This window comes from Lactiplantibacillus dongliensis (genome assembly GCF_005405105.1).
GTDB classification, from domain to species: Bacteria; Bacillota; Bacilli; order Lactobacillales; family Lactobacillaceae; genus Lactiplantibacillus; species Lactiplantibacillus dongliensis.
Map to the genome: position 1 here is coordinate 1 of NZ_BJDK01000017.1, position 57671 is coordinate 57671.

Here is a 57671-nt window from a genome sequence, read left to right on the forward strand (position 1 = left end):
ATTAATTTAGCATAGATTACAAGAATCTGGCTGGATTAATATGACTTTGGAGTGCCGAAATAATTCGCCGTTCGACACGATACCCACGAAGACGATTAATTTAACTGAAAGTAGGAATGAGAATGTTAACGCAACGTTATCGGGTCTACCCGAACTGTCAACATGAAAATTTTACTGACGCTAACTTTTGTCTCAGTTGTGGGACCAAGTTGGACGTCAGCACGGAAATCGTGAAGTTACCACATGCAGGGGATCAAAAATTTGTTCCCACAGTTGACTTGACGCCGGATGAACAGGCGGTCATTGATCAACTCGTCATCACTAGTGGCACGATTCCCAATGGGTTCACCCGGGGCGGCGCCATCTTTGCGGATGGTGACAACCATGGTGAGAACGGCTATAAGGGTGCCTGGGAAGACCTGACACTGAATCTTTGGCGGCTATGTATTGGCCAGAATTATGCCGGGATTGCAAACCTGAAGATTGAACCCACTGTGCGTGGCCAATTTATTTCGTTGTTAGCGTATGGTGACGCATTATTAAAAGCCTAAACAGATTTTAAATCGAGTTGCGTAGTTGTATCTTGAAAGAGATGCGCTACGCTTTTTTGATAAATAGATTAGAACGTGTGTTCATTTTTGCTGAATAATGCTAGACTAAAATTAACTGATTTAAATTGGAGGGATAGACCGATGCAAGCAGCACAACTGCGCCAATTTATTTATGCCGGCATTGTCGGTGATGCGTTTGGGGTACCGGTGGAATTTAAAGCGCGGGGAACTTATCAGGTGACTCAGATGACGGGGAATGGCACTTGGGACCAACCGCGGGGCAGCTGGTCAGATGACAGTGCGATGACGTTAGCGTTGATCGATAATTTAACAACGGACGGCAACTATGCGGATTTATTTGAAAAGTTCCAAGCTTATATGATGTGGGGTGCCTACACGCCGCGCGACGTGATGTTTGATATTGGTAAGACTTGTGCGCATGCGATTCGCAATCGATTCATTAATCAGTTGCCGCCAACCGCCTGTGGAGACGCGTCTGAGTTCGCCAATGGCAACGGGGCACTCATGCGATTAGCGCCGTTAGCGGTCGTCTTACAGGCTGAACCGGATTTGACGACGCGCTTGCAAGTTACGGCTGATTATACCAAGTTGACACACCGACATCCACGTGCAATTTTAGGCAGTTATTTGTATTTGGAATGTTTGCATGCCATGTTAAATGGGGCCAGTTTGGCTGAGGCGTTGGTACAGGTATCGGCGTCATTATCGCTAACGCTCCGTCATGCGCCGGATGTATTAGCTGAATGGTCATACTACGCGCCGTATCTAACGCCGACAATTGGTACGTGGTCCGTCGATCAAATTAAGTCAACGGCGTATGTCGTGGATACCTTTGGTGCGGCTTTGTGGTGTACGGCTAAAGCCCAGTCGATTCGCGAGGCAATTGTTTTAGCAGCTAATTTAGGTGGTGATACGGACACCATTGCCACGATTGCGGCGAGTTGGACGGCTATCCGCTATCCGCTGCAAGCTGTTCCGGCCGAGTGGCAAGCTGAGTTGTTGAATCATGAGTTATTAAACAAACTCATTGAGCCATTTGTCACGAAGTATGCTGATAAATGACTGCAAAAAAGCCCCGCTAGAATCAGAATCGATTCTAACGGGACAGGGTTAGTGAATACTAATCTGCTTTAGGTGCGTCAATAATTGGTGTCTCAACCGTTTCAACATACTTGGCAGCCACGGGTTCTGCTAGTAAATTGACACCATCTTTGTCGAACAGTTTGGTGGCAGCTAAGTCAGCCATCGCTTTGGCAACGACTTCTTTAGTGAGACCATCACTGGCGTAGCGCAACTTCAAGTGGTGGATTTTGTGGGTACTGGTCTTAAAACTCATATCTAAAGTTTTCATCGATTAACTCCTCCGGTTTAGACCGCGGGTGCGGCGTGATATTGGTAGTAACTGACAACGTTAGCAATAGTTAATTGATCACCGGTTAAGGTTTCCAATGCCGTACTAAAAGCAGTCAATTGGGTGTCGGTAAGGTCTTGAGTGATGGCATTAAAAGCTTGTTTATGCTTTTGACCGTCCTCAGTTTGCATTTCGACGACGAGTGTTGACTTCATCCAAGTTTTATTCATTGGTCGTTCCTCCTAAGTTTTTTGGTAGGCTGGCCAGCTTACATAGATAACAACGGTTAGGGTGGGGGAAAAGTGCACCTAAGGTTGAAATAAAAAACGCCACCCAGTTAGGATGGCGTTACGAATAGTATGGGATGGATTAAGGCTTAACGTTGAAACTGATAAGTGGTACGTAAAATCGCCATTTCAAACGGTGCTCCGGCTAATTGCGTAATCGCGTGGCTAAAGTCGCTAATTTGAGCCGGAGCAGGGTCATGACCGAGATGACTGAACGTCTGCTGAGTGGCTTCAGGATCATCAGTTAAGATCACGATGGTTAAGCGTCCCGTTTTCCAAGTTTGCATAACTTACCTCCATAACAAGAATTTTGTCAGGCTCCTGACAAGTTAACAACGCTTCAAGTGATGGCAAAGTGCAAGTTTAATATGTGAAGCGGACGTTAAAGTTTGGTACATTAGGTAATGAATGACTAGTAACAGTAAGGGTGGAGGCCAAAATGACAGCGAAAGTAACGATGATTCAGGCTCAAAAACGGAAGGGCCGCTATAATTTATATTTAGATGAAAAGTACGCATTTCCGATTAGTGAAGCCGTCATGATTAAGTATCGAGTCGCCAAGGGCATGGAGATTACCCCAGCACTTCAATTAGAGATGATGGCCGCCGATGATGTCTCCCGGGCTTATTCACGGGCCTTGGATTATTTGTCACACAGTTTGCGGACCGAAAAAGAAGTGCATGACAAGCTGGTTCAAGAAGAAATTGAGGAAGACGTCATCACGCAAACGATGAAAAAGTTACGTGAGCTGCACTTGTTAGATGATAGTCAATATGCCGATGCGTATGTGCGGACCGCCAAGAATACCTCGGATAAGGGTCCTCGTGTGATTCGGCAAAATCTCCGTTTAAAAGGTGTCGGTGAGCAATTGATCGATGATGCCCTGGCTGGTCAATTCTCAAGTGATGATCGGTTAGACAATGCCACGGCGATGGCACAAAAGCTTGTGAAACGCTATCATCGCCAAGCGTTCAAGACGATGCAACAAAAAGTCCGGCAGGGTCTAATGACCAAGGGCTTCGATAATGAAACGATTACTGCGGCGATCGATGCCTTGGATTTGGAACCAGATGTCGATGAACAGTGGGAAGCCTTGGTTGCACAAGGGGAAAAGCTGTGGCGGCGTAACCGGAAATATAAGCCGTCGGAGCGCCGAATGCGGACGAAACGGAACTTATATCAAAAGGGTTTTTTAATCGATGATATTAATAAATTTATTGAGGAACAGGACGCTGAGGAGTGAAACCGGGTAAATAGGTACGCGCGCGCCATTAAAATCTGTTATAATATTTAATGAAATTCGATGAAATTTTTACCCTGATGTTTTGGAAAGTTGGGCGATACATGACGCGCGAAGCTAAAGGACCTAAGGAAGGCGACTTCATTACGATCAAAAGCTATAAGCACGACGGGAGTTTACATCGAACTTGGCGCGATACAATGGTACTCAAAACAAGCGAAAATGTCTTAATTGGTTGCAACGATCATACCCTGGTCACCGAAGATGATGGTCGGCGGTGGGTGACTCGTGAACCGGCAATCGTTTATTTTCATAAGCATTATTGGTTTAATATCGTGGCGATGATTCGCGACAACGGTGTTTCATATTATTGTAATTTAGCTTCACCATACGTTTTAGATAAAGAGGCTTTGAAGTACATCGACTATGACTTGGACGTCAAAGTTTTCCCCGATGGTGAGCGCCGTTTATTGGATGTTGATGAGTACGAGGAGCATGGGGCCAAATGGCAATATCCGCCTGAGACCGACCGCATCTTAAAAGCTAACGTGAAAGTGTTAGTGGATTGGATCAAGCATAAAAAGGGCCCATTCTCGCAAGAATACATTGATATCTGGTATAGCCGTTATCAAGAATTATCACGTCGGCAATAGCTCTGCTGGCGGCGAGCCAGTAGCGTAATTTAGTTTAGTTAAGAAAAGAGGACATCCAGTTGGGTGTTCTTTTTTGTTGGGTTGAAAGAGTGCGTCAGCCCAATATTTGCCCCAATTACCGTGATATGATACAGTTAACACCAGCAAAAACAAGGAGTGACGTTAATGAGTGTGCTAAATTGTCGCGCGATGTCCGGCACAAATCAGTGCAAGTTTTAGCAACAGCAGGACCGACAATTCAAAATAATGAGTTTCTCCATGCTGTTCGCTGCAAGGAGAAGAAATGAATTTAAAACAAATTACCCAGTTAGACCAAATTCTAACCACGGTTGCAACCTATACGCATAGTAAACGGGCGGCAGCGGATTTACAAGCGGCGCCTAATCTGACCGATTTAGCGGCGGTGCAAGCTCAATTGACCTTAACTACGGAAGCACATCGGTTATTAGCTAACGATGTCACACTAACGTTCTTTGATCTGGACCAACTAGCGGCGTTACAAACGAAGCTGGCACAAGGTTTACTCTTAAATGCCCAGCAGTTAGGATTAATCAGTGACTTTTTGACTAGTTTGCAACGGTTAAAATTGACGTTACAGACGCATCAAGCGCTGGCGCCGCATCTAGTGGCGATGATGGCGCCGGCAACTCGGCTCAGTGGCCTACAAGGTCGACTGGCACAAGTGATTGTGCATGGACAGGTGGCCGATCACGCCACCCCAGAACTGGCCGACTTACGGCAACAAATCAGTAAGCAGCGGCAACAAGTGCAAACGGCCTTAACGCAGTTTGTACAAAAGCACCCGCAAGCGGTCCAGAGTCGGCGGTTGATTACCCGTAATGACCGTGTTTGTATCCAGCTAAAAGCCAGTTATAAGAACCGGTTTAGTGGTCAAGCGGTTGATCAATCCGATACGGGTTCGACGATTTTCTTTGAGCCCGCCACGGCGGCAAAAAAAGGCGCGGTGTTAAGCAACTTAATTACCGCGGAGAGTGCCGAAGTTTACCAGCTATTGGCGACCTTAACCGGTGACGTTCAGGAACAGTGGGACGCACTGACGAAAAATCAAGTGCTGCTTAGTCAGCTTGATCAAATCTTGGCGCGCGGGCATTACGGCCTCGACACGAATAGTCAGGCTCCTGCGCTAAATACGAACCAGCACATTAAAATTGTTGCGGGACGGCATCCCTTACTTGGTGAGCACGTAATCCCGTTAGATATTGAACTTGCCCCACATCAAGGTTTAATGATTACGGGGGCTAACTCTGGTGGGAAGACAGTGGTTCTAAAAACCATTGCGTTGTTTGCCTTGATGGTCCAAGTGGGTTTGGAACTACCAGCTGCGACCGGTACAGAAATGGCGGTCTTTAGCCAATTCTGGATCGATATTGGGGATAATCAAAGTATCACGGCCCAATTGAGTACGTTTGCGGCAGAAATGACCACGTTGGTTGAAATGACGGCTGGTATTCAGCCAAATGCGTTGGTTTTACTAGATGAAATTGGTAGTGGGACTGATCCAGAAGAGGGTTCGGCCTTGAGTATTGCGATTATCGAGTATTTACGGCAACAACAGGCGACGATTATTGCCACGACACATTTCAGTGCGATTAAGAGTTATGCGGTTGACTGCCCAACGTTTATGACGGCCACGATGGCTTTTGACCAAAAGACATTACGGCCGACTTACCGGCTGCTATTGCATCAAGTCGGGGCCAGTGAAGCTATCTGGTTAGCGGAACGGTTAGGATTAGCCCAACCGATTATTACCGCGGCCCGTGAACGACTCGCCACTAAAACCGACTAATCTTATCGGCCTTCAGCACGCAATCAGCGGCGTGCTGAAGGCCGTTTTTTGGCGTTGACCTGGTTTTAACCTGATAAAAGCAGTCGTAAGTTGGAAAAGTTTGCTATAATTAAAGTAATCGTTTTCTAAACTCGGGGAGGTGGCCGCGAATGGCGGTAGCTTGGGGAATCTTAATTTTTAATACCAGCTTATTAGTGTTACTAGGAATTGTATTGATCGTGACCAAAGTATCCGTGCGGTATTCAGGCGTGGCTAATCATCCAGAAATCTTGGATCGTTTAAGTTCATTCATGGGTTACTATCGGTTCGATGATAAAAAAATGCGTATTAAGCTCATGCGCCATTTGGATGAGGCGTGGTTTGCGGCCATGGTGGCAGAAAAAGGGCGGCGTTATTTACATATTCCGAGTCCTTTGCAAAATGTGTTGATTGGCTTAGTGATTATGACGGAGTGGCTACAGTTTATTGGTACTTTGACGCCAACGGTTGGGCTACAGTTAGCATTAGGGCTGGCAATTGTGATTTCGTTGTTAGCCGTGATTGAGCAAGGGCTACATTGGTTTGCGTTACATCACTTTGCAGCAGCGCAACATTTGCAAGCGCAGTTAGTTCGGCAATGTGTGGAACTGCTACTGGTAGAACAAGGTGCGGATCAAGTTGAGGCACGAGCCTGATTGATGAGAGTTGAGTCGTTAAGACTTGGCTCTTTTTCTACGTCTTGTCAATAAGAATGTTGTTAAATAAACGATTCATGATAAAAGTACAGGGCATTGGTTCGGTGACGAGAGCTTTCATCACCGAACCAATGCCCTGTATCCGTTTATTTTATTATTTTAGTGCCACTTAAATAAGCCTTAGAGGTATTAACTTTTTTTCAAGGCTGGTATTATAGATGATAACGAATGTTACTTCGATTGAGGGGCTAGCTCATAGGAGTAAGGTTGATTCGTTTTTATAAGGTATAGGATTGTTTTGATGAGACGATCCATTTGACGGACGATGAGTTTCTTCTTCGAGGAAGTGGCTTCTCGTCTTTTTTGATACGCATCACGAATATGATTGTCGTTCATCTTTGGATTGACCATAAGGATCACTGTCCAATATAGAATCCTACGTGCATGCGGGTTGCCGTGCTTCGTGATGTGTCGGGCTGAATGATGATCGCCAGAATCTACTTCCGTCGTGTCGATACCCACGTAGCTGTTCAGCTGTTGTCGAGTATGGAATCGACGCATGTCGCCCAACTCACTGATTAGTCGAATAGCCGTACTACCACCAATCCCAGGAATCGTTTGAAGTAATTCATATTCGGGTAAGCTTTTCCCTAAGTCCGTCATGCGCAAAACCTGCCGGTTCTGCGCAGCTTCCAGTGCTAGGACATGTTCTGCTAGCTCCTTCATTTGCCGCGTGTTGTCTGAGGTAACAGGAACTGCGTCACCATTCTGTGCTGCTAACTTCCACAGCTTTCGTGCAGAATCATGAGCTCGTTTTGGCCCAACACCCTTGAAGTTAGCGTCTAATATCTGTTCCTCTAACTCATTAAGATCACCGATTTCACGAACGATTTGAGCGTGAGGGAAGAGTGTTAATATTTCCCAAGCTAACTTAGTGTCAAAGTCAAACCCTCCCTTAGGTGCTACAAATGATGCAAAAACAAGCTGTAAGACACGATGAGCTCGATTACGAGCACGTTTCTTATCTTCATTGAGCTGGTCGTAATAACGGTTCATATCCGTTAGTTCACGATAGATGGGATCTTGTTTGTAAGCTAAAAGATACGGATTCAGGTGTTCTGTAAACTCGGTGATTGCTAACCGACGTGCATCACGTTTGTCATTCTTTCTCAGCCGTGAACCAGTGGCGATACGATTCTTTGCTACTAATGGATTTAAAATATGGTAACCCAAATGTTCTTGTTGAAGAAAGTATTCAAGACGGCGCGAATAAACACCAGTCGCTTCGAAAACAATCTCTGGATTACTACCGAACTGAAGCACGACGTGTTTCAGCTCATTAAACCCCAACACATCTAAAGAAATAACCAATTCCTGTATTACTACCAGATCTTTCACAACCGCAATATTGGCTTTGTTTTTACTTACATCGATCCCAATAACTGTTCGCATGATCATATACCTGTCTTTCTGAAGTCTTCACGTATGCTTTAATAATCTCGTTTTCAAAACACGGTTTCTAGAACCTAAATACTTTGATCAAATTGACTAAAGCCAGTGAAGCGGCCATTTTTTATTACGGTCTCAAGGACCTAAAGAGCCCACGGCCTGTCTTCACTACCACTATAAAGTAATAGAGGCATAGGAGCACCCCGTCGGGTAACTTCTATGCCTCTAAGCTTAGTATTTTTGTATACGGGCAAAAAAAGCTCGTCCAGACAACATTGTCTGAACGAGCTTGCTTAACACTAATCGCAACCATGATTCAAATCCGTTGAGGTTGAGATAATTTAAATCATGACGTGGACTAGCTAAATATTAAGCACCAAAGTTAACTGGTCGTGAATAACCGACCGCGTTCCACCAAGAAACGTAGATCTTTTCTTGGGTGACGCCATTATTCTGGGCGTCAATCATCTTACCATGGCCAACGTAAATCCCAACGTGGCTAATTGAACCAGTGCTGGAACCGAAGAAGACGAGGTCGCCTTTCTTGGCATTGCCCCGGGAAACTTTTTTAGTTGAGTAATATTGGCTTTGAGCGGTCCGCGCTAAGGTTTTCTTAGCCGCTTGCTTGAAAACGTATTTGGTATAACCAGAACAATCAAAGCTGTAAGGCCCATTGGCACCGTATGAGTAGCGTGTGCCTAATTTGGACTTAGCGACTTTATACATGTTAGTAAACGAATTAGTTTTCTTCTTTAAATAACCATGCCAGACCCAACCAGCAGCCGTCTTATTAGCGTTAGTGACGTAGTAGTATAAATATTTTTTACCGTTCGTCTTGTAGACGTAACGTTTTTGAGTTGCCATCCAAGTTGTGGAAGGGTAACTTTTTAATGAATGCGTCTTTACAAAAGTGAAATTTTGTGTTGAGCCGGTTATATTGTAGGTCGCCCCCGCGGTGCTTTTACGCGTGTAGGCGGTTTTGGTGATGTTAGTGGTGCTGATGATGCGGTTCGTGCCACTAGCGTCCGCCTTTTGAGCGGCGACTAAGCCAAAGGTGAGTCCGGCAATCAACATCGCCATCGTTGCAAACAATCGTTTCATAATATGTAAGTACCCTTTCTAATATAAGTATCGTTTTTTCTTAATCGATGTAACTTATTGTAAAGGAGTAATATTACAAGACGATTGCAAGCATTTTGCTGTTGTATTAAGCATTGAGGGCGAATATGTCACCTGCAATCCATTTGGACTTGTATTTTGGCGGGATTATTTGTATATTTTTTTAAAAGACATCAGTGAAACGGAGGGGTCCATATGGCCTTTATGAAGCTTGATAACGGGGAGTTACTGAAGAATATTCGCGCGTTTGCAAAGAAGAATGGCTTAACACTGGCTGAAGTGGCGACTTTAGCTGGTTTGAGTGCGAGTGCCATCTATAGTTGGAAGAAACACACGCCATCGAAAGGCACACTCAAAGAAGTGGCCCAAGTGTTAGGTACAAATTATAATAAGCTAGTTGGCAAAGCCAGTCACGCTGACCGTGCCACGGCGGTTGATTTAAAAAAAGTCGTTGAAAATAAGAAAAATCAATTTGAATACAATGGTCAGCCAGTCTCACCAGAACAACTTAAAATCATTCGTAATGTAATGAAGACGATGTTCGAACGACCACGGCATTAATTTTTGGTTGTGTTTGGGACTGATTGAGTGCAGGAGTCGATTGATTAGTGTAAAATTATCTTCTGTATTCAAGTTATTTTCTGGAGTCGGTAAAAGCTTGCGAAAATGCTTGACGTGCCCCGGTTTATGGCGCACAATATTTGCAATCATTCAACAAGTTGGGAGATGGCGAGAATGAAAAAAGTCACCAGTGCATTAGCCAAGAAAAATATTAATCAGCTATTAACAATTGTTAATCAGGGCCACGATACCATTGAGGTGGAGAATCCCAATACCCAAGATTCAGCCGTCATGGTCAGCATGAAGGACTGGCTCCAAATCGTCGCAACCTTAGGCAAACAAAATCAACATGATCTAGAATTTAGTTAATTAATTGGCAGTCAGCGTTCCTACTTTGAGTTGGAATGGTGGCTGCTTTTTAAATGAGAAAAGCTGCTTGTGTTCCTCCAAAGTATTAAATAAAAATTGGGATAATGATTATTTATTTGAAGTGTGTGAAGCTGGTTTGCGTAGTTTTTGAGGTAACGACAATAGATGAAAGTTGGTCATTAAGATGCAAAATAAAATTAGCTTATATACCGTGACCGAAATTGCTGATTGGTATTTGACGCAAGCAGCGATGTCACCCCGTAAATTACAACAATTAATGTATTATACCCAAGCCTGGTCGAATGCGTTACGACAACGTCCCCTGATTGATACGGAATTTGAAGCTTGGGCTTCAGGACCAGTATCACTGGTATTTTTTGATCAGTTTGGCAATGATGATCGTCCATTGACACAGTTAGTTACCCTGAATCCAGTCATTGAAGATCTGCAGATTCAACATTTGCTTAATGCGGTTTGGCGGGAATATCGAGGAGAAACCGGTAATAGTTTAGAAATTATGGCTCGTCAAGAATTACCATGGCGAATAGCACGAGTAGGGGTGACTGCGGAATCAGACGGTGGTCAGGTGATAATGAATGCTGCCATGACAGACTATTATCGTCGGATTTACAGTGGTGAAGCGTGGGATTAGTTGCGGATAAGCGTCAGGTACAGAAATTTAGACTTTCAATTGAGGTCATGTTAGATAGCCAGTATGATTTAAAAAAATTAAAGCCGACTGATTTGCGGCAGTTACAACTATTTATGGCTAAAACGATTGGTCGTCAGCTAACTATCGCACAGGTCGAGCAGTTGTATTTGCGCACGAATGGTGGTGCTAAGCATCGCGAGCAATTTGATCAAGGTTGGTATGAGATGCTGCATTTTAGTAATGGTTCGCGTGATTTTAGAATACATGGTTTTTACAACACTGACGGTTATTTAGTTTTAACTCGAGTTGATCCGCATCATCAATATAAATTTTAACCAGTAGCGATCATCTGAAAAAAGATGGTCGTTTTTTTATAAACATAAACGGAATTGACTCAAATTTTGCGTAACTACTTGTGAAAGCCAGATGAGCAGCCGTCACGCAATGGAAAACGAGGAACCCACATGCAAGTGGAACAACAGATTTTAGCGAATGTCGAGCGTTGGCTATCGCAGCACGGACAGACTCAATCATGGTTGGCGCAACAATTAGATTTAACCCCACGGCGCTTACAACAGTATATTACTGGCCAGTTTAAGTTAACCGTCGATCAAATTGCCAGTTTGGCGAAGATTACCGATCAGTCGGTGAGTCAATTGGTGCTACCAGTCGACAATAGCAGTACTAGTTGGCAAGTTCGTGGAACCGCCAAGACTTATACGAGTCAGGCGGCGTTAACGACGCTGGCCCTAGCAACTCAACAGTTACATAGTCTGCAGTTGGTGGAAAGGTTACGGCATGCCCAATAAACCACTCGCGCATCGGATGGTGACCTCGATTGCGGCTGAATACTTAGCTGAATTGATGCCTATTGAGTATTTCTTAGGCAGTACGATTGAACAGGTGATTGCCACCCAAGCAACTTTAATTTATCAAGATGTGAATGACCGGGACTACTATGGCGCTGCGTTAACGACCGCCACGGAGACCTTAATTGCCATTAATACGCACCAGCCGTTACGACAGCGTTATCAAAGTGCCGCCCATGAATTATGGTCGCTCTGGTATGGGCAGACGGATGCGCGTTTATTAACGACGAATTTTGATCATGCTAAAGCTGCCTGTCAAGTGGCTGCGATGGCGATGATGCCCGCCGAGTTAATGATCAGTACTTGGTTGAGCTTTACTGCTGAAACGACGGTACTCGCTCGGGTTATGCAATTAGCCGATTTGGCGATGGTGCCGTATGCGACAGTCGTGACAAGACTATTCAGTTTGGAAATTCAAGTGCCTCAGGCTTTAAGTGCGTTGACCCATGATGATTGGTTAGTCTTGCGGCAAGAGTTAGGGGTAGCGCCCAGTCCCTTAGATCAAATTCGATTGTTAAGTCGGTTTGAAGCACTTAAGACGGTCGTGACTAGGCAGGTTAAACATCAGCAATTAACGATTGCCCGTGGCGCAACGGTCTTAATGCCAGTTGAACCGTTAGCAGCAGCTGAGTTGTGGTCGAGTCAGCGACAACTAATTGAAATGGAGATGGCTAATGACGGCTTTGATTGAAACGCAACTCTTAATTCAAATGGCGCAGTTTCAGGCTAGTCACGTGATTGGCTGGTTACAAAATCTTTATAAAGTGGTCTATATTCATATCGATGTTTATCAGGAATTAACAGATGGCCAACTAAAACGCCAAGTAACGCGATTGATTATGCGTGGAGACTGGGTTATCTTTAGTCCCGCTCGGTTATCAGCAACTGAGCATGCGCTGTATCAGGCTCATTTGGTCATGTTAACTTCAGCTTGGTTGACAACGAATCAGCAGGCTTTACAGCGGCAACAACCAATCAGCTCGCTAACGCAGCCCAGTACTTTGGCAACACTAGCGGCTAGTTTGACTTGGGATATTCCAATCATTTGTAGTGACAATCCCGAATTAACAGATTTTATCAATCATCAGGATCTAAAAGTGAATGATCACTCGAAGCGTCCCAGTCGACGATTACAGCAAGTGACGGCGTTACAACTCAGTCAGCAGTTAGCCCAACGACACTTAATTACGCCCGCTGTCGCCCGATTGTTTTATGAACAGACCCGGTTATTTCAGCCGGTGAGAAAATCCAATAGTGATTAAAAAAATGATTAGGTTAATCTGTAGATCATGAGTAAAAATAGTTGCAACCGTTGTTAATCCAAGTTATGGTTAACACAGTCAATGACACCATATGTGGTGCACAGGTGCTAATTATGACTTCCATAGAAAAGTTGGAACGTAGATTTGGCGCTAAGATTGCGCCGAAAAGTTTAAAATTCAGTGATGCAAAACGACTGTTAGAATATTATGGGTGCCAATTTCAAAATCATAACGGTGGGTCACATTATATTGTGACCCATCCTAATGTTAGACAAACGATTGTGATTCCGAAACATCATACTGCGCTGAAGCAATACAATGTGATTGATGTTGTTCGAATGTTTGAAGCAATTAAGCATACTAATGGAGGCTTAAAATGAAAGATGTTACGTATTATATGGACTTAAATTACACTATTGTGATTAATCCAATTGATGAAACCGATGGTGGTCGGTATTATCAATTGACTATTCCTGATTTACCAGGATTTAAAATTTATGAAGATACGGTGGCTGATTTAATGGCTAATTTAGAGGCAGCTAAGTCTGCTTGGTTTGCAGTTAACTTAGCAGAGCATCGACCAATTTCAGAGCCAACCCCGGCAAATGCTTATTCTGGTCGTGTGACGTTGCGATTGCCAAAATCGTTACACGAACAGCTGAGTTTAATGGCAGATCGTGAAGGAATTAGTTTGAATTCGCAGATTAATCATTTATTGACGATGAATGCAATGCAAGTGCTAATGACGCAAGTGAGAACGTTGAGTACTAGTCAGCAGCAGAAAAAGATCAGTTAAATGAAAATAGCGTTGTCCGGACAACTTTTAAATTGTCCGGGCAACGCTATTTTAGTAATCAATTAAGCTTCTTGACTTTCAGCAAACTTTGTCTTGATATAATCAGCAGAGATTTGTAGTTTCTTTAATTCGTCTTCAGTTAAATCTAATTGGCATTGTTCAATAATCCCATCGCGACCGACGATGGCTGGGTAGGAGAGGTAGACGCCATATTCGGCACGGTAGTTAGAAACGGGTAATTCAGTTAACGCATCGTTTAAAACGGTGTTGGCTAGCCGAACCGCCGCTGTAGCAACGCCGTAGCTGGTATATTTTTTGCCATGGAAAACGGTAAAGCCGCCACGCTTAGCGGTCTTATCTAATTGATCCAAGTCGAGGCCACGTTCAGCAGCAATTTTACTAATCGGTTGACCCAAGACACGGACAGTTGACCAAGCAGTGAATTGGGAGTTTCCATGTTCACCTAAGTTGTAACCGTCGACGGAACGAGAGTCGATATGCAGTTCGTCAGCAACCGCGCGCTTCATCCGGGCTGAATCTAACAGTGTCCCAGTCCCAATGACGTGTTTCTTTGGTAACCCAGTCACTTCTTGGTAGATTGATGTAATCACGTCCACTGGATTGGTGATAGCAACGATAATCCCGTTGAACCCGCTGGCTTTGATCTTAGCAGCAACGTCTTTGACATTTTTGCTAGTGAATGGCAATTCGGCAAAGCGGTCATCATTCGGGTTGTCTTGTAACTTGATATTCCCTAAAGCGGAGATGATGACATCGGCATCTTTTAACGCACGGTAGTCGTTAACGGTGATATTGGTGTGGAACGGTAAGTTAGGCATGGCGTCTTTAAAGTCTAAGGCGTCAGCGTTAACTTTGCCTTCATTTGGGTCGATTAAGACCAAGTCATCAGCGAAACCGTTGGCAACGATATAATGAGCGGCTGTTGAACCGACGTGGCCCATCCCAATAACTGCAATTTTTCGTGACATAGCTTAAACACTCCTTCAAAATTTGTCTTCCTAACTAAATTACCATTTTTCTCATCGTTTTTAAATAGTTAATTCATTTATTCTAGGAAAACGGCATGTGGCAACAGTTTCCGTGGACCATCAAATAGGTTATAATTAAAATATCATTATGACAGACGAGGGGGCACCGCGGTGCTAAAACGCTTAAAAGAGTCATCGTTATTATTCTGGTCGCTTGAAATTCTGATTGTTGCGACCTTGATCTGGGTATGCACTAAACTTGGCTTCTTATTTCAACCGATTGGAACCTTCTTAAACGTAGTCTTTATGCCAATCGTGATTTCCGGCTTCTTATTTTATATGTTGAATCCGTTAGTCAAAGTCTTAACCAAAGTGCATTATAAAAAATTTCGAATTTCACGGACGGGTGCTGTCAGTATCGTCTTTCTACTCTTAGCCGGAATTATTGCTTGGGGCCTTGTATCGTTGATTCCGCGCTTAGTGACCCAGGTGACCCAATTGATTTATAACTTGCCAGACCTGGCTACTCAGTTGCAAAAAGCGGCAACGAAGACGATTAATAATAGTAGTGTCTTAAAAAAAGTTGATATCAATTCTTATGTCAATCAGTTCAATGGTGAGATTAGTAAGTATGCGCAAGACTTTCTCTCATCGCTGTCGACCAGTATCGTTTCAGTGATTTCGACGATTACTAGTGTGACGATTATGGCGATTACGATTCCAGTTATCTTGTTTTACATGTTAAAAGATGGTGGCAAGTTTGTACCGGCTATCAGTCGCTTTTTGCCACGTAAGCAGCGGCCAGAAATCATCCAGTTATTGCAAAAAATGGGTGACACGATTTCAAGTTACATTAGTGGGCAAGTGATTGAATGTTTGTTTGTCGGGACCTTTACCGTGATTGGTTACATGTTGATCTCGCAACCTTATGGACTTCTGCTTGGGGTGATTGCTGGTTTTACGAACATTATCCCGTACGTCGGTCCCTATATTGGGATTGCGCCGTCGTTAATCGTGGCGTTTACCCGGTCACCTGCACAAGTGATTTATGTCATCATCGTCGTGATTATTGTGCAACAAGTTGATGGCAACTTGATCTATCCAAACATTATTGGGCGAACGTTGAAGATTCATCCGTTGACCATCATCATCTTGTTACTGGCGGCAGGGAACATTGCTGGAATTCTGGGTATGATCTTGGCCATTCCGTTTTACGCGGTGGTGCGGACAGTGGTCGTTTACTTGTATAATATTGCGACCTTACACAATGAAGCGGATTTGCGATCACAGACGACAGTCTATCAACCGCAACCGGCAAAACCGACTAAGCCTAGCGAGACAATGACTAAGAAAAAATAAATTTTATGTTTTTCTAACATTGACGCGCTTGCATTATATGGTAAGATTGACGGTATTGAGTTATGAACTACTTGAATAGGAGACTAGTATCTTGAGAAAAGTAATTACGTACGGAACGTTTGATTTACTACACAAAGGCCACATTCGGTTATTGAAACGGGCCAAGGCCTTGGGTGATCATTTAACAGTGTGCGTTTCCTCAGACGAATTCAATGCTGAAAAAGGCAAAAAAGCTTACACGTCCTTTGAAGACCGTAAGTATATTCTTGAAGCGATTAAATATGTGGATGAAGTGATTCCTGAACGTAATTGGGATCAAAAAATTAGTGATGTCGTTGATAATGACATTGACGTCTTTGTGATGGGTGATGACTGGAAGGGTAAGTTCGATTTCTTGAAGGACTACTGTGAAGTTGTCTACTTGCCACGGACGGAAGGTATCTCAACAACTAAGATTAAAAAAGATTTAGGGATGCAAACAAAAGCAGACTAATGAATGACAAGGCCACCAAGTCGCTGGCCGGTAGCAAGTTACTTGGTGGGCCAGGATGTAAGCCGGATTCAAAGCGCAGGTTTTGAACCGGCTTTTTGTGTGACGTAGTTTTACAACAACATGATGGAGGCAGCAAAATGAAAAATGCCGTTTTTTTGGTTACGGCCTTATCAGATATTAAAAAGGAAAGTTTTGGGGCGCAACTGACCCAATTAATGGCGAATAACACCCAGGTTGGGGTGATCTTAGGCAATTTAGATTACGCTGAAGTGGCCACGGCTAAATGGATGATCACTAAGTTAGTGAGCCAAAATGAGCACGTCTCAATCACGACCTTGGCGGAAATCTTCGCGGATGATCATGGTATTGATTTGGCCCCAACGGCGATCAAGACCGTTGATGAAGCTAGCTTGACGAAACGGGAATTTGACGAGCCAAGCGGTCAACATTTAACCCGTTATTTAGCTGGCGATGCGCTCTTAAAAGAAGTGCGGACGACCCCGACTGGCACGTTAACTGACGTGACTTTCTATCAAGACGATCAGGTTGACCAAGTGGTTTATTATGAAAATGCGAAGCCCGTGGTAATTGCCAATTATCGCGACAACACGGTACAATCATCGGCGTTACTCAATCAGAACGGCCAATTGGTCTACCGCTTTATTCGCCATACGAAACCAGTGCGGCGGTTGTATAACTTAAATAGTGCCTCTAGCTTACAATTGACGGATATTCGTGAAGCCCAACCGCAAGCGCCAACCACGGAACGCCAACACGCGGCTGCTAAAAATGAAATGAGTGTCGTTACGGAACAAGAAGACTACTATCAAGTGATGAACTATGTGGATTTTCATAAGTATCAAGATATTTATGCTTTCTATCATCATATCTTGCAGAAGCTGGCCTTAGATACCGTGAACTTGTTTATTAATATTGACCATAATGTCGAGATGACGGCCACCATGCCGCATCAATTGATTTTTAACTACTAATCAAAGGAGCCGAGAGCATGCGAGCCATTTTATCCGGGATTCATCAGAAAAAGTCCCATCAAATCTTAGAGCTAGAATTAATCGACGTTCCTTTTGCCGTTGAAAATCTAGCACTGATCTTTTTAGAACAAAATTCATTGGCTTCGATGAATGTGCCAATTCACCGCAATATTCATAATAATATTATTAAGGTCGATATCGATCCGAATGATTTTATTTTTGACCAATTTGACTTAACTGAGTTTGCTTGGCAGATGTATTTTTCATTCAATGTCGAAAACGACCGGTACTTATTACAGGTTGAAAGCGAATATGTTTCTGACCGCCACCAACTTAGCTTAAGCAGTTACTTTGTCTTTAATTCCGATGACCAGCAGCGGGCAGTGTTTGATATTCATGCCCAAGCGGGGGCCGATGAATTTGCCATTAATAGTATTAACTTGACGGAAACCGGTATTGAACTGACTGGTTATTCCACGATCAACGGGAAGCAGTTGACAGCTCAAACCATCTATTTGGAAGACCGTGATACCGGCGATACGTTAAGTTATACGGCAACACCAACCACGTTACGGGGGTTGTTTGAAGTGCAAGTGCCCCTGGATGAGATTCGCCAGGACGGGCATTATGAATTATTTATCCAATATCAATATGCGGATAAAACGGTCCGCCAGCGTGTCATTTTAGCCCGCTCACTGGAAGGGCAGAGTGTCTTGCAACCGAATGCTGCCGGGCGCTTGGTGCAGATCAATAAAACGTATAATAATGGGATTGTGATTACGGAAATTCCAAGTTTAACGTTTACGCAAAAGTTAGGGTTAGTCGGTTCCAAGGCGGCCAGTGCGCGGGATTTGTTGCATCAATTGAATTTGAAGTTGAATTTGCAATACATGCGCCGGCTGTTTAAGGCGGGCCATCGTCCTTACGAACAGACCACGATTGTCTTTGAAAGCTTCGGTGGTCGTCAAGTCAGTGATAGTCCACTGGCCATCTACCAACTCTTTAGTAAATTATATCCGGGTTTCAATTATGTCTGGTCCGTCGATAAAGAAGCGATTCCTTATTGTAAGGAACATGGGATTCCGTATGTTAAGCGCCGGACAGCTAAATGGGTGCGCGTCTTAGAAAAATCTCAATATTGGATTAGTAACGCTCGTTTCCCAGCGTGGGTCAAGAAACCGAAGTATGTCACGTATATTCAGACGTGGCATGGGACGCCGTTGAAGAAGCTGGGCTTGGATATTCAAAATGTCACGATGCCCGGGACCAATACGCAAGCCTATCACCGGAACTTCGTTAAAGAAGCCAATCGCTGGGACGCACTGGTGTCACCAAACGATTATTCAACGCAAATTTTCCGGTCAGCCTTTGGGTTTAATAACCAAATCTTGAAAGTGGGTTATCCGCGGAATGACGAATTAATTAATTCGAACGCTGATGATGTGACCCGTTTGAAGCAAGCGATGGGGATTCCATTGGATAAAAAAGTGGTCATGTATGCGCCAACTTATCGGGATAACCAATTCGCTGAAAAAGGGAAGTATACCTTTGAATTACCATTCAGCTTGGCGGACTTCCGCGATAAGTATGGTAAGGATACCGTGTTGATTTTGCGGATGCATTACTTGATCTCGAATGCTTTGGATATTTCCAACTATACCGATTTCGTCTATGACTTTTCGAGTTACCCGAATATTTCGGACTTGTATTTAGTTTCGGACATGTTGATTACTGATTACTCAAGTGTGTTCTTTGACTATGCCTACTTGCAACGGCCAATCTTATTCTACCCATACGATTATCATCTGTATAAAGATGAACTTCGGGGGTTCTATCTCGATTATGAACAGGACCTGCCAGGCAAGATTGCACAAAACGAGGATGATTTATTGCAGTATATTGGCGAGTACTTACAAACGCCCGATATGCGCAATGATCCGAAGTTTACGAAATTCTATGAACGCTTCTGTGCGATTAACGATGGCCTGTCTTCATTGAAGGTTGTTAATTATGTGGTTCACCAGATTGAGAATCAGGGTTAGGTTGTAGTAGTGAATTCAGGTATTGCTTAAAAAATAAAGGCTAGTTTTCGCATAAATGTGTGGAAACTAGCCTTTTTGTACGTAATATCTAATCGCAATTGTTATTGAGAAAATGCCTGTCGAATGGGTTTGAGGCTGAGCGAAATCAGGCTACTTAAGATAAATTACTCAGTGCATCTTTGTATTTTTAGAGATACAAGCATGATATAATGGTTAAATAAAAGACAATCTAGTCAGGATGTGTGTCTGGTGACCAGCGCTGACGATATAAAGGCAGTAATCGCAAGTATTCGTATGCGACGAAACAAATGGATTTTGAGCAGAAGACCCAAGAACATTAAAACGTTACAGGATTTAGCCATTACTGATTCGATAGCGTTTGATTTTATTTATCAAAAGCTAGTCTGGCAAGACTACATTTCAGGTCCTGAGCCAGACAATCATGCCAAACGTATCCCTGGAGAGGTTTGGGTGTTTGGCTTAGCGCTTGAAAACCGTAACTGTTACTTGAAGTTTCAAGATCGACCAAACGGTGTTGTCATCTGGATTTCTTTGCATATCGCTACTTTTCCGTTAGTTTTTCCTTTTAAATAATGATGGAGGGCCATACCCATGACGAAAAAAGAATTTTATAATCCGGAAACAGATACTACTGAAACTTATACTGAAGTTTGGCAAGTTGAACAGGTTAAAGTGCGTGATGAAACACATTTATTGGTTAAAAATCATTACTGGCAGGCTGCCGATGGTGAATTGTGGGTAGACTTCGACCACCCGATGGAAAATGTGCAGGCAGCATTTAACGCATTTCGTGAAAGCAAAGGGTACCTGAAGCCTGATGAGATTCGAGCCTTGCGCCATAAATTGAACATGACCGTGAGGAGATTTGCGGAGGTGCTTGGAATTGCACCATCTTCATTGACCCAAATTGAAAATAATTTGCGTGTGCAGGCTAAGTATCAAGAGAACCTATTTGAAGCGGTGGCGTATTTTCTTAAGATACAAGGTCGGTTACCGGAAAAATGGTTAGTTAAATCAGATCGGGCTACTGTTGCATCAGATGATCAGGTTGATAATGACTATATTCGGTATCATAATGAGAAAATGGCCCATGATCGGGTGAAAAATTTTGATAAGCAAGATGATTTTGGAGATGCGTCATGATGCCAGTCTTGACATGTGATAGCTACATTGCGGGTGAAGTGTTTTCACAGTGCTAGTTGACACCGGCTAATTGGATGGATAACTGAAGTTAGCAATCTAATATGTAGAGACAAAAGTCGCCTAATGAAAGTTGGCGACTTTTTGAGTTCAATAACGGCCAGCACTAGCTTTTTTCATCGAAAATCAGTAGAATATGTAAGGCTACGTTTTTTTAGAAACCGGGCACGTTGTCCGGCAGCGAACGATGACGTTCGTGTTAATCAAGAGACACTGAAAGGAATTTTAAATGAATACAACAGAACTTAAAGCGGCGGTCGACAAACGCCGAACCTTCGCGATTATTTCTCACCCGGATGCCGGGAAAACGACGATTACGGAACAAATGTTGTTATTTGGTGGCGTTGTGCGCCAAGCTGGGACCGTTAAAGCCCGTAAGAGCGGCAACTTCGCCAAGTCTGACTGGATGGAAATTGAAAAGAAGCGGGGAATTTCAGTTACCAGTTCCGTCATGCAATTTGACTATGATGGCAAACGGATTAACATTTTGGATACTCCGGGGCATGAGGATTTCTCTGAAGATACTTACCGGACGCTGATGGCAGTCGATTCAGCCATCATGGTGATTGATTCTGCCAAAGGGATCGAACCTCAGACTAAAAAGCTCTTCCAAATTTGTAAAATGCGCGGTATTCCGATCTTTACCTTTATGAACAAGTTGGATCGTGATGGTCGCGAACCATTAGACTTATTGAATGAAGTCGAAGAAGTCTTGGGTATCGAAACTTATCCAATGAACTGGCCGATTGGGATGGGTAAAGGCTTAAAGGGCCTATATGACCGTTATAATCACCGCGTTGAACTGTATCACAATGAAGCACATGGTGAAACGTTCTTACCATTAGATGATGAAGGTAAGTTAGATCCTAGCAACGACTTAACTAAAGACAGTATTTATCGAGACGTTTTGGATGAAATGGAATTGATCGAAGAAGCTGGGAATGATTTTGACGAAGCCAAGATTACATCTGGCGATTTAACACCAGTCTTCTTTGGGTCAGCCTTAACCAACTTTGGGGTTGAAACGTTCTTAAAGACTTATTTGAACTATGCCCCCAAGCCCAACGTGCATAAAACGCGGGACGATGAGCTAATCAAGCCAACTGATGAAGAATTTACAGGATTTGTCTTCAAGATTCAAGCGAACATGAACCCGAACCATCGTGACCGGATTGCGTTTGTCCGGATCTGTTCTGGTGAATTTGACCGTGGCATGGATGTTTACTTGCAACGGACTGGCAAGAAGATGCGCTTGAATAATTCAACCCAATTCATGGCCGATACCCGGGAAACGGTTGAAACGGCGGTGGCTGGTGATATTGTTGGGTTATATGATACTGGGAACTTCCAAATTGGCGATACGATCTATGCTGGTAAACATGCCGTTCAATTTGAAAAGCTACCGCAATTTACACCCGAACTATTCATGCGGGTTAATGCGAAGAATGTCATGAAGCAAAAGTCCTTCCACAAAGGGATCGAACAATTGGTCCAAGAAGGGGCCGTTCAATTATATACGTCATATTCAACCGGCGATTATATTCTCGGTGCTGTTGGACAATTGCAATTCGAAGTCTTCAAATTCCGGATGCAGAATGAATATAATTCTGAAGTCGTGATGGAACCAATGGGCAATAAGACGGCTCGTTGGATTGATCCTGAACAATTGGATGAAAAAATGTCCAGCTCACGGAACTTGCTGGTCAAGGACCGCAATGGCGAACCGTTATTCTTATTTGAAAACGCGTTTGCGGAACGGTGGTTCCAGGAGAAGTATCCTGACGTTAAGTTAACTGCGAAATTATAAGAGTGTGAGGGCCGACGGGTTGCGCCTGAGCATTGCCTAGCTAGGCAATTATGCCGGTGATTTTCCGGCATGGTTGACTGGCGTAGCAAGCGCAGGGCGCAGTCGGGCCGAACACGTTTCAGCAATAAAACTAAACACGCTCCACCAAAAAAAGCTTACCCAAATGAACCCGGGTAAGCTTTTTTAATCGAAAATATTAAAAAATTATTAGCGCATAAGTGAAAAATGTCATCAACTGTTAATCGCTTCCATTACCTAAACATCAGCAAAATGATCGTTTTCACCGCCTGAGCTGGCCTTAACCGTTAGTCAAAAAGTGTTATCCTTTTCGCGTCAGCGTGGTAAAATACTACTATTGCTTTTGAAACCGGTGACAGTGGTGGCGAGTGATAACCATTTTTAGGAGGACGATAACTGTTAACTAAAACATAGTAAAATATAGGGTTTCATAGAAAATACTCATATTGTCTAAAGAAAGCAAACATGGAGTTGGATAGTATGGATATGATCACCACAATGGTCAGCTACCTTTGTATTAATCTTGTAAAGTAAATATTGATTGTGTAAATTGGGGATTTGACTGGAATTATTATGTTATATTGATTAAGTAACGTAATGAATGATTGTTTACGCTAACTTTTGTCGATGTTGAGGTGCTTATTAGCATGATCAGAACCCAGAAAGTCAGATTATCTCCTAACAGTCATATGCGGATGGTGCTCAATAATCTATGTGATTATCGACGGTATTGTTGGAATAAAGCACTGGCAACCTGGAATGAACTGTACGGAGCCCATTGCTTAAATGCTGACGATAATTCGAAACCTAATCAACGATTGGTGCGCAATGAATTAGTAGCGAACAAAGCCGATTGGCAATATGGCTTATCAGCTCGGACCTTGCAATTAGCGGTTACTGATTTAGGAATTGCTTGGCAGAATTTTTTTGACCAAGCACAGCCTGATTGGGGACGACCAAAGTTCAAGTCCAAGCGAGCACCGCGCCAGGGTTTTAAAACTGACCGTGCTAAATTAGTCGCAGGTAAGTTGCGGTTAGATAAGCCACGTGGTGTCAAAAATTGGTACGACATTCGCTTCAATAAGCAGGTCGATTTAAGTGGAATTTTAAAGTCCGTTAGTATTTATTGTGAAAATGGTATTTATTGGGCTTGCTTAAATCTTGACGTAACTATTGAACCGAAGATCAAAACTAGTCAAGTGACAGCTGTAGATGTGAATGTCGGCCACTTGAACTATACGTTAGGTGTTTTAAAAACGCTGCCTCTCAAGTTGATGCGCTTGTACAGTCGGATTAAATTCTATCAACGTCAGTTAGCACGTAAACGTCAGGTTAACGGGAAACAAGCAACTAAAACGAAAGCCTATCTTGCAATGAAAAACAAGTTGCAACGAGACTATCGTAAGGTTGTTGATTGTCAATATGACCTGATGCATAAGTTTACGACCATGCTAGTTACTCAGTTTGATACGATTGTGATTGAAGATCTAGCCGTGAAGAAGATGCAGATGACTCACGTTGCGTCTAAGGGTTTGCATCGATCGATGTTCGGTTATTTCCGGCAACTACTAACTTATAAATGCCAATGGTATGGAAAAAAGTTGGTCCTAGCAAGTCGACTTTATCCATCCACACAACGCTGTTCTGTTTGTGGATATATCAAACAAGGTGAAGACAAAGTTGGCCTACGAGGTAATCACCGGCACGGTACTCGACATAATGAATATGACTGTTACCATTGTGGGGCTAGACTTGAGCGCGACGAAAACGCCGTGGCTAATTTATTAGCTTTAATCTAAAAGAATAAAAATAGTGGGGCTGGCTTAGTCCTTAAACTATCATAGCTGGTCAATGTGGTATTTCTAACTAGGAATACTGGAATACCAACGTTATAACGGTAGTAAGCAAAATAAAAGAAAGGAAATATGCAACCTTTCTAAATGTGGAAATCAGTAATGCTTTTCTACATTTCTCCATGTTTTGCATATCAGGAACCATGTTGTGAACATTTTAATTGCATTGATCCCCGCTTTAGGTTGGGGCTTGAATCCGTTGTTATTATCAAAAATTGGTGGGAAGCCAGTTAATCAGACGCTCGGAACCGGGATGGGCGCGTTAGTTGTTGGTTTGATTGTTCAGTTAATGTTTCAACCAAGTGTCACGACTAATGTCTTTTTGTTGAGTGCCGTTTCTGGTGCTTGTTGGGTTATGGGCCAAATTGGGCAGTATACGGCTTATGCCAAGATGGGGGTCAGCACGACAATGCCGATTTCGACCGGTCTCCAATTGATTGGGACTTCCGTAATTGGGGTCTTGATGTTTGGTGAATGGGGTGGCATGCTTGCCAAGTTTGTGGGGTTTGCGGCGATTATTTTAATGATTATCGGGGTTGCGATGACGGCGGTCACTGATAGTTCTGAGAGTCGCGCTGGTTTGATGAGCGGGTTAACGGTCTTGGTACCGACAACAATTGGTTACTGGGCCTACAGCGCGTTGCCGAAAGCTGTTTCAGCATCTAGCTTATCAATTTTCTTTCCGCAAATGGTAGGAATATTTATTGGCGCGATATTATATGTTTTATTAAGCGGCCATGCGCGTGCGTTTAAAGAGTCCACCAGTTGGCTAAATATTTCGGCCGGCGCCGTTTTCGGTGTCTCGGCGTTAGCCTACATCTTCTCAGCGAAAGCTAATGGCGTCGCGACGGCCTACGTTATCACGCAATTGAGCGTGGTGATCTCGACTTTAGGCGGGATGCTTGTCTTGGGTGAAGTCAAATCACATCGCGAATTCCGGTTAACGTTAATTGGTTTGGGATTGATTGTAGTCGGTAGTATTATGACCGCATTTTTATAAAAATGACTTTAAAATTTAGATAAGGGCGTTAACTACCAATAGTTAACGCCCTTTTATTGTAACAATTCTGTAACTTAGCCGTGATATTTCGTTCAATTTACATGAACGAAGCCTTATTTTGACTAATATTGACAAAAAAATAATTGTTTTATTAATTATTAAAAACCTTAAGAAAGCCTTAATAACACCGTTTTCACAATTAGTAAATTTATGTTGTCACCGGATTACGTTGGTTTAACAGCCTTGATATGTTTTCGTAAGCGGTTTGTAACATAGAATTGCTAAGATAGTCACTGTTGAATACATAAAACAAACGACTAAAAAAAGGGAGCGTCAATTGATGTCAAAAAAGGTCAGTCAATTATTTCTTGGGGTACTTACATTTGCTTTAATGTTAGCTGCTGGGGTTACCGTTGAAAACAATACGGCTTTTGCCGATGATAGTGCTGAAGTCACTACTACCACGACAACGACGGATACGAACACCGATAACGACACACCAGTTAAGAAAACGACTAAATATGATAAGTTATATAAAGTAGCTAAGAAGCAACTTGGCAAACGTTACAGCTATGGTTCAGTTGGTCCTAACAGTTTCGACTGCTCAGGCTTAACGAAATACGTTTACAAAAAGTCGATCAAAAAGACTTTGCCACGGACAGCTTCCGCACAATATGCGAAGTACAAGCATGTTTCTGGGTCACATTTAAAGAAGGGTGATTTAATCTTCTTTAACTACGGTTCTGGGATTGCGCACGTTGGGATTTACGTTGGCCATGGTCAAATGATCAACGCGCAAAACAACGGTGTTAAGAAGGAATCATTCCAAGTTTCATGGTGGCACCCATATGTTGCTGGTTATGCCCGCGTTACGAACATGCAAAAATAAGGTTTAACACATATAAAGATAATTGACGGTCGACGCGGTGATTTTGCTGCGTGGGCCTTTTTTGTTAGAGTGAGAGGTTCGACGGGTTGCGCCTGAGCATTGCCTAGCTAGGCAATTATGCCGGTGGTTTTCCGGCATGGTTGACTGGCGTAGCAAGCGCAGGGCGCAGTCGGGCCGAACACGTTTCAGCTATAAAAATAGCCCCCAAAAAATACCATCAACCAAAGCAAACGCCGCCATCAACAGGACGATTCAAGTCCTCCGATGACGGCGTTTACCATTGTTATTCAGTCTCATCACACAGCACCGTCACCAACGCACTACGGTCGACATGTGCCAGTCCCCAATCACAGATCGTATCCAGCACTGGAATCATGGACTGTCCGTTTGCCGTCAATTCATATTCTACATGCAATGGTTGCTCATGGAAGTCGTGACGTAAGACTAAGCCATCGCCCATCAATTGCTGAATTTGTTCCGCTAAAATCTTATGCGAAACGTGCAGCGTGCGTTGTAGGCGATTAAACCGTCCGTTGTGATCAGCCAGTTCATATAAAATCAAGATTTTCCACTTACCACGAATCATTTGCATCGTGGCATCAAATTCATTTGCGTACATTTAGCCCTCCATTTGCCCAGTTACCAAAAAGTGCGTACTAGGCAAGCTTTATTTTCCGTCTATAATAATAACTCGTAGGCTTCAATTGACCAAATCTAAATGAAACTAAGGAGTTATGTGTGAAATGAAAGCTTTAATTGTGATTACGGGTGCTAGTTCTGGCTTTGGCGCAGCGATGGCTAAACTGTTCAATGCTAGTGGTTATCCGCTACTGTTGTTAGGACGCCATATCGAAAAAATTAATACCTTGAACTTGACGGGTGACGTGATGATCAAAAAAGCCGATGTCACCAAGCAAGCTGAATTAGCCAGTGCGATTCAAGCGGCCGAAGCAGTTTATGGGCCGACTGATTTGTTAATCAACAATGCTGGTTTAATGTTGCTTGGTAATGTCTGGCAACAATCACCGGCTGAATGGCAAACGATGCTTGATACGAATGTGATGGGGGTCTTAAACGGCATGCAGCTGGTTTTACCTCAAATGACAGCACGTGAACATGGTACCATCATTAACGTCTCTTCGATTGCCGGGTTTAAGGCATTCCAGAACCATGCTGCCTATGTTGCCAGCAAGTTCGGGGTGCATGGGTTAACTGAAACGGTTCGCCAAGAAGTTGCGGCTAAGCAAGTCCGAATCATGCTCGTGGCACCGGGGGCGGCCGAAACGGAATTGTTGACCCACGTGACTGACCAGCATGCCTTGACGGAATATGAAGCGTGGAAGCAAACGATGGGTGGGATTACCCTTGATCCGCAGCACGTTGCCGAAACCGTCAAATTCATGTACGAAATGCCTCAAGACGTTAATATTCGTGAAGTCGATATCGCGGCAACGAAACAAGATAGTTAATCAAAAATGTCCTCAAGCCAGTTAGTTGGTTTGAGGACATTTTTGGTTAGTAAACATAGTCTGGTGGATCTAATTGTGTCAAATAGCGTCCGGGCAAGTAGCCGCGATCTTGAATTCGATACCAGACGACCCGGTTGTCATCAACTAAGCGTTCGGTTAAGACGACTTTTTCACCGTGGGTAACCGTCGTTAAATAACGACCATAGGGTTCCAAGTACGTATGCACCTGTTTGCCAGGCACAAAGCTGACGACGCCGGTTTGTCGAACTTGCTTCTTGTGGCGGGTTCGATAGGCGGCGGGGGTGGCTGGTAAGAGTTGGTTGCTGTTAGTCAACTGGACGTTGGTCTCGGCAATCCATTGATCTTCGCCGAGCGTATACCAAGTGGTGCCGTCAGTGAGCTGGACACGCATGTAAGTCTTATAAATCGCACCCACAGGTAAGTGTAACCAGTAATTTGTGGTCGTTGCCCCGGGGTACGGGTACACGGGGGTTGCCGTCTTGATTTGCACGAAGCCGGTACTGAGATCGGTCTGACGCCAGTTAGCATTACGGTAGAAAAAGAGCACCGTTTTGGAGGTCGTTGTATATTCGCCGGTTAAGTCGCCGACAGACCGCAAGAGCTTGAAACCAGTGACGGTTGGGGCCGTGACTTGATACGGATCACCTAGCCGACCACGCTGCATCGTTGGCAGGCCGATGAGTTGCCGCTGGTCGATATCATAGGCGTAGACCCAAATTGGCTGACCATATTCGCGTTCGTAAGTTAAGACGATCCGAGCACGTTCGCTTGTAAACCAGCGTGTTAGACCGTTGATGTCGACCAGATGATAGCCTGGTAAGTTAACGTTCGGTAAATGAATCTCATCACCGACTGTTCCGGCAATCATTTCCGGCGCTTGAAGTTCCTGGCCATCGGTGGTGACGTGATGGACGAGAATTAAAGCGGGTGTTTGGTTGACTGCTGGGGCAGTGGCTGACGGGACCGTCAACTGATCAGCACTGAGGGGGTCGACGGGCGTCACCGTTTGTGCGGGGCGCTGAGACGATTCAGTACTATCGAGGGCGTGTAACATTGTTTTGAGCCGGTCGAAGAACTGCATCCAGACCACTCCTTCCATTAAAATCTTCAATATCTCTAGTATAACGCATTGTTAACGATTCCGGCACGTTTAGTTAATTGCTAAAATCTTAAGTTTAGGGTCGAAGTGAGTCGTGTATACTGGAAAGGAATGGAGTGGGAAGATGAATTTAAAACAATTACGTTATTTCTTAGCGGTCGCTGAGGAAGGTCAAATGACAGCTGCCGCGAAACGCTTGCATGTGGCGCAGCCGCCGTTGAGTTATCAGATTAAACAATTGGAAACGGAGTTAGGGGTTAGCTTGTTCAAACGGCTGCCACAAGGCGTGACGGTCACGCCAGCGGGTGAATTGCTAGTCAGCTATGCCCAACAGTTGACCCAGCTGTCAGCGACGGCGGAAAATAAAGTCCGCGCGTTGGCTCACGGGATTACTGGGACGTTGAATCTAGGGTTGATCTCCTCATCAGCGGGGGTGATGCCGAATCACGCATTGATGAGCTGGTTAAAGCAGCATCATGATGTGCAATTAGCCGTGACGGAAGGCAATACGTATGAATTGTTAGATGATTTGCATAAACGGTTACTCGATGTGGCGATTCTGCGGACCCCGTTTAATCAGCAGCATTTGGTCTGCCGTTACTTTCCAACTGAACGGATGGTGGCTGTCTTACCACGGCGCTATGGTCAGTTTACGCAGCGGCGTCAATTACGTTTAGCGGACTTGGCTGAATTGCCGTTGATTAAATATCGGCGGTTTAATGAGCTATTTCATGTGGCTTTTTTAGAGCAGGCATTTGAGCCGAACTACGTGATGACTTGTGATGATGCGCGCACGGCGATGCATTGGGCCAACCATCAGCTCGGGGTGGCGTTAGTGCCGCGGTCGTTGGCTGAGACTTATGCCACGGATCAAGTCTTGATTCGCTCACTGGCTGACCGCCGCTTTGAAACGCAACTGGTCTTAACGACGACGACCGAATCGATGGCGACACCATTGGTAGCAGGGTTTATGCAACAATTTAGCCAAGCTCAGGCGTTAGACTAATTTGAGTAACTTGCTATCTAATTTTTTAATGGTATAAAATTGAAGAAGCTTGATTTAATCACGTTGATTACGGTTACACTTAAATTGGCAATTAATAATTAATTTTATATAAAAGTGACTTAATCCTATATGGCCGTAGTTTAGAGGCACCAGATGGGTATCTATTAGGTAACTAGGTAATTAAATGATACACTAACAAGTGAATTTTAAAAGGGTGAAGGTGACTAACGTGATTTATTCGTTACTGTTAATGCTAGGTGTTGGCCTGCTGGCGGGTGTTTTCGGCGCAATCCTCGGTATCGGCGGCGGCATGATTATTACGCCAGTCTTAACATTAGGGTTAGGGTTGGATATCAAATATGCGATTGGGGCCAGTATTATTGCGGTCATTGCGACCAGCTCAGGGTCGACGATTGCCTATCTAAAAGATGAGATGTTAAATTTACGGGTGGCAATGTTTTTAGAAATCGCCACCACAGTTGGTGCGGTCATTGGGGCCATTTTGACTGGCTTAGTCCATCCGACCTTTCTCTACTTCTTATTCGGTGCCTTACTAGTTTTTACAACTTACAATATGATTCGCAAGTTAATGATGAAAAATGAAGATGCGCAAAATGTTGAAGCGGATCGGTTAGCGACTAAGTTGAACTTAAATGGGACCTATTATGATAAAGCGTTAAAAAAACAAGTCGACTATCAAGTGCAAAACGTTCCAGGCGGTTTTACGATGATGTTTGGTGCCGGACTAGCTAGTGGCTTGTTAGGTATCGGGAGTGGGGCCTTTAAAGTATTAGCCATGGATACGATTATGCATATGCCCCTCAAACCATCCTCAGCGACGTCAAATTTGATGATGGGGGTCACTGCGGCGGCCAGTGCGATGGTCTACTTCTTTAATGGCTCGATCAAAGCTGGAATTGCAGCACCGTTAGCAATCGGCATCTTAATGGGTGCCTTAATTGGAACACGGATTATGCAGCACTTGAAGCCCCGGTTGATTCGGATGATCTTTGTGCCCGTCATGCTATATCTCGGGATTCAAATGATTATGAAAGGATTCGGGGTGACCATCTAATGATTCAAAAGAATAGTAAAGCCAAAGAAATGCATCAAGTTGAATTGATGATTGGCCAAATCTTGCGGATTGGGGTCATCGTTTCCGCTGTTGTGATTGTGCTAGGCATCCTATTAATGGTTATCCAAGGCAATGGTGGGTATCCGAATGGCGTCCAACCGGAAGGCTTCGTGGCGATTGCAAAAGGTGTCGTAGCATTAAAGCCCTATGCCGTGATTATGTTAGGTTTATTTCTCTTAATTCTAACCCCGACATTGCGGGTCGTAGTCTCCATCTATGCGTTTGCAGTTGAGAAGGACCGACTCTATGTCTGGATTACGACGGTGGTGTTGATTATTCTAGTAATTGCCTCGATTATCGGTTATTTTGAACATTAAATCTAAGCGACAATCCAGCTAATGATGATTGTCTGGTCTGGATATAAGTTACCACTCTAGTTGGCCCAAAAACGGCTGGAATGTGGTGGCCACGTTTGGAAGCCGAAGCTTTGGCTCCAAAATAGCCCGTGGCGTGCCAACATTTTAGGAGCCAACCGGCAGGCGGCAATTTTCAACTAGCACCAAGTGTATCTAACTATAAACTGTTTACTTGATTAATAAGAAGTCACTGATAAAAAGTCAGTGACTTCTTTTATTTTGACGTTTTTAGCTGTTTTAACCAATCGAATTTAGGGCAATTTAAGTCAAAATGGTGGCAAAATGAATTATTTATTAAGAAAAATAACGATTTAAGATTAGTATGGGCAACATCATGAAAAGATAACTAAGAATACTGATGTATCAACGATTAATTGATGACTAAATAAACGATAATCTAATAAAAAACTGAATTAATAAGCATAATTATGGCTAATTCATGAAAATAATTAGAATTTAGGATTGATTTTAATTTATTTATAATATACAATTACTTTAACTTTTCGAGGGAAAAGCACACACACATTAAAAAAGTAAGAGGGGTTGGGTTTTTTATGAATTTAAAAACAGCTGCAAAAGTTACCGTCGTTGCCGGCGCATCCTTATTGTTCTTAGCTGCTTGTGGTTCTAACAACAGTTCATCATCAAAGAACGTTAAGCAAGTTGCGACAATTGCCGAAAAATCAGAATTACCATCAATGGACTTATCTAAGTCAACCGATGTCACGAGTTCGAACATGTTAAATAACACGAACGAAGGGTTATATCGCTTAGGTAAAGACAGTAAGATTACACCCGGAATGGCAACCGCTACGAAGATTACCAATGATGGGAAGACATATACGTTCACTTTACGCAAGAACGCAAAATGGAGTAACGGGGATAAAGTAACCGCCAAAGATTTCGTTTATGGCTGGCAACGGACCGTTAATCCTAAGACCGCGTCACAATACGCATACTTATATTCTGGCATCAAGAACGCTGATCAAATTTCTAGCGGTAAAAAAGCCGTTTCAAGTTTAGGTGTTAAAGCGGACGGCGATTATAAATTAGTCGTTACTTTGGATCATCCCATCTCATACTTCAAGAAGTTAATGGGCTTTGTTAACTTCTTCCCACAAAGTGAAAAAGCTGTTAAGAAGTATGGTTCGAAATATGGGACAACCAGTACTGCAATGGTCTATAACGGCCCTTACACAATGACTGGCTGGACTGGGACGAACTTAAGCTGGAAATTGAACAAGAACAAGAACTATTGGGATAAGAAGAACGTTAAGATGCAGACGCTTAAATTCCAAGTTACTAAGGATACTTCAACCGGGTTGAACTTATTCAATTCGAACAAGTTGGATGATGCTTACTTATCTGGGACCCAAGTTAAGAACTACAAGACCAACAAGAACTTTACGTTACGTAAGACTGCGTCAACGTTCTATATTGAATTCAACCAACGGGATAGCAATAAGACCTTGGCCAAGGCATTCAAGAACCAAAAGATTCGTGAAGCTTTGTCATTGGCTATCAACCGGAAGCAATTCGTTAATGATGTCTTAGCTGATGGGTCAACTCAAGCTAAAGGCTATGTCTCAAGTGACTTAGCTAAGAGCCCAATCAACGGTAAGGACTTTGCTGATGATGCGTATGTCGCTAGTGGTGTTGAATACGACATGGCTAAAGCGAAGAAGTTATACAAGCAAGGTTTGAAAGAAGTCGGGGCTAAGAGCTTGAACATCAAGTTATTATCCGATGATACTGATGGTGCGAAGAAGTCCACTGAATATATTCAAGGTCAATGGCAAAAACTTGGCAACATGAAGGTTTCAAACCAAAACGTGCCATTTAAGACCCGTCTCCAACGGTCACAAAATGGGAACTTCGATACGGTTATCTCAGCATGGTCAGCTGACTTTACGGATCCAATCTCATTCTTGTCATTGTTCACCTCTGACAATTCATACAACAACGGTCGTTACAAGAGTGCTGCCTATGACCAATACGTCAAAGCAGCTGAAGGTAAGGACGCCAACAATGAAAAAGCGCGTTGGACAGATATGGTTAATGCTGAAAAGCAATTAATGAAGGATACCGGGGTATCACCAATCTATCAACAAGCTGAAGCTCACTTAGTTCGCACAAACTTGAAGGGTATCATCTACAATACAGCTGGTACGCAATACAACTACAAGTACATGTACGTTAAGTAAGTCAATAGTGTCTAACATGTGTGTGCTTTAACTAAACGAATGTGAAACAAGGGGGTAAGGATTGACACATTGTTAATCCTTACCATTTTGTTTTATAATCAAATATGTCATTATTTTATCAGGCTAATTTAATAGAATGCGAGGAATTCTAATGAGAAAATATCTCTTAAAGCGGATATTTTACTTGTTCCTGACATTATTCATTGTGGCAACCGTCACGTTCTTCTTAATGAAACTAATGCCCGGGACACCGCTGCAAAATGAAGCCAAGTTGACCGCCAGTGAAAAAGCGTCCATCTTAGCGCAATATGGGTTGGACAAGCCCGTTTGGCTCCAATATCTAATTTATATCGGTGGCATTTTCAAGGGTAGCTTGGGGTTATCCTTCCAATTCAGCGATCAAGCCGTTAGTTACTTGATCGGTAGTCGGATGGGGCCATCGATGCAATTAGGTGGTCAAGCGATGGTCATTGGGGTCGTCTTCGGGATTATTCTCGGGGCAGTCGGTGCCATTCGTAAGGATACTTGGGCTGACCGCTTAGCCACGATTCTCTCGATTCTCGGGATTGCGGTTCCAAGTTTCGTTTTAGCCATTTTATTGCAATACTATCTTGGTCTCAAAATGGGCTGGTTCCCAGTGGCTGGTTGGGAAGGCTTTGCCTACACCATCTTGCCAACCTTAGCGTTAGCGGCTAGTCCGTTAGCCGAAACGGCCCGGTTCATTCGGACCGACATGGTGGACGTCTTGAGTTCAGATTATATCGAGTTGGCCAAGGCCAAAGGATTATCAAAATTCGGGATTGTTTATCATCATGCGTTACGGAACAGCTTGATTCCAATGGTTACCTTAATCGGACCATTGGCAGCAGCATTAATGACCGGTTCAATGGTTGTTGAAAACATCTTCTCCGTCCCTGGGATTGGGGAACAATTTGTTAAGTCGATCTTAGTCAATGATTACCCAACCATCATGGGCGTGACGATCTTCTACTCCGCACTATTATGCTTGCTGTTATTGTTGACCGACATCGTCTACGGAATCATTGATCCGCGGATTCGCTTAAGTGGAAATGGGGACTAGTTAATGGCAGATAATGCAAAAAATATCGAAATTAAGCCCGGCGACTTCGCACCGCTGGACAAACAAGTGGGCCCCGATAACGAAAAAATCGCGGCACCGTCATTAACGTTCGGCCAAGATGTTTGGCGGCGTTTAAAATCTAATAAAACGGCGTTTACTAGTTTTATTGTCTTAATCTTCTTATTCTTAGTGGCCTTTGGTGGGCAGGCAGTGTATCAGCACAACCCGAACGACCAATCGCCTAAGTATGCGAACTTGCCACCCAAGATTCCGGGTGTTAACATTCATGGTCTCAATGGTCATATCAAGCAATCTGGTCAAGATGTCGATGCCTATGCCCAAGCTGGGGCTGGTAAGGACGTACACTATACCTTAGGGACGGATTACTTAGGCCGTGACTTATTAGCACGGATTATGTATGGGACGCGGGTTTCGCTAGAAATTGCGTTGATTGCGACTTTGATTGATTTAACGATTGGGGTCACGTTCGGGATCTTCTCCGGTTGGAAGGGGGGACGCGTGGATATGTTCATGCAACGGATTATTGAAATCCTCTCGTCCGTCCCTTCATTAGTTGTCATGGTCTTGATGGCTACGGCCTTCCAAAAAACTGGGATGGCGTCCATCATTGCGGCGTTGGCCATCATTAACTGGACGACGATGGCGCGACTCACACGAGCGCAGACGCTACAGTTAAAGAATCAAGACTTTATCTTAGCGGCGCGGACGTTAGGTGAATCGGCACCCAAGATTGCTTGGAAGCATTTGTTGCCTAACTTATCGAGTGTCATCATCATTCAAACGATGTTTACGATTCCCAACGCGATCTTCTTTGAAGCGTTCTTGAGTTATATTGGGATTGGGATTAGTTCACCACAAGCGTCATTAGGGACCTTGATCTCTGATGGACAAAAGAACTTCCAATTCTTACCTTATCAAATGTGGTATCCAGCAATCGTCTTAATCATCTTGATGTTAGCCTTTAACCTCTTAGGTGATGGGATGCGCGATGCCTTTGATCCAAAATCGAAACGTTAGGAGTGTGGAATAACAATGGAAAATCCTGAAAATGTCATTGAAGTGCGGAATTTACAAATTGATTTCCACACCTATGCTGGTGAAGTTAAAGCGATTCGTGATGTCAGCTTTGATCTCCGGAAAGGGGAAACCTTAGCGATTGTTGGGGAATCCGGTTCCGGTAAATCAGTGACCACGCGCTCGTTAATGGGCTTACTGGCACCTAATGCCGTCATTAAAGGCGGCAGCATCATGTTTCATGGTGACGATATTATTAAAAAGTCTGAAAAAGAAATGCAGCATATCCGTGGTAAAGATATCGCGATGATCTTCCAAGATCCAATGACTTCATTGGACCCGACGATGCGCATCGGGATGCAAATTGCCGAACCATTGATGAAGCACAAGGGCTTAAAGAAAAAAGAAGCCATCTCGCAAGCTTTAGAAATGTTGAAGTTAGTTGGGATTACCGATCCGGAAGCCCGACTCAACGACTATCCTTACCAATTCTCCGGTGGGATGCGTCAACGAATCGTGATTGCGATTGCGTTAGTTTGTTATCCCGAAGTCTTGATTGCTGATGAACCCACTACGGCGTTGGACGTCACGATTCAAGCTCAAATCTTGGACTTGATGAAAGACTTGCAAAACCGGATTGATACGTCCATCATCTTTATCACCCATGACTTAGGGGTGGTCGCTGGGATGGCGGATCGAGTTGCGGTCATGTATGCTGGCAAGATTGTTGAATACGGGACGGTTGATGAGATCTTCTTCAACCCGCAACATCCGTATACTTGGGGCTTGCTGAACTCCATGCCAACCTTGAATACGGCGGGCGGCTCACTCCGGGCAATTCCCGGGACGCCACCAGACTTGCTGGATCCACCCGTCGGCGATGCTTTTGCTGCACGGAGTGACTATGCGATGAAGATTGATACGGAAAAAGAACCGCCATTCTTCAAAGTTTCGGATACGCACTATGCAGCGACCTGGCTCTTGCATCCGGACGCTCCTAAAGTGACGCCCCCGGCTGAAATTGTCCGCCGGCAAAAGAAGTTTGCGGAAATGCAACGGCCCGAACCACCGATCAAGAATACAACGAAGGAGTAGTTGACGATGCCTGAAGAACGTAAAAAAATTCTAGAAGTCCATCATTTGAAGCAATACTTCAATGTTGGCAAACGTGATGAAGTCCGGGCGGTCGATGACGTCTCCTTTGATATTTATGAAGGTGAAACATTCGGCTTAGTTGGTGAATCCGGTTCTGGGAAGACCACTGCCGGACGGGCCATCATTCATTTGTATGAACCCACAGACGGTGAAATCATCTTTGATGGTAAGGATGTCTCAAAGTTGCATACTAAAGCGGAAAAGCACGAATTCCGGCGCGAAATGCAAATGATCTTCCAAGATCCCTATGCCTCGTTGAATCCCCGGATGAAGGTTAAGGATATTGTGGCCGAAGGGATCGATATCCATGGCTTAGCCAAGGACGATGCTGACCGGACCAAACAAGTCGAAGATTTATTGGAAACGGTTGGATTGAACAAAGACCATTCTAGCCGTTATCCGCATGAATTCTCCGGTGGTCAACGGCAACGGATCGGGATTGCCCGGGCCTTAGCCGTCGAACCTAAGTTCATCATCGCTGATGAACCGATCTCCGCTTTGGATGTATCCATCCAAGCCCAAGTCGTTAACTTGATGAAAGAATTACAAGTTAAGCAAAACTTGACTTACTTATTCATCGCCCATGATTTGTCGATGGTTAAGTATATCAGTGACCGGATCGGGGTTATGCATTATGGGAAGATTTTGGAAATCGGCCCAGCCGATGAAGTCTATACCCATCCGCTACATGCCTATACCAAGAGTTTGATCTCAGCGGTACCGGTACCGGATCCGGAATTTGAACGTAACCGGAAGCAAGTGCCGTATGATGAATCCCGTGAAAAGGATGATAAGAAACGGCGCATGGTCGAAATCGCACCAGGACACTTTGTTCGTGCTAGTGAAGATGAAGTGCCAATGTATACGCAACGTGCGATTGACGCTGGCTTGGTGACGGAATTCTCTGAATAAGATTGAAAACACCTCTTTTGTTGGAGGTGTTTTTTGTTGGCTATAAATTGCCACTCTGGTTGGCCCAGCATCGGCTGGAACGTGGTGGCCGCGTTTTCGAGCCACAGGTCGGTCTCGAAAGCCGGGCTTTATCTAAGTCGAAGCCCACGACTAAGATAAACGACACCACTGAGCCAATGCTGGGCCGCCCGCCGTTAATTGCTAGGTGTCTATGATTGAACGATTATTACCTTAGTTGTGGGATTGGTTGCTAAAATACTTAGCCGTAGTGTTGGACTTAGTTCGGGTTCAAAATGGTACAAGGCGTTGCGGCAGTTTAGAAAACAACTGGTAGGCAATATTGATTAACTAGCACCAAGCATACTAACAGTGGCTACACTAACTAGCGATAATTCAAGTTGACCTAAGCAAATCGCGTTCTTTTCTAAAGTGGGCTAACCAACTATTTCCTGATATACTAATTGGCAACTAACTACTTTGGGAGGATTTATCGATGATTTTAAAGCAGGGCTTGTTAGGGTTAAGCATTATCTTGGGAATTGGTCTATCAGCGACGACGGTTGAGGCAGCCACTAAGTATGTTAAAGTTGGCAATACCGAACATAATTATTTGAAGACTAAGCAAACGATTAAGACCACCGGACCGACGAAGGAAACTCAGGTGACGATTCCGAAAGGGACGATTGTTGAAGTTAAGGATAACAGCCACGCTGCGGATCAAAAGCATGGTCGGGTGTATGTGAAGTTGGAGATGGGGCGCTTGAGTTATCACTTGCGCGGTGACCAGCCGCAATATCTGTCGCGCCGATTAGCGGCGACGACCGCTCGGTTCCAAAAGGTGCGGGTGCCGCAATATGTTCAATACTATTCGACACAGAAAACTTATCCAGCTGGAGCGCGACGTTATCGGGTCGCTGACGGAAATCTGTATGCAGGGATCAAAGTACCGGCAAACCTGTATATGACCAAGAATTTAACCGCGCCCCGGCTTTATGTGACCGCCGATGGGTATTTGGAATATTATAAAGCCGCGCCAATGATGGATCTAAACGTGGCCCAGACCCCAACCGTCTCAGCTAAGATTACGAAAGTCAAAGTGGTTCGGAGTAGCGGTTTACGGATGCTCTATACTAAGACGGCAATCCCCGCGGCGATTAGTGACCGCGTTAGTCAAACGGGTGACCAGCAATATTTGACGACCATCAAACGCCGATATCGGTATTCGGCGACGGTCTGCTATCAACGTGACCGGCCAACTAGTGTGAGCAACATTCAAGTTGCCGCCCAGTACTTGGTGAAGGGGCATGACTTCTTTATGCACACCGATGATGTGATGCCAGATTAGTAATGGTCCATTGATTTAAAAAATGAGACTTGATGAATAGCCTAATGGAGCTGTTCATCAAGTCTTTTTGCTTGTGGGCGAATTAATTGTGATTTGGGATAATGCGGCCACGACTGTTATACTGGATGAGTAGCAAACGGATTGAAAGGGGCGTTTTTGATGCAGTTGAAAGCCACATTATTGGGTGTTGGGGTGGTGGCTGGTTTGAGCTTATTTGCCACTGGCGCCAGTGCCGCGACGACGTATGTTAAGGTCGGCCAGACTAATCATAATTTTTTAAAGACGAAGCGAACGATTCAAACGACCGATGAAGATAAACAATTTAAGCTCACAATTCCGAAAGGGACGATTGTCGATGTTGTGGAGACCAATTGGCATGGTGATAAAAAAGGGCAGGTCCATGTTGAGGTTAATTTGCAACGGGTGAGTTACAGGATTCGTGGCAAACATATCGCGTTTCAAACTGACCGTATCTTAGCCACAACTAAAACTTTTAAGAAAGTTCATGTGCCGCAATACGTGCAATATTATACGACTCAGAAGGTGTATCCAGAAAATGTGAGCCGCACCCGAGTCGCGGATGGTAACTTATATGCGGGCTTAAAAGTGCCTGATATTTATCGTCAGCCTAAGCTAACTGCTGCGCGACTTTATGTGACTTCGGACGGCTATTTGGAATATTACAAGTCAGCGCCGGTCATGTACTTACAAACAACGCAAATTCCAACGACTTCTGCGAAAATTACTAAAGTTAAGCGAGTACCTGGCAAGGGATTGACGATGCTTTACACCAAGACGGCAGTGCCTACTGCAATTGGCAAACGTGTCAGCAAAACGGGTAATCAGCAATATCTAACGACCATTAAGCGCCGTTATCGCAGTTCAGCAACGGTCTTTTATCGTGGCAATGCGAAAACGGCGGTCGATAGTATTCGGCTAGCTAGTTTGTATAAGGTCAATGATCATGACTTCTTTATGAATACTGACGTTGTCTTTCCGGAATACTAAGGGGGACCATGAGACAAATGAAAAAATTGCTAGTGAGTTTAGGTGTTTTGGCAGGTGTTAGTCTACTAGCGGGTAATGCTGAAGCGGCCACCAAGTATGTGAAGATTGGGCATAGTAACCATAATTTTGTAAAGACGCAGCGTCAGCTAAAGGTTAATGGTACTGCTAAAAAAGTATCCTATACGATTCCTAAGGGGACCATCGTGGAAGCCAAGCAAGATAATATTCCTAACAATAAGCGGAAATATGTGCGGTTGGATATGAGTCGGCTAAGCTATCGGTTGCGCGGAAATCATCATGATTATGGCACGAAGCGCATTTTAGCCACGACCAAGACGTTTAAAAAAGTCCATGTACCAAAGTACGTCCAGTATTATACGACCCAATTGACTTACCCAAGTCATATTAGTCGGAATCGGGTCGCTGATGGAAACTTGTATGCGGGCTTGAAGATTCCTGATAATCTTGATTATACGAAGTCAAATCCGACACAACGGATTTATGTGACGGCGGATGGTTATTTGGAATACTACGCGAAAGCACCAATGTTGAGTCCAACCGTTAAGCAAGTGCCAACGGTTTCAGCGAAAATCACGCAAGTTGAACGCAAATCTGGGAGTAGCTTAACGAAACTGTATACTAAGAAAGCAGTGCCGACTGCGATTGCAGATCACATCAGCAAGACCGGGTCACAACGATATGTCACAACAATCAATCGCCGCTATCGCGTTTCGGCCACGGTTAGCTATGTGAAGCAAGCCACGACCAACGTTGGCTCCATCGACATGGCTACACAGTATCAGGTGAAGAAGCATAATTTCTTTATGGCTAGTGATGTGGTGTTCCCAGAAGAATAGTAAATTGTAAAAGCCCGATATGTCGGGCTTTTATTGTACCAACTACTCGCCATTGAGTCGTTCCCAAAGTGAATTGCTAAATCTTAAGCTGAATTAATTGCACTACGTATCTACATAGTATATACTTAGCAAAACTAATCTCGAGGGAGGTATTTATGATGGCAGGAATTGAAACACAAATTCATCTCGCAAAGTGGGGTAATTCGAGAGCAGCTAGGATTCCTAGCAAAGTTATTGAGCAATTAAACTTGGCTGATAATCAAGAGTTGAGGTTAACTATTCAAGATGATTCAATTGTATTAACACCGATTAATAAAAAGCCGACCAATATTCATGAATTATTTGCCGATTGGCATGATGATGGTAAACGTGAACATGAGTTGGATTGGGGCGAATCCAAAGGTGACGAATTACAATGGTAAGTCAGGGCGATATATTTTACGTGAATTTTAATCCGAGTCGTGGTCATGAGCAAATGAATCGACGGCCGGCAATTGCGTTAAGTAATGATTTGGTGTCTAAAACTAGTAATATGACAATTGTGGCGCCAATAAGTAGTACGCAACGCGATTTTCCAATGTATCATAAATTAATTAGTAGTCATAAAATTCACGGTAAAGTTTTGCTTGATCAAACAATTTCGCTCGATTTAACTGCTCGCGGTGTTGATGTAGCAGATATTGTTGATCATGTTTCAAAAGTAGAACTAGGTGATATTATTGATCGATATATATTGCTGTTTAGTATTGATGATTAATTAAAAGTCGACAATATAGATAGTGATGAGGTGTTCCTACTAATCGTTATTGATCAATACTTGACACATTCATTTACAAAAATATGACTTGGTGTCTACGTAGCCGATAATCCAAGCGTGAGGTGCGCGTTAATGAGCAAATTAGTCACATTAAGAAAGCTGGGGAATAGGCTTATTTAGACTGCTCCAGAGTAGGCCTTAAAGATATGGTTGGTCATCAGTACATGGTTGGTCAGCGGTCAGATGGTTCAATTATTTATCAGCCGGTTGTTGAGGAGAATATTTTTGATAATCCTGATTGGAGAAATTACGATTACCAGCGAGATTTGCAAGCGGATTCGGAATTACAGTCACTTTATCCGGTTGGAACGGAATGGCTGGGAGAATGAGATTACCAGAAGAATATTATTATTGTAGATGCGGAGCCACAGTCGTAGACATTCGGCAAGGGATACACGAACTACTGAGATGATATTAACCATGCCGATAACGACTTCAGAACGGGTTAAGCCATGCTACTGTACTAAAAAACCGTAATTATCTGTTATTTATAGATAATTACGGCTTTTAGTGTTAACTTAACCACTCTTGATAAATGTCTGGCCGATTTTGCGCCCGTATTTGCGCAGTTGGTTGCATAACAGCAATAGGTAAAGCAGCTGGCTTAAGCATGAGTCAATTTTTTGAAAAATAAAAACGGAATAGTTGTCAGGTTACGTACTTACTGATGTGACGAAATTATTGAGGAGGTAGGTAACATGCGTTTTTATTTTGGTATGCTAATCATAGCAAGCTTAACGGTCTGGGTGGCTTAGCGAACCTGGCGAATTTTGCGACAACAATCGGTGCGACCGGTCCGCCAACCGCTTTTGTGGGCGTTAGTAACAGTGATTGGCTTATCTTGGAGCTTTGCAACAACCAGTTGGACTTATGCCGGTGTGGCCGTTTCACAGAACCAATTGACCCAGATTAAACAACTGACCGCGGCTGAAAAGGCAAGTGTTGATGCCTTAGCTGCTCGCAATCGGGTGACTACGGTGGTGGCGCAGACCGCAACCATTCAAACGACGGCTGCTCAGTTGGATACCGCCCATGCTAGTCAGCTTAAGCGCCAAGCCGCTACGGTGGTTACACAAGCCAAGCGAGCTAATCAGGTTAAACCAGTGGCGTCAGGCTATCAGCAGGTCAATCATCAGCTGGCGCGTCAATTAGGAAAGACGTCCAAGCAAGTGCAAGCGGTTTTTAACCAGTTACAATGGGATGCCGGCATGCCAGTCGTTAACGGGTAGAGATTCGGGCTTTATCTTGCGTCAGCTTTCGCGATATAATAGAAAGCAGATTTTAAACAGAAAGTGGCGTGCATGATGGCAAAAAAGAAATTCTACGCGGTCCGAGTTGGCCGAAAACCAGGTGTTTATTTGACTTGGGATGACTGCAAAAAGCAAACTGACGGTTATGGCGGCGCGCAATATAAGAGCTTCCCAACGCGCGCTGAAGCTGAGGCGTTTATTGCCGGTAAAGCCAGCTCTGCTAAGCCGAAACGGTCGACGACTAGTACGGCCAGTTCAACGGTGACGACGGGAAAGGTTGATATCACCGTTTATACGGATGGTGGTAATCGGAATACTGGTAACGTGCAAGGCGGTCAAGTTAAGGCGACAGATAAATCCGCGTGGGCCTATCAGATTGAGTTCGGCACGCAGACCTTGACGGGGACGTCGGGTGAGTGGGGCGCGACCAATAATCGGATGGAAGTCATGGCGTTGATTCAGGCGTTGGACCGCTTAACACAGTTAGACCAGACCGAAGCCAAGATTCTAGTTGTGACCGATTCGAAGTATGTCCTAAATCCAATTCAGCAGCATTGGTTGGCTGGTTGGAAAAAGCGTGGCTGGCGGCGTTCCAGCGGTGAACTGGTGAATGCGGAATTGTGGAAAGTCGTCGATGCCCAGTTACAGAGCTTCCCGCACTTAGACTTCAAATGGGTCAAGGGGCATGCGACTACCAGTGGCAATAACTTGGTCGACGGCTTGTTGAATCAGACCATGGATCAGATGAAACCCGGTCAGCCGATTCCGACTCAGCATGCGACGGCCGCCGTTCCCAAGCGAGCAGCCCGGTCGGAACAAGTGGACTTATTGTCGGGGCATTCAGCCAAGCCAAAAGCCAAGCCAGCTAAAGCACCAACGCCAACTGAACCAGCACCTAAACCCAAGCCGGTTAGCAAGCAACAGACTGCTCATTCTGTTTCAGCGATGGAAAGCATTGTTAGTGATTGGAAAAATGGGTTGTCGTAAAATAATGAGCTATATAATCCTGATAATAAGGGTCACGCAAGCGTGATTTTTATTATCAGGATTATTTTTTTAGAAAAAATAAAACTTTTTTGATTTGACCGTCAAAACGACATGTAGTGTCGCAGTGTTTTGGTATGATACGGGTATGAGACGTTAGGGACTTGACAAACCCTGATGTGATAGGCGTTATGGCAGATTTTGGCCGATGCTAGCGAGTCTGTTTGTTCAATAAGCAACTTAGCATAAATAGGGAGGGCAACTGGCGTAGTTCATTACTGGAGAAGTCGTGAGTATGGGTTGAAGCCCGCTACTCACTGGAGGAGGAATAATAATGAAGTTGGGTAAAATTGTTAGCGCTGTTATGGTGGCAACGACATTAGGTGCGACCGCGGTCGTGGCGACACCACAAGCTGATTTGACAGCGCAGGCGAAGGTTAAAAAGTCGTTGAAGACGATTCCGAAGAAGTTTCGTGGGACTTGGTATCACTATGAAAAAGCTGATGGTTATGATTATCAAAAGATCTCAACTAAGAAAATAAAAGATCATTTTGAAAAACGTAATAATACGATGACGATGCATCAGTTCGACATGCATAAAGGAATTAAGAAACTCACTAAGCACAATTGGATGTTTGCTTATAAGAAGTCAGCCAATAAGTACATTATGGCAGATTGGAATACTTATGTATTTTGGAAAATTGATAAGTCCTGGAGCGAAAAGGATTTAGGTGCTTACCAAATGACCACGCGTAAATATAAAGGTAAAACGGTCAAGGTCATCAAAAGAACACTACCAAATTCTGGTGGTCGTTGGTGCATCTACAGCCCATCTAAAGCATTAGCGAAGCATTTATGGAATTTAGATAATAAGTAATTTTGGAGGCGTAAATTGATGAAACTTATAAAAATCATGAGTGCCATGATGGTGGCGACAACGTTAGGTGCGACCGCGGTCGTGGCAACACCACAGGCTGACTTGACAGCGCAGGCAAAAGCTAAAAAGTCGTTGAAGACGATTCCGAAGAAGTTTCGTGGGACTTGGTATCACTATGAAAAAGCTGATGGGTATGATTATCAAAAGATTTCAGCCACCAAAATTAAAAGTCGATTTGAGCGTAAGAACAGCACGCGGACAATGCATCAATTTAACCTGAAAAAAGGTATTTCAAATAAAAATATTGCAAATTACAATAATCCCCATAAATGGATGTACGCCTATAAACATGGTACTAAGTATGTGATGGACAGTTGGGAGACTTACCCGGGACTTTATGCCAGCGATCGCAGTACTTATTCGATGACTACCCGTAAGTACAAGGGCAAGACTGTTAAGGTTATTAAAAAGACGCTCACTAATTTTAATGGCCGTTGGTACATCTATAGTCCATCTAAAGCGTTAGCGAAGCACTTATGGAATATAGACAACAAATAATTTTACACTTGTTTTGGAGGAATAAATTGATGAAGCTCATAAAAATCATGAGTGCCGTTATGCTGGCCACCACCATCGGCGTAACGACCACCTTGACCACGCCGAACGTATCTGCTCAAGCAAAGACGACCAAGGCTAAAAAGAAAACTAAGAAAAAGAAAAAATCTGAAAGAAAATATTATACCGCGACTCAATGGGCACAAGTGACGAGTTATCGGAAAAAGGCGAAAAAGATTGGTAATAGCACTAAAGGGATGTATGCCCAAAAGGCTAAACTTAAGAAGCATTTCCGGGCTGGCAAGTTAAGTGCCGGTTATACCGCACAAACGGTTAATTGGATCAATTTTTACCGAGACATGTTTGGGTTAAACGCTGTCACTGCGGATAGTACGTGGAATAAGTCTGCTCAAATGGGCGCAGCAACTTTAGCTGCGGCTGATAAAGGCTTATCCCATGGTCTTGTTGGGCTCAAGCGGCCGTCAGTTGTTTCCAAGGCCAATTGGAAGCTAGGGGCCGCTGCAACGGATCAGAGTAATCTATCTGAGGGGATCACTTCGCCATATGATGTTGTCACTGGCTATATTAGTGATGACGGTAATCAAATGGGGTTCAACCCGGGACATCGGTCATGGGTACTCGGAGCGATCAACAAAGTAGGTGTCGGTCAAGTCGGGAAATATAATGACTTACGAGTATTCGATACAGCTAACAATCAAGCGACGACAACACTTAAGAAGTTAATGTTTCCACGTGCTGGTCTAATGCCGTATGGACTGGTAAAGGAAGGTGCGCCATGGGCCATCTCATATCCTGATGATCATTATGTCGGTAGTACGGGAATAAAACCCAAAGTAAGTGTCCATGACAACACAGCTAAAAAGAAAGTCAAAATCTCACATGTTGGGACTGGCGATGAAGCATACGGCTATTACGGTACAACGATATTTTTTGTGCCGAAAAAGAGTCAAGTTAAAGTCAATCATTCATATACGATTAAAGTGTCAAATGTTGAGAACCAGGTCGATATCTCGTATAAAACCAGACTATTTGACTTGAAAGTACAAGGAGACTTCTATTAATGAATAAGTTCATGAAACAGCTATTAATACTTGTTGCGACTGTGAGTGCAATTGGGTTTGTTACGGTGAATGGCACAACAGCCCATGCCGCTAAGGTAACCAAGGTAAAACGGACGGCCTATCACGCTAAGAAAGGCAATATTTACACGTCTACAAAGTTAACCAAAATTTACGCGAAGGCTAAAACTTATCAAAATGTCACGTTGTATGTCACTAAGCACGCAACGCTTAAACAAAATGGTAAGAAAAAAGTGTTCTATTACATTAATAGCAAGCAGGTAAAAGGTTGGTTATGGCGCGGCTATTTGCGAGCGGGAAAGATTGCACCATCAGTAGCATCAATGAATCCTGCGATGGCCCGGAGATTCTTAAAACAAACGAATAAGTATCGAACGGCCAAAGGGATGCAGCCAGTTAGCTTGGATCCAGCCCGAATGGCATTACTTAAAACCTATAAGAAGTGGTTTATTAAAGGCGATGTTGATATGGAAATATTTAAGCGCGAGTCTGGAAAAGTGGGCTTGCCAACTGATGAGGTGTTTTCCACTTTTTCACCGATTACTAGCAAATCTGATTTAAAGAGTAGTAAAGCTATGAGTGATGACGCCGTCGGGGTATTTATGCTTGTAGGTGAGTCACAGCCGGATTACCAAGATGCGGCTATTCTAAAGCCGAAGACGACCAAAATTGGCGTGAGTTGGTTTAAGGTCAAGGGGAAGGTTTATACAATGTTGCTTACAAATCTTTATTACTAAAGCTAGCATTATCTAAAAGTAAAAGAAGTTAATGAATGTGATTGGTGCAAGTTTAAGGGACCACTTACGATACACCGAAATAAGTAAGGTGTTTGGGTAATCATAAATTAATAGGGGCTATGACAGATGAATAAGATCATTAAACGATTGACACTAGGGCTGGCGACAGTTGCGATGCTAGGCGGAGCTTTGACATCGTTGCCAGCGACAGCACAGGCCGCCAAATCTTACAAGGTTACAGAAACGACCGGTACGGATGGGACACATTATTTTACAGTTGATGGCAAGCATTATACGCCAGCACAATTTGCCGCTTGGGAAGCCTCGTTTCCCAAGGATGGGTATGATATTGCTCATTTAAAAGCTAAAAAGACTAAGAATCGGCGGTCAATTAAGGTTACCGGTAAGGTCAAAATTAGTAACACAAATTTGGCTAAGCAACATAAAGCAACCTATGTTCGAATTAAGACTTATAAGGGTAATCAGTATGCCAAGCTGACGAAGTCAAAGACATTTAGTAAGACGATTGAAGCACCCAAAGCTAAGACTGTTACCGTTCAACCCGGTTATTACCGCACTGTGAAGAAACAAGGGAAAATTGTAAAACACTTCCATGTCTGGGGGGCTAAGAAAAAGACGACGGTTAAAGCTTACAAATAGCATCTTAATTAACTTTCCCATAATAAATGAAACGTTTAGCTGGCTGATTGTGAGCTAAACGTTTTTTTGCACATTAATATTAGTTTATGGAAATTATAAGCATATATCTTGAACCATGTCGCTAGATTAGCTATATTAAGACTAATCTCAAATACAGGAGGTACTGCCAATGAAGAAAGCAATCATTAGTCTAGCAGTGGTCTTGGCAAGTTTCGGGGGTTATTGGTTATGGCGGAACAAGGAACGGTTAGAAGCTGAAGCTCATCAACGAGGTATTGACGAGCGCTTGAAGGGTAAGGCGATGCAAGTCAAAGGGGCTGTTACAAACAATCCAAAAGATAAAGTAAAAGGTGATTTCTTAGCTGGGCGCGGCGAATTCCGGGATTGGTTAGTAGCAGTCAAGTGTGATGCTACAAACTAACTTGAATGAGCTTAGCTTAATAGTTATGAAGTCGTCAATAGTCGTTGAGATTATTGACGACTTTTGAGTAATGAAAAAAACGGCGTACCGTAATATGCGGACGCCGTTTGAATTAGTTACTAGTTAAGTTTTTACAGTTTACAAACCAAGTTTAATGTAGATAAACAGTTATGACAGTTACCAGTCCAAAGATAATTCCGGGGAAGTTAGAAATAATCACGGGCCAATCTTTATAGGTTTTGAACCAGCCATAACCAACCCACAAGGTCGCGTTAATCGTTGCAACGAGCGGTTGAATGGGTGATACCGGGTCACCCGAAAAGTTAGCGATAATCTGAGGAATGTAGGATACATACATCGAAATACACATAATTGTCGCAAGCTTACTGAGGATTTTTAAATATTTAACCCGCTTCGGATCGACAGCCGCTTTACCTGTAGGATAGTCACCATTATCTATTTTAATAACACATCACTCCTTACTAGTTATCCTAACACTGCTGAATTGGAAAGTTCAAAAAAAGCGACACACCCCATTAAGGACATATCGCTTTAAAGTCAAACTATTTAGTTGTATCTTCCGCTGTTAACACAATCTTGCCATCTTCAACCTTTGCGACCATGTTCTTCACATCGCCGTGATCCAAGTAGAAGTCGGCAATCCGGTCTTCAATCTGTTCTTGGATGACCCGCCGTAATGGCCGTGCCCCCATTTCAGGATTGTAGCCGAGATCGACTAACTTCGCTTCGACAGGTTCGGTGACGTGGACATGTAAATCTTGGTTGGCTAACATGGCGTTAACGTCACCAATCATCAAGTCAACGATCTTCATCAAGTTTTCCTTAGATAAAGCGTTGAACTGGATAATGTCATCGAACCGGTTTAAGAATTCTGGCTTGAAGTAGTTGCCCAATTGACTAGTAATGTCATGGGTCTTACCTTCAGCGGCGGCGCCGAACCCAACGTTGGCTTCGGAATCGCCAGTCCCAGCGTTAGAGGTCATGATAATGATGGTATCTTTGAAGCTGACCGTGCGACCTTGTGAATCGGTCAAACGACCATCGTCTAAGATTTGCAAGAACATATGCATAACATCGGGATGGGCCTTTTCGATTTCATCTAACAGAATCAAGCTGTATGGATGACGCCGAACTTGTTCGGTCAACTGACCGGCTTCTTCGTAACCGACATAGCCAGGCGGTGACCCGATCAATTTTGCCACTGAATGTGGTTCCATATATTCACTCATGTCAAAGCGAATCATCGCTTCTTCTGAGCCGAAGAGTTCTTTAGCTAATTGCTTAGCCAGTTCGGTCTTCCCAACCCCGGTAGGGCCAACGAACATGAACGACCCGATTGGCCGACCAGTGCCGTTTAAGCCAATCCGATTACGACGAATGGCCCGTGAGACGGCTTCAACCGCGGTATCTTGGCCGATGACTTTACCTTCCAAGTCACCAGCTAAGGTCTTCATCTGAGCTTGTTCCTTAGCTTGAAGTTCACCAACTGGAATGCTGGTCTTTTCTTCGACGATTTGTTGCATGTCTTCGACAGTGACCGTTGCCGTATCTTCAGCAGACTGATCACCATTATCATCAGGCTTGGCTTTTTCAAGCTTAGCTACTTGATCACGGTAGTAAGCCGCTTTTTCGTAGTCTTCCTTCTTCAAAGCATCTTGTTTCTGTTTTTCAGCGCCATCAATCTTTTCTTGGATGGTTTGTGGGTCGACCGTCTTCAAAGTTAAGTTTTTACGTGACCCGGCTTCATCGAGCAAGTCGATAGCCTTGTCGGGTAAGAAGCGGTCTTGAATGTAGCGGTTCGATAACTTGACCGCCGCGACAATCGCGTCCGCGTTGTACTTAACATGGTGGTAATCTTCGTACTTCTTTTGAATCCCCTGTAAAATCTTGATGGATTCTTCGACGCTCGGTTCATCAACCGTGACTGGTTGGAACCGGCGGGCGAGGGCGGCATCTTTTTCGATGTCGCGATATTCGTTTAGCGTGGTAGCACCAACTAATTGGAAGTCGCCCCGTGCTAAAGCGGGCTTCAAGACGTTCCCAGCATCCATCCCGCCTTCAGCATTGCCGGCACCCATGATTTCATGGATTTCGTCAATGAAGAGGATGATGTTCGGGTTCGATTGAACTTCCTTCATCAATTGCTGCATCCGTTGTTCGAATTGACCCCGGATACCGGTCCCTTGAACAAGGGAAGCCACATCCAAACGGATAATTTCTTTATTTAATAGTTTTTGGGGAACTTGACCAGAAACAATCTTCTGAGCCAAACCTTCCACGACCGCCGTTTTACCAACCCCGGCTTCACCAATCAAAACCGGATTGTTTTTTGTCCGCCGGTTTAAAATTTCGATGACGCGGTTGATCTCGTTATCTCGGCCGATGACGGGGTCAACCTTGCCTTGCTTGGCTTGGTCCGTCAAGTTATAGCCATATTGACCGAGGAGACCGCCACCTTTTTGCCCGCGCCGGTTGCCACCATTATTGGGACCAGCTGGCTGGGTCGGTGGGGTCTGTTGCTGGCGATAAGCGTCGTTAGGATCAACGCCGCCACCCTGCATGGCCCGGAAGATATCGTCAAGACCGCCAAAACCAAATGGATCTTGTGCCATATCGTTACCTCCAACTCCATTATTTGGTTGCTGTTCCTGATTTTTCAACAGTTGATAGCAATTCTGGCAAAGATTGATTTGTCGCCGCTGACCGTTGACGTTCGTATAAAGATGAATCGTCGCTTCGTTCTTATGGCAGTTGTCACAAAGCATATTGCTGTCACACCTTTCATATCAGAAATATTGCTAAATCGATAAACTAGATTTAGTTAAGGGTTCAAAAATCATTTGACCTTTGTTGACCTTTGACTATTAGTATAGCAATTTTTTGCGACGGTGCAAGTCAAAAGCCTCAAGTTGAAAAGTGACTTTATCCCGGCTTGGCAGCGTGTAAAAAAACGCCTCACGGTCATCAATTTAATTATTTCTGAAGTTGTTAGACGGCTCGACCGCATCGCTTGTTATTCATAGGAATCAGTTGTATATTGAACACCTGGTTAGGACTGGTCAATTTAACTAACCGTCTGTTATTATTATAGTACAAACCGTTAGTTTTGCATGGCAAAAGTCTGACCAGTGCTGATGTTAGTCAGTATGACTGGGTTTGGTCAGTTGGTGACAACTATATTTGATAGAAGAAATGACAATATTAATTAAATTATTTAATTGGTTGCGGCATTTTAGCCGACGATTTGACGTGGAAAAGCGCACGAAAGCTAATGTTTTAGTTATCGTACGAGTTGTAAAAATTAATCGTCAAAAAATTGGTCTACCTATTAGTAAAGGTGACAGTTACTGGACAGCGTCACTGTGACGAACTGACTCGACTGAGCCAAATAAACACATCGGGTAAAAGGGGGCCAGTTTGTGGCAACAGATTACACGCAGTTAATGGAAGATTTACGTACTGGCAAGCGTGATTCTTTCAGTGTTGATCCGGCTGATTTTATGGTTTTTCATGATGCTTATATGCGTTATGAATACCGGAAGCGAATCATTGGTATGGCTGACCTAGATGGCCATATCGTTTACCATATTGACAACGATGGTAAGGCTACCAATTAATCACAATTGAATGAATGAAAGGGCTTGTATTTCAATTGGATAATTGCTATCATCAATACTAAGGGCTCTTGAGCGATCGTGTTGGCGGCAACTCGGGTTGACTCGGAACCAATTAATTTACATCTTTGAAGGAGATCGAATAGTTATGGAAAAGAAAGAATTTCACGTAATCGCAGACACAGGTATCCACGCACGTCCCGCTACTTTATTGGTACAATCAGCAAGTAAGTTCAACTCAGAAATTACGTTGCAATACCAAGACAAGTCAGTTAACTTAAAGTCCATCATGGGTGTTATGTCACTCGGTGTTGGTAAAGATGCTGATGTTACCATTTCAGCAGAAGGTGCTGACGAAGCTGATGCAATTGCTGCTTTAGCTGATACGATGAAGAAAGAAGGATTATCTGAATAATGGCTGAAAAGGTACTAAAAGGAATCGCTGCCAGTGATGGTATCGCGATTGCTAAGGCCTATATGCTAGTTGATCCAGATTTATCATTCGAAAAGACAACAGTTTCTGATACTGATGCCGAAATTCAACGGTTACATGACGCTTTTGACGCTTCTAAGGCCGAACTCCAAGTCATCAAAGACAAGGCGGTCGAAAACTTAGGGGCTGAAGAAGCAGAAGTTTTTGAAGCTCATATCACAATCTTATCTGACCCTGAAATGTTAGGACAAATTGAAGGCAAGATTAAGGATGATAAAGTCAACGCAGAAGAAGCCTTGAAGGAAGTTACTGATACTTTCATCTCAATGTTCGAAGCAATGACCGATAATGCCTACATGCAAGAGCGTGCCGGCGATATTCGCGACGTTACGAAACGGGTCTTAAGCCACTTGTTAGGGGTTACCTTACCAAGCCCAGCTTTAATTGATTCGCAAGTCATCGTGGTTGCCCATGATTTAACCCCTAGTGACACGGCCCAATTGGACCGCAAGTTCGTTAAAGGGTTCATCACGGACATCGGTGGCCGGACTAGTCACTCAGCAATCATGTCACGGACCCTTGAAATCCCAGCAGTTGTTGGTTCTGAAACCGCAACGGCTGATATCAAGGCTGGCACCACGGTAATCCTTGATGGGATTAACGGGGAAGCCTTAGTTGACCCAACTGATGCTGAAATCAGTGACTATCAACAAAAAGCCAAAGATTTCGCTGCCCAAAAAGCCGAATGGGAAAAGCTCCGGAATGAAGCGACCGTTTCTAAAGACGGTAAGCATTTCGAATTAGCTTCAAACATCGGGACACCGGACGATATGGATGGTGTCTTGGACGCGGGCTCTGAAGCCGTTGGGTTATTCCGTTCTGAATTCTTATATATGAATTCACCAGAATTACCTGATGAAGATACCCAATTCGAAGCCTACAAAAAGGTTGTCGAAGGGATGAAGGGCAAGCCAGTGATCGTCCGGACCATGGATATCGGTGGGGATAAGCATTTACCATACTTACCACTTCCCGACGAAATGAACCCATTCTTGGGTTACCGGGCTATCCGGATTTCATTAGACCGTGACGACATCTTCCGGACGCAGCTCCGGGCGTTGTTACGGGCTTCCCATTATGGTCAATTACGGATTATGTTCCCAATGATTGCCACTTTGGATGAATTCCGTAAAGCTAAAGGCATCTTCGAAGAAGAAAAAGCCAAGTTGGTTGCGGCTGGCACCCCAGTTGCGGATGATATCAAGTTAGGTATCATGATTGAAATTCCAGCCGCTGCAATCTTAGCTGACCAATTTGCTAAGGAAGTTGACTTCTTTAGTATTGGGACTAACGACTTGATCCAATACTCCTTTGCTGCTGACCGTGGGAACGAACACGTGTCATACTTGTATCAACCATACAACCCATCGTTGTTACGTTTGATCAAGCATGTCATCGATGCTGCTCACGCAAATGGCCGCATCGCGGGTATGTGTGGTGAAGTTGCTGGTGACCAAGTTGCGGTTCCATTATTAATGGGCTTAGGCTTGGACGAATTTTCAATGAGCTCAACTTCAGTTTTGAAGACGCGTTCATTGATGAAGACGATTGACACAACTAAAATGGCTAAGTTAGCTGACAAGGCCTTGAATGACTGTGTCACAAATGAAGAAGTTAAAGAATTAGTTGAAAAGAACGTTTTCGGCAAATAAGCTGATAACTTGATTGATAGCTAATTTTTGTAAACCGCGCTTAGGGCCTTTAAGGCTTTGAGCGCGGTTTTTTTGTCATGGAAAATGATTATTGGTTATGCAAGAATCTGTTAAATGAGGCTTGCAAGTTAATTTTACGGGATACATATAGGTTGACTATTAGTGGGTTTATAGGATAATAAAATGAGTTAAGAACGAAAATACGTTTTTAAAGGAGAGCAGGATGTTAATCGACTTTAAAGTAACTAATTTTAGATCTTTTAAAAATGAGCAGGATTTCTCGATGCAAACTGGGAAACGATTGCGGAAATTTCAGGATTCCAATACGGTTATGTCACAGGATGAGCAATTGCTAAAATCAGTTTTAGTTTTTGGTGCGAATGCAAATGGTAAAACGAACTTGATCAATGCTTTATTGATGCTGAAACGATTAGTCATTAATCCGACGACTGATGAACTACAGCACTTAAGAGTCGATACCTTTGGCTATAATACAGAAAATACTAGTTTTCAAATCGTCTTTACCGAAGATGAGGTCAAGTATGACTATTGTTTAGAATATAATGCTACTGAGGTGGTTCGAGAAATTTTGAAGGCAAATGGGCAACCAATATTTACGCGTGAGCAGCAGAACTTTGTGACGGTACCAGCACAGTTAGCTGCACTGACTGAAAATATCAGAAAAAATCAATTGTTATTATATTTTGCTCAACAAAATAACGAAACTCATGCTAAAGCGGTTTATAAGTGGTTTGTTGAAGACTTGATTTTTGTGAATACCGATAGAATTAGAAATGGTCGCTTTAAGATTTTACAGAATGCCGCTTTTAAACGTCGGTTTCTGCACTTTTTGCAAGCTGCTGACTTTAATATCATTGATATTGAGGTTAAGGAAAGAAAAGAAGCCATTCCAGCACCTGAGTTCCTTATGAAAAAATTAAAAGCGGATGATGATGAGTCTGATGAAGATATTAAGTTTATACCATCTGTCTCATATGATGTGTATGCCACGCATCAATCTGAAAATGGCACATTTTCTGTCTATTTTAATAATGAGAGTACCGGTACGAAGGTTTTTATGTTTTTAGCCCTCTATATGTTGAATAATAGTGAGAAAACATTGATGATTGATGAATTTGATCGCTCATATCACTTAGAGTTAGCCCAAGCCTTGTTAGCCTTAATAAATGACAAGTATCAAACAAACCAATTTATTTTAACAACACATGAATTATCGCTTTTGGATGCTGGATTGCGTCAAGATCAAATTTGGTTTGCTGAGAAGAATAGATTTGGTGAGACCGAATTGTTTAGTATCTTTGATTTTGATGATCCGGCCTTGAAGCGTGGTGATTTTAATTATAAGAAACGATATTTAGAAGGCGTTTATGGTGCCAACCAGCTAGTCAACAAAAAATTACTTTTGGAGGCACTGATCGGAAATGAGCAGAGAGAGAAAAAGTAGGAAACTCAAACCTAAGATTTTATTCTTTGTAGAAGGAAAAACGGAAAAGGTCTTTTTTGATGCTTTGGCGCAACATTATCGCCTTAATGCTGCTAAAACAGTCAAGATCATTGAAGGTAGTGGCTTGGATTGGGTCGATAAGGTTAAGAACATGCTTAAGAATAATCCTTCATTGAAAACGGATGAGAGAACACAAATTTATATTGTTTTTGATAGGGACCGCCTTTCCGTGGACGCCATTAGTCGTATGCAACACAAAGTTGAGAAAATGCGGAAACATATTTCTATTTGTGAGTTAGGCTTTTCTAATCGCTCTTTTGAGGTGTGGCTACTGGCCCATTACCGGAAAATAACGGCGCGAATTGAAGATCAGCGCCATTTGTGTACGGAATTATCGAAATGCTTGGGTTATGAGTACATTAAAGGTAGTAGCCAGCAAATGGAAAGTATCTTAAAGGGTGACAAGGTTTATCAGGCAATTGCAAATACTAAAGCTGTGGCTGATATTGCTGTCGATCAGCAGTCGACTAACATTGGAATGATTGTAAATGCTGTGATTAATTAGTGTGTAGTTGGTTGAGTTTCGGAGAGAAAGTTCTTGGGTGAACTGTCTGATTCCTAATTTTTGTAAACCGCGCTTAAAGTCTTTGGACTTTAGGTGCGGTTTTTTTGTTAATTCAGTCACATAACTTTCAGTGAACTCTTAATTTCTCTTAAGAATATTTGCAAGTCCCATACGGTCACCGTATAATTGTTATAATTAATTCATTGAGACTGGGATGCAAGCGCTCAATTGGTTGCCCGACAAGCTGTTGGGAATTAGTTGAAGCAACGAGGGACCTGCAACGTACTTTCGGGGTCGCCGGAAATAAAGGGAGAATCGACGTGAATATCGGGATATTTACAGATACATACTATCCGCAAGTAAGTGGGGTAGCGACGTCAATCAAAGTGTTGCGTAATCAACTGGAACGGGCTGGTCATCAGGTCTATATCTTTACGACTACTGATCCGCATGTTGATAAGAATATTTATGAACGGAATATTTTCCGTTTTACCAGTATTCCATTCGTGTCATTTACCGATCGCCGGATTGCGGTGCGCGGTTTATTTAAGGCATACCAAGTGGCCAAAGACTTGGGCCTAGATATCGTGCATACGCAAACGGAATTTTCGATGGGGATGATTGGCAAGTTTGTCGCTAAACAACTCAAGATTCCATGTATCCATACGTATCACACGATGTACGAAGATTATCTGCATTACATTGCGAACGGTAAGTTGCTCAAGCCGTACCACGTGAAAGAAGCCACACGAGCCTATTGCTACCACTTGAATGGGGTTGTTGCGCCCAGTGATCGGGTTTCAAAGACGTTGACCCGTTACGGGGTTAAAGCACCGATTCGGATTATTCCGACTGGGATTGATATTAATCAATATGAACAAGCTTCGACGGCAGATTATCGGCAACAATTGGGTTATCAGCCCGAGACACCGGTTTTACTTTCGTTAAGTCGGTTAGCGTACGAGAAGAATATTCATGAAGTCATTGCGGCCTTACCAGCTATTTTGGAACAAGTTCCAACGGCGCAATTACTGATTGTGGGAGATGGACCGGCGCGTGAAACGTTGGAGAATCAAGTGGCTGATGCTGACTTAAGTGATCACGTTCAGTTCACCGGTGAGATTGATAATGACGAAGTCTATAACTACTATCAGATGGCGGATTTGTTTGTCTCGGCTTCCAATTCAGAATCACAAGGGTTAACTTACATTGAAGCAATGGCAGCCGGCTTAAAGACAGTGGTCGCGGCCAGTCCGTATACGGATCAATTGTTGGACGATCCGTCACTAGGGACGACATTTAAGAGTCAATCGAAGCTGGTACACGATGTGGTCAGCTATTTGCAACACCCACATGCTTTCGATGACCCGAAGCCACGACAAAAGAAGCTGTACCAAATCTCGGCCGAATATTTCGGCAAACAGATCGTGAATTACTATCAAGATGTGCAATT

Annotated in this window: 64 protein-coding genes (1 of these 64 running past the window's edge); 54 read left to right on the top strand and 10 right to left on the bottom strand. The window is 43.6% G+C overall.

Annotated elements, in window-relative coordinates; genetic code table 11:
* Positions 1–122: 122 nt before the first annotated feature.
* Positions 123–551 carry a zinc ribbon domain-containing protein gene (locus FFM80_RS07590; protein WP_137640255.1) on the top strand — a complete coding sequence of 143 codons (429 nt, stop codon included), beginning with the start codon at positions 123–125 and terminating at the stop codon, positions 549–551.
* 141 nt (positions 552–692) lie between these two features.
* Entirely contained in the window at positions 693–1634 is a 942-nt protein-coding gene (locus FFM80_RS07595; protein WP_137640256.1) for an ADP-ribosylglycohydrolase family protein, read from the top strand.
* A 58-nt stretch (positions 1635–1692) separates the two neighbouring features.
* On the opposite strand, the gene FFM80_RS07600 is transcribed toward FFM80_RS07595, so the two are convergent.
* The 3 genes from FFM80_RS07600 to FFM80_RS07610 all read right to left on the bottom strand — a co-directional run bounded on the left by FFM80_RS07600 (position 1693) and on the right by FFM80_RS07610 (position 2497).
* Positions 1693–1923: a DUF2922 domain-containing protein gene (locus FFM80_RS07600; protein ID WP_137635714.1), complete on the bottom strand. Its 231-nt coding sequence runs from the start codon at positions 1921–1923 to the stop codon at positions 1693–1695.
* A gap of 17 nt (positions 1924–1940) precedes the next feature.
* Positions 1941–2153: a DUF1659 domain-containing protein gene (locus tag FFM80_RS07605; RefSeq protein ID WP_137635713.1), complete on the bottom strand. Its 213-nt coding sequence runs from the start codon at positions 2151–2153 to the stop codon at positions 1941–1943.
* A 146-nt stretch (positions 2154–2299) separates the two neighbouring features.
* Positions 2300–2497 (bottom strand): hypothetical protein, encoded by a 198-nt coding sequence (locus FFM80_RS07610; protein ID WP_137640257.1) that lies wholly within the window; start codon positions 2495–2497, stop codon positions 2300–2302.
* Positions 2498–2649: 152 nt separating this feature from the next.
* Here FFM80_RS07610 and recX point away from each other — a divergent pair, with 152 nt between their 5' ends.
* From recX to FFM80_RS07630, 4 genes are all read left to right on the top strand, one after another.
* Positions 2650–3453, top strand: coding sequence for a recombination regulator RecX (recX, locus tag FFM80_RS07615; RefSeq protein ID WP_137640258.1), 804 nt, complete (start codon positions 2650–2652; stop codon positions 3451–3453).
* 101 nt (positions 3454–3554) lie between these two features.
* A complete protein-coding gene (gene ntdP / locus FFM80_RS07620; RefSeq protein WP_137635708.1) occupies positions 3555–4103 on the top strand; it encodes a nucleoside tri-diphosphate phosphatase in 549 nt (182 codons plus the stop codon).
* A gap of 283 nt (positions 4104–4386) precedes the next feature.
* Complete coding sequence (locus tag FFM80_RS07625; protein WP_137640259.1) at positions 4387–5910, top strand: endonuclease MutS2; 1524 nt, start codon at positions 4387–4389, stop codon at positions 5908–5910.
* A 149-nt stretch (positions 5911–6059) separates the two neighbouring features.
* A complete protein-coding gene (locus FFM80_RS07630; RefSeq protein ID WP_137635705.1) occupies positions 6060–6584 on the top strand; it encodes a hypothetical protein in 525 nt (174 codons plus the stop codon).
* 231 nt (positions 6585–6815) lie between these two features.
* Here the strand turns inward: FFM80_RS07630 and FFM80_RS07635 are convergent, their stop codons facing one another.
* A complete protein-coding gene (locus FFM80_RS07635) occupies positions 6816–8042 on the bottom strand; it encodes an IS110 family RNA-guided transposase (RefSeq protein ID WP_137640260.1) in 1227 nt (408 codons plus the stop codon).
* A gap of 360 nt (positions 8043–8402) precedes the next feature.
* Positions 8403–9134 carry a C40 family peptidase gene (locus FFM80_RS07640; protein ID WP_137640261.1) on the bottom strand — a complete coding sequence of 244 codons (732 nt, stop codon included), beginning with the start codon at positions 9132–9134 and terminating at the stop codon, positions 8403–8405.
* A gap of 213 nt (positions 9135–9347) precedes the next feature.
* Between FFM80_RS07640 and FFM80_RS07645 the strand changes: the two genes are divergently transcribed.
* From FFM80_RS07645 to FFM80_RS07685, 9 genes are all read left to right on the top strand, one after another.
* Entirely contained in the window at positions 9348–9713 is a 366-nt protein-coding gene (locus FFM80_RS07645) for a helix-turn-helix domain-containing protein (protein ID WP_137640262.1), read from the top strand.
* Between the two features lie 174 nt (positions 9714–9887).
* Positions 9888–10082, top strand: coding sequence for a type II toxin-antitoxin system Phd/YefM family antitoxin (locus FFM80_RS07650; protein WP_137640263.1), 195 nt, complete (start codon positions 9888–9890; stop codon positions 10080–10082).
* A gap of 184 nt (positions 10083–10266) precedes the next feature.
* Entirely contained in the window at positions 10267–10734 is a 468-nt protein-coding gene (locus FFM80_RS07655) for a Panacea domain-containing protein (RefSeq protein WP_137640264.1), read from the top strand.
* Entirely contained in the window at positions 10725–11069 is a 345-nt protein-coding gene (locus tag FFM80_RS07660; RefSeq protein WP_349732523.1) for an MAG6450 family protein, read from the top strand. The genes FFM80_RS07655 and FFM80_RS07660 overlap by 10 nt, the downstream gene beginning before the upstream one ends.
* A 129-nt stretch (positions 11070–11198) precedes the next feature.
* On the top strand, positions 11199–11543 hold the full coding sequence (locus FFM80_RS07665) for a helix-turn-helix domain-containing protein (protein WP_137640266.1): 345 nt from the start codon (positions 11199–11201) through the stop codon (positions 11541–11543).
* Positions 11533–12294, top strand: a complete 762-nt coding sequence (locus tag FFM80_RS07670) for an ImmA/IrrE family metallo-endopeptidase (RefSeq protein WP_137640267.1) — start codon at positions 11533–11535, stop codon at positions 12292–12294. The genes FFM80_RS07665 and FFM80_RS07670 overlap by 11 nt, the downstream gene beginning before the upstream one ends.
* Complete coding sequence (locus tag FFM80_RS07675; RefSeq protein ID WP_137640268.1) at positions 12278–12865, top strand: hypothetical protein; 588 nt, start codon at positions 12278–12280, stop codon at positions 12863–12865. Before FFM80_RS07670 ends, FFM80_RS07675 begins: the two co-directional genes overlap by 17 nt.
* Before the next feature lie 113 nt (positions 12866–12978).
* Positions 12979–13245, top strand: a complete 267-nt coding sequence (locus tag FFM80_RS07680) for a type II toxin-antitoxin system HicA family toxin (RefSeq protein WP_171001056.1) — start codon at positions 12979–12981, stop codon at positions 13243–13245.
* Positions 13242–13661 (top strand): type II toxin-antitoxin system HicB family antitoxin, encoded by a 420-nt coding sequence (locus tag FFM80_RS07685; RefSeq protein WP_137635695.1) that lies wholly within the window; start codon positions 13242–13244, stop codon positions 13659–13661. Before FFM80_RS07680 ends, FFM80_RS07685 begins: the two co-directional genes overlap by 4 nt.
* A gap of 62 nt (positions 13662–13723) precedes the next feature.
* Here the strand turns inward: FFM80_RS07685 and FFM80_RS07690 are convergent, their stop codons facing one another.
* Positions 13724–14650: an L-lactate dehydrogenase gene (locus FFM80_RS07690; RefSeq protein WP_137635694.1), complete on the bottom strand. Its 927-nt coding sequence runs from the start codon at positions 14648–14650 to the stop codon at positions 13724–13726.
* A gap of 171 nt (positions 14651–14821) precedes the next feature.
* Between FFM80_RS07690 and FFM80_RS07695 the strand changes: the two genes are divergently transcribed.
* From FFM80_RS07695 to FFM80_RS07740, 10 genes are all read left to right on the top strand, one after another.
* On the top strand, positions 14822–16009 hold the full coding sequence (locus FFM80_RS07695) for an AI-2E family transporter (RefSeq protein WP_137640270.1): 1188 nt from the start codon (positions 14822–14824) through the stop codon (positions 16007–16009).
* Positions 16010–16100: 91 nt separating this feature from the next.
* Positions 16101–16502: a glycerol-3-phosphate cytidylyltransferase gene (tagD, locus tag FFM80_RS07700; RefSeq protein WP_137635692.1), complete on the top strand. Its 402-nt coding sequence runs from the start codon at positions 16101–16103 to the stop codon at positions 16500–16502.
* 137 nt (positions 16503–16639) lie between these two features.
* The gene (locus FFM80_RS07705; RefSeq protein WP_137640271.1) at positions 16640–17494 is read left to right on the top strand and encodes a hypothetical protein; all 855 of its coding nucleotides are present in this window, start codon (positions 16640–16642) and stop codon (positions 17492–17494) included.
* 17 nt (positions 17495–17511) lie between these two features.
* Entirely contained in the window at positions 17512–19536 is a 2025-nt protein-coding gene (locus tag FFM80_RS07710) for a CDP-glycerol glycerophosphotransferase family protein (RefSeq protein WP_137640272.1), read from the top strand.
* Positions 19537–19785: 249 nt separating this feature from the next.
* The gene (locus tag FFM80_RS07715) at positions 19786–20130 is read left to right on the top strand and encodes a hypothetical protein (protein WP_137640273.1); all 345 of its coding nucleotides are present in this window, start codon (positions 19786–19788) and stop codon (positions 20128–20130) included.
* An 18-nt stretch (positions 20131–20148) separates the two neighbouring features.
* Positions 20149–20700: a helix-turn-helix domain-containing protein gene (locus FFM80_RS07720; protein WP_137640274.1), complete on the top strand. Its 552-nt coding sequence runs from the start codon at positions 20149–20151 to the stop codon at positions 20698–20700.
* Positions 20701–20986: 286 nt separating this feature from the next.
* Complete coding sequence (locus FFM80_RS07725; protein ID WP_137640275.1) at positions 20987–22564, top strand: peptide chain release factor 3; 1578 nt, start codon at positions 20987–20989, stop codon at positions 22562–22564.
* Between the two features lie 665 nt (positions 22565–23229).
* Complete coding sequence (locus FFM80_RS07730) at positions 23230–24381, top strand: RNA-guided endonuclease InsQ/TnpB family protein (protein ID WP_137640276.1); 1152 nt, start codon at positions 23230–23232, stop codon at positions 24379–24381.
* Between the two features lie 202 nt (positions 24382–24583).
* Positions 24584–25435: a GRP family sugar transporter gene (locus FFM80_RS07735; RefSeq protein ID WP_137640277.1), complete on the top strand. Its 852-nt coding sequence runs from the start codon at positions 24584–24586 to the stop codon at positions 25433–25435.
* Between the two features lie 340 nt (positions 25436–25775).
* On the top strand, positions 25776–26324 hold the full coding sequence (locus FFM80_RS07740; RefSeq protein ID WP_137640278.1) for an NlpC/P60 family protein: 549 nt from the start codon (positions 25776–25778) through the stop codon (positions 26322–26324).
* Positions 26325–26607: 283 nt separating this feature from the next.
* On the opposite strand, the gene FFM80_RS07745 is transcribed toward FFM80_RS07740, so the two are convergent.
* The gene (locus tag FFM80_RS07745; RefSeq protein WP_137640279.1) at positions 26608–26943 is read right to left on the bottom strand and encodes a winged helix-turn-helix transcriptional regulator; all 336 of its coding nucleotides are present in this window, start codon (positions 26941–26943) and stop codon (positions 26608–26610) included.
* A 124-nt stretch (positions 26944–27067) separates the two neighbouring features.
* Here FFM80_RS07745 and FFM80_RS07750 point away from each other — a divergent pair, with 124 nt between their 5' ends.
* A complete protein-coding gene (locus FFM80_RS07750) occupies positions 27068–27793 on the top strand; it encodes an SDR family oxidoreductase (protein ID WP_223877319.1) in 726 nt (241 codons plus the stop codon).
* Positions 27794–27839: 46 nt separating this feature from the next.
* Here the strand turns inward: FFM80_RS07750 and FFM80_RS07755 are convergent, their stop codons facing one another.
* On the bottom strand, positions 27840–28895 hold the full coding sequence (locus tag FFM80_RS07755) for a MucBP domain-containing protein (RefSeq protein ID WP_137640281.1): 1056 nt from the start codon (positions 28893–28895) through the stop codon (positions 27840–27842).
* A gap of 142 nt (positions 28896–29037) precedes the next feature.
* Here FFM80_RS07755 and FFM80_RS07760 point away from each other — a divergent pair, with 142 nt between their 5' ends.
* The 22 genes from FFM80_RS07760 to FFM80_RS07865 all read left to right on the top strand — a co-directional run bounded on the left by FFM80_RS07760 (position 29038) and on the right by FFM80_RS07865 (position 48408).
* Positions 29038–29919: a LysR family transcriptional regulator gene (locus FFM80_RS07760; protein ID WP_137640282.1), complete on the top strand. Its 882-nt coding sequence runs from the start codon at positions 29038–29040 to the stop codon at positions 29917–29919.
* Between the two features lie 229 nt (positions 29920–30148).
* The gene (locus FFM80_RS07765) at positions 30149–30994 is read left to right on the top strand and encodes a sulfite exporter TauE/SafE family protein (RefSeq protein WP_137640283.1); all 846 of its coding nucleotides are present in this window, start codon (positions 30149–30151) and stop codon (positions 30992–30994) included.
* The gene (locus FFM80_RS07770) at positions 30994–31371 is read left to right on the top strand and encodes a DUF1634 domain-containing protein (RefSeq protein WP_137640284.1); all 378 of its coding nucleotides are present in this window, start codon (positions 30994–30996) and stop codon (positions 31369–31371) included. The genes FFM80_RS07765 and FFM80_RS07770 overlap by 1 nt, the downstream gene beginning before the upstream one ends.
* 593 nt (positions 31372–31964) lie before the next feature.
* Complete coding sequence (locus tag FFM80_RS07775; protein ID WP_137640285.1) at positions 31965–33614, top strand: peptide ABC transporter substrate-binding protein; 1650 nt, start codon at positions 31965–31967, stop codon at positions 33612–33614.
* 151 nt (positions 33615–33765) lie between these two features.
* A complete protein-coding gene (gene opp3b / locus FFM80_RS07780) occupies positions 33766–34695 on the top strand; it encodes an oligopeptide ABC transporter permease (RefSeq protein WP_137640286.1) in 930 nt (309 codons plus the stop codon).
* Between the two features lie 3 nt (positions 34696–34698).
* Entirely contained in the window at positions 34699–35733 is a 1035-nt protein-coding gene (locus FFM80_RS07785; protein WP_137640287.1) for an ABC transporter permease, read from the top strand.
* 15 nt (positions 35734–35748) lie between these two features.
* A complete protein-coding gene (locus tag FFM80_RS07790) occupies positions 35749–36825 on the top strand; it encodes an ABC transporter ATP-binding protein (protein ID WP_137635676.1) in 1077 nt (358 codons plus the stop codon).
* A gap of 6 nt (positions 36826–36831) precedes the next feature.
* Positions 36832–37797, top strand: a complete 966-nt coding sequence (locus FFM80_RS07795) for an ABC transporter ATP-binding protein (protein WP_137640288.1) — start codon at positions 36832–36834, stop codon at positions 37795–37797.
* A gap of 493 nt (positions 37798–38290) precedes the next feature.
* Entirely contained in the window at positions 38291–39142 is an 852-nt protein-coding gene (locus FFM80_RS07800; RefSeq protein WP_137640289.1) for a hypothetical protein, read from the top strand.
* A 159-nt stretch (positions 39143–39301) separates the two neighbouring features.
* Entirely contained in the window at positions 39302–40150 is an 849-nt protein-coding gene (locus tag FFM80_RS07805) for a hypothetical protein (RefSeq protein ID WP_137640290.1), read from the top strand.
* A gap of 17 nt (positions 40151–40167) precedes the next feature.
* On the top strand, positions 40168–41007 hold the full coding sequence (locus FFM80_RS07810; RefSeq protein ID WP_137640291.1) for a hypothetical protein: 840 nt from the start codon (positions 40168–40170) through the stop codon (positions 41005–41007).
* A 158-nt stretch (positions 41008–41165) separates the two neighbouring features.
* Positions 41166–41429 carry an AbrB/MazE/SpoVT family DNA-binding domain-containing protein gene (locus FFM80_RS07815; protein ID WP_137640292.1) on the top strand — a complete coding sequence of 88 codons (264 nt, stop codon included), beginning with the start codon at positions 41166–41168 and terminating at the stop codon, positions 41427–41429.
* A complete protein-coding gene (locus FFM80_RS07820) occupies positions 41423–41764 on the top strand; it encodes a type II toxin-antitoxin system PemK/MazF family toxin (RefSeq protein WP_137640293.1) in 342 nt (113 codons plus the stop codon). The genes FFM80_RS07815 and FFM80_RS07820 overlap by 7 nt, the downstream gene beginning before the upstream one ends.
* A gap of 206 nt (positions 41765–41970) precedes the next feature.
* Positions 41971–42153 (top strand): hypothetical protein, encoded by a 183-nt coding sequence (locus tag FFM80_RS07825; RefSeq protein WP_137640294.1) that lies wholly within the window; start codon positions 41971–41973, stop codon positions 42151–42153.
* Positions 42154–42651: 498 nt separating this feature from the next.
* On the top strand, positions 42652–43053 hold the full coding sequence (locus FFM80_RS07830) for a hypothetical protein (RefSeq protein ID WP_137640295.1): 402 nt from the start codon (positions 42652–42654) through the stop codon (positions 43051–43053).
* Positions 43054–43128: 75 nt separating this feature from the next.
* The gene (locus FFM80_RS07835; RefSeq protein WP_137640296.1) at positions 43129–44061 is read left to right on the top strand and encodes a ribonuclease H family protein; all 933 of its coding nucleotides are present in this window, start codon (positions 43129–43131) and stop codon (positions 44059–44061) included.
* A 331-nt stretch (positions 44062–44392) separates the two neighbouring features.
* Entirely contained in the window at positions 44393–44935 is a 543-nt protein-coding gene (locus FFM80_RS07840; RefSeq protein WP_137640297.1) for a hypothetical protein, read from the top strand.
* Positions 44936–44953: 18 nt separating this feature from the next.
* On the top strand, positions 44954–45493 hold the full coding sequence (locus FFM80_RS07845; protein ID WP_137640298.1) for a hypothetical protein: 540 nt from the start codon (positions 44954–44956) through the stop codon (positions 45491–45493).
* A 29-nt stretch (positions 45494–45522) separates the two neighbouring features.
* A complete protein-coding gene (locus tag FFM80_RS07850; protein WP_171001057.1) occupies positions 45523–46572 on the top strand; it encodes a CAP domain-containing protein in 1050 nt (349 codons plus the stop codon).
* Positions 46572–47327 (top strand): CAP domain-containing protein, encoded by a 756-nt coding sequence (locus FFM80_RS07855; RefSeq protein ID WP_137640300.1) that lies wholly within the window; start codon positions 46572–46574, stop codon positions 47325–47327. Before FFM80_RS07850 ends, FFM80_RS07855 begins: the two co-directional genes overlap by 1 nt.
* A 126-nt stretch (positions 47328–47453) precedes the next feature.
* Positions 47454–47987 (top strand): hypothetical protein, encoded by a 534-nt coding sequence (locus FFM80_RS07860; protein WP_137640301.1) that lies wholly within the window; start codon positions 47454–47456, stop codon positions 47985–47987.
* A 169-nt stretch (positions 47988–48156) separates the two neighbouring features.
* Entirely contained in the window at positions 48157–48408 is a 252-nt protein-coding gene (locus FFM80_RS07865) for a hypothetical protein (RefSeq protein WP_137640302.1), read from the top strand.
* Between the two features lie 151 nt (positions 48409–48559).
* Here FFM80_RS07865 and FFM80_RS07870 read toward each other — a convergent pair whose 3' ends face one another.
* The gene (locus tag FFM80_RS07870; protein WP_137640313.1) at positions 48560–48874 is read right to left on the bottom strand and encodes a SemiSWEET family transporter; all 315 of its coding nucleotides are present in this window, start codon (positions 48872–48874) and stop codon (positions 48560–48562) included.
* Between the two features lie 97 nt (positions 48875–48971).
* Positions 48972–51194, bottom strand: coding sequence for an ATP-dependent Clp protease ATP-binding subunit (locus tag FFM80_RS07875; RefSeq protein WP_137640303.1), 2223 nt, complete (start codon positions 51192–51194; stop codon positions 48972–48974).
* 654 nt (positions 51195–51848) lie between these two features.
* Between FFM80_RS07875 and FFM80_RS07880 the strand changes: the two genes are divergently transcribed.
* The 6 genes from FFM80_RS07880 to FFM80_RS07905 form a co-directional block, all read left to right on the top strand.
* A complete protein-coding gene (locus FFM80_RS07880; RefSeq protein WP_137635660.1) occupies positions 51849–52046 on the top strand; it encodes a hypothetical protein in 198 nt (65 codons plus the stop codon).
* A 145-nt stretch (positions 52047–52191) separates the two neighbouring features.
* Positions 52192–52458, top strand: a complete 267-nt coding sequence (locus FFM80_RS07885) for a phosphocarrier protein HPr (RefSeq protein WP_024625076.1) — start codon at positions 52192–52194, stop codon at positions 52456–52458.
* Complete coding sequence (gene ptsP, locus FFM80_RS07890; protein WP_137640304.1) at positions 52458–54188, top strand: phosphoenolpyruvate--protein phosphotransferase; 1731 nt, start codon at positions 52458–52460, stop codon at positions 54186–54188. The genes FFM80_RS07885 and ptsP overlap by 1 nt, the downstream gene beginning before the upstream one ends.
* A 283-nt stretch (positions 54189–54471) precedes the next feature.
* The gene (locus FFM80_RS07895; protein WP_171001058.1) at positions 54472–55653 is read left to right on the top strand and encodes an AAA family ATPase; all 1182 of its coding nucleotides are present in this window, start codon (positions 54472–54474) and stop codon (positions 55651–55653) included.
* Positions 55631–56218, top strand: coding sequence for an RloB family protein (locus FFM80_RS07900; RefSeq protein WP_137640306.1), 588 nt, complete (start codon positions 55631–55633; stop codon positions 56216–56218). Before FFM80_RS07895 ends, FFM80_RS07900 begins: the two co-directional genes overlap by 23 nt.
* Positions 56219–56538: 320 nt before the next feature.
* Positions 56539–57671, top strand: partial view of a glycosyltransferase family 4 protein gene (locus FFM80_RS07905; RefSeq protein WP_137640307.1) — the 5' portion only. 40 nt of this gene lie beyond the right edge of the window; the window shows 1133 of its 1173 coding nt (coding positions 1–1133); the start codon lies at positions 56539–56541; the stop codon falls past the right edge of the window.

Coding starts and splice junctions, on each gene's coding strand:
- FFM80_RS07855 (WP_137640300.1), top strand. CDS start 46,572: ATGAATAAGTTCATGAAACAGCTATTAATACTTGTTGCGACTGTGAGT.
- FFM80_RS07875 (WP_137640303.1), bottom strand. CDS start 51,194: ATGCTTTGTGACAACTGCCATAAGAACGAAGCGACGATTCATCTTTAT.
- FFM80_RS07740 (WP_137640278.1), top strand. CDS start 25,776: ATGTCAAAAAAGGTCAGTCAATTATTTCTTGGGGTACTTACATTTGCT.
- opp3b (WP_137640286.1), top strand. CDS start 33,766: ATGAGAAAATATCTCTTAAAGCGGATATTTTACTTGTTCCTGACATTA.
- FFM80_RS07810 (WP_137640291.1), top strand. CDS start 40,168: ATGAAAAAATTGCTAGTGAGTTTAGGTGTTTTGGCAGGTGTTAGTCTA.
- FFM80_RS07785 (WP_137640287.1), top strand. CDS start 34,699: ATGGCAGATAATGCAAAAAATATCGAAATTAAGCCCGGCGACTTCGCA.
- FFM80_RS07755 (WP_137640281.1), bottom strand. CDS start 28,895: ATGCAGTTCTTCGACCGGCTCAAAACAATGTTACACGCCCTCGATAGT.
- FFM80_RS07770 (WP_137640284.1), top strand. CDS start 30,994: ATGATTCAAAAGAATAGTAAAGCCAAAGAAATGCATCAAGTTGAATTG.
- FFM80_RS07630 (WP_137635705.1), top strand. CDS start 6,060: ATGGCGGTAGCTTGGGGAATCTTAATTTTTAATACCAGCTTATTAGTG.
- FFM80_RS07710 (WP_137640272.1), top strand. CDS start 17,512: ATGCGAGCCATTTTATCCGGGATTCATCAGAAAAAGTCCCATCAAATC.
- FFM80_RS07790 (WP_137635676.1), top strand. CDS start 35,749: ATGGAAAATCCTGAAAATGTCATTGAAGTGCGGAATTTACAAATTGAT.
- FFM80_RS07800 (WP_137640289.1), top strand. CDS start 38,291: ATGATTTTAAAGCAGGGCTTGTTAGGGTTAAGCATTATCTTGGGAATT.
- FFM80_RS07760 (WP_137640282.1), top strand. CDS start 29,038: ATGAATTTAAAACAATTACGTTATTTCTTAGCGGTCGCTGAGGAAGGT.
- FFM80_RS07775 (WP_137640285.1), top strand. CDS start 31,965: ATGAATTTAAAAACAGCTGCAAAAGTTACCGTCGTTGCCGGCGCATCC.
- FFM80_RS07665 (WP_137640266.1), top strand. CDS start 11,199: ATGCAAGTGGAACAACAGATTTTAGCGAATGTCGAGCGTTGGCTATCG.
- FFM80_RS07600 (WP_137635714.1), bottom strand. CDS start 1,923: ATGAAAACTTTAGATATGAGTTTTAAGACCAGTACCCACAAAATCCAC.
- FFM80_RS07640 (WP_137640261.1), bottom strand. CDS start 9,134: ATGAAACGATTGTTTGCAACGATGGCGATGTTGATTGCCGGACTCACC.
- FFM80_RS07590 (WP_137640255.1), top strand. CDS start 123: ATGTTAACGCAACGTTATCGGGTCTACCCGAACTGTCAACATGAAAAT.
- FFM80_RS07820 (WP_137640293.1), top strand. CDS start 41,423: ATGGTAAGTCAGGGCGATATATTTTACGTGAATTTTAATCCGAGTCGT.
- FFM80_RS07745 (WP_137640279.1), bottom strand. CDS start 26,943: ATGTACGCAAATGAATTTGATGCCACGATGCAAATGATTCGTGGTAAG.
- FFM80_RS07670 (WP_137640267.1), top strand. CDS start 11,533: ATGCCCAATAAACCACTCGCGCATCGGATGGTGACCTCGATTGCGGCT.
- FFM80_RS07605 (WP_137635713.1), bottom strand. CDS start 2,153: ATGAATAAAACTTGGATGAAGTCAACACTCGTCGTCGAAATGCAAACT.
- FFM80_RS07730 (WP_137640276.1), top strand. CDS start 23,230: ATGATCAGAACCCAGAAAGTCAGATTATCTCCTAACAGTCATATGCGG.
- FFM80_RS07895 (WP_171001058.1), top strand. CDS start 54,472: ATGCAAACTGGGAAACGATTGCGGAAATTTCAGGATTCCAATACGGTT.
- FFM80_RS07680 (WP_171001056.1), top strand. CDS start 12,979: ATGACTTCCATAGAAAAGTTGGAACGTAGATTTGGCGCTAAGATTGCG.
- FFM80_RS07690 (WP_137635694.1), bottom strand. CDS start 14,650: ATGTCACGAAAAATTGCAGTTATTGGGATGGGCCACGTCGGTTCAACA.
- FFM80_RS07850 (WP_171001057.1), top strand. CDS start 45,523: ATGAAGCTCATAAAAATCATGAGTGCCGTTATGCTGGCCACCACCATC.
- FFM80_RS07625 (WP_137640259.1), top strand. CDS start 4,387: ATGAATTTAAAACAAATTACCCAGTTAGACCAAATTCTAACCACGGTT.
- FFM80_RS07705 (WP_137640271.1), top strand. CDS start 16,640: ATGAAAAATGCCGTTTTTTTGGTTACGGCCTTATCAGATATTAAAAAG.
- FFM80_RS07635 (WP_137640260.1), bottom strand. CDS start 8,042: ATGATCATGCGAACAGTTATTGGGATCGATGTAAGTAAAAACAAAGCC.
- FFM80_RS07865 (WP_137640302.1), top strand. CDS start 48,157: ATGAAGAAAGCAATCATTAGTCTAGCAGTGGTCTTGGCAAGTTTCGGG.
- FFM80_RS07650 (WP_137640263.1), top strand. CDS start 9,888: ATGAAAAAAGTCACCAGTGCATTAGCCAAGAAAAATATTAATCAGCTA.
- ntdP (WP_137635708.1), top strand. CDS start 3,555: ATGACGCGCGAAGCTAAAGGACCTAAGGAAGGCGACTTCATTACGATC.
- FFM80_RS07795 (WP_137640288.1), top strand. CDS start 36,832: ATGCCTGAAGAACGTAAAAAAATTCTAGAAGTCCATCATTTGAAGCAA.
- FFM80_RS07900 (WP_137640306.1), top strand. CDS start 55,631: ATGAGCAGAGAGAGAAAAAGTAGGAAACTCAAACCTAAGATTTTATTC.
- FFM80_RS07885 (WP_024625076.1), top strand. CDS start 52,192: ATGGAAAAGAAAGAATTTCACGTAATCGCAGACACAGGTATCCACGCA.
- FFM80_RS07595 (WP_137640256.1), top strand. CDS start 693: ATGCAAGCAGCACAACTGCGCCAATTTATTTATGCCGGCATTGTCGGT.
- FFM80_RS07825 (WP_137640294.1), top strand. CDS start 41,971: ATGGTTGGTCATCAGTACATGGTTGGTCAGCGGTCAGATGGTTCAATT.
- FFM80_RS07675 (WP_137640268.1), top strand. CDS start 12,278: ATGACGGCTTTGATTGAAACGCAACTCTTAATTCAAATGGCGCAGTTT.
- FFM80_RS07685 (WP_137635695.1), top strand. CDS start 13,242: ATGAAAGATGTTACGTATTATATGGACTTAAATTACACTATTGTGATT.
- recX (WP_137640258.1), top strand. CDS start 2,650: ATGACAGCGAAAGTAACGATGATTCAGGCTCAAAAACGGAAGGGCCGC.
- FFM80_RS07815 (WP_137640292.1), top strand. CDS start 41,166: ATGGCAGGAATTGAAACACAAATTCATCTCGCAAAGTGGGGTAATTCG.
- FFM80_RS07860 (WP_137640301.1), top strand. CDS start 47,454: ATGAATAAGATCATTAAACGATTGACACTAGGGCTGGCGACAGTTGCG.
- FFM80_RS07720 (WP_137640274.1), top strand. CDS start 20,149: ATGACGAAAAAAGAATTTTATAATCCGGAAACAGATACTACTGAAACT.
- FFM80_RS07655 (WP_137640264.1), top strand. CDS start 10,267: ATGCAAAATAAAATTAGCTTATATACCGTGACCGAAATTGCTGATTGG.
- ptsP (WP_137640304.1), top strand. CDS start 52,458: ATGGCTGAAAAGGTACTAAAAGGAATCGCTGCCAGTGATGGTATCGCG.
- FFM80_RS07845 (WP_137640298.1), top strand. CDS start 44,954: ATGAAACTTATAAAAATCATGAGTGCCATGATGGTGGCGACAACGTTA.
- FFM80_RS07805 (WP_137640290.1), top strand. CDS start 39,302: ATGCAGTTGAAAGCCACATTATTGGGTGTTGGGGTGGTGGCTGGTTTG.
- FFM80_RS07645 (WP_137640262.1), top strand. CDS start 9,348: ATGGCCTTTATGAAGCTTGATAACGGGGAGTTACTGAAGAATATTCGC.
- FFM80_RS07835 (WP_137640296.1), top strand. CDS start 43,129: ATGGCAAAAAAGAAATTCTACGCGGTCCGAGTTGGCCGAAAACCAGGT.
- FFM80_RS07725 (WP_137640275.1), top strand. CDS start 20,987: ATGAATACAACAGAACTTAAAGCGGCGGTCGACAAACGCCGAACCTTC.
- FFM80_RS07610 (WP_137640257.1), bottom strand. CDS start 2,497: ATGCAAACTTGGAAAACGGGACGCTTAACCATCGTGATCTTAACTGAT.
- FFM80_RS07750 (WP_223877319.1), top strand. CDS start 27,068: ATGAAAGCTTTAATTGTGATTACGGGTGCTAGTTCTGGCTTTGGCGCA.
- FFM80_RS07840 (WP_137640297.1), top strand. CDS start 44,393: ATGAAGTTGGGTAAAATTGTTAGCGCTGTTATGGTGGCAACGACATTA.